48 protein-coding genes are annotated in these 51,506 nt (G+C 46.0%); 25 read left to right on the top strand and 23 right to left on the bottom strand.

Features of this window, described 5'->3' with window-relative positions; genetic code table 11:
* Nucleotides 1-148 precede the first annotated feature (148 nt).
* A complete protein-coding gene (locus NDI35_RS24970) occupies nt 149-553 on the top strand; it encodes a RusA family crossover junction endodeoxyribonuclease (RefSeq protein WP_445315066.1) in 405 nt (134 codons plus the stop codon).
* On the top strand, nt 550-1,224 hold the full coding sequence (locus NDI35_RS24965) for a hypothetical protein (protein WP_445315065.1): 675 nt from the start codon (nt 550-552) through the stop codon (nt 1,222-1,224). Before NDI35_RS24970 ends, NDI35_RS24965 begins: the two co-directional genes overlap by 4 nt.
* A gap of 69 nt (nt 1,225-1,293) precedes the next feature.
* Here NDI35_RS24965 and cphA read toward each other — a convergent pair whose 3' ends face one another.
* Together cphA and NDI35_RS24955 are read right to left on the bottom strand one after the other, a co-directional pair.
* On the bottom strand, nt 1,294-4,014 hold the full coding sequence (cphA, locus tag NDI35_RS24960) for a cyanophycin synthetase (RefSeq protein WP_445315064.1): 2,721 nt from the start codon (nt 4,012-4,014) through the stop codon (nt 1,294-1,296).
* Nucleotides 4,015-4,349: 335 nt separating this feature from the next.
* Nucleotides 4,350-5,243: a cyanophycinase gene (locus tag NDI35_RS24955; protein WP_333041076.1), complete on the bottom strand. Its 894-nt coding sequence runs from the start codon at nt 5,241-5,243 to the stop codon at nt 4,350-4,352.
* Between the two features lie 332 nt (nt 5,244-5,575).
* On the opposite strand from NDI35_RS24955, the gene trmD reads away from it, so the two are divergent.
* The 7 genes from trmD (at nt 5,576) to larB (ending at nt 12,276) form a co-directional block, all read left to right on the top strand.
* The gene (gene trmD / locus NDI35_RS24950) at nt 5,576-6,250 is read left to right on the top strand and encodes a tRNA (guanosine(37)-N1)-methyltransferase TrmD (RefSeq protein ID WP_445315063.1); all 675 of its coding nucleotides are present in this window, start codon (nt 5,576-5,578) and stop codon (nt 6,248-6,250) included.
* 57 nt (nt 6,251-6,307) lie between these two features.
* Nucleotides 6,308-7,711 carry a DUF1517 domain-containing protein gene (locus NDI35_RS24945; protein ID WP_445315062.1) on the top strand — a complete coding sequence of 468 codons (1,404 nt, stop codon included), beginning with the start codon at nt 6,308-6,310 and terminating at the stop codon, nt 7,709-7,711.
* A 278-nt stretch (nt 7,712-7,989) separates the two neighbouring features.
* Nucleotides 7,990-8,469, top strand: coding sequence for a 2-C-methyl-D-erythritol 2,4-cyclodiphosphate synthase (gene ispF / locus NDI35_RS24940; protein WP_445315061.1), 480 nt, complete (start codon nt 7,990-7,992; stop codon nt 8,467-8,469).
* A 68-nt stretch (nt 8,470-8,537) separates the two neighbouring features.
* A complete protein-coding gene (locus NDI35_RS24935; protein ID WP_445315060.1) occupies nt 8,538-9,086 on the top strand; it encodes a hypothetical protein in 549 nt (182 codons plus the stop codon).
* Nucleotides 9,064-9,636 carry a PIN domain-containing protein gene (locus NDI35_RS24930; RefSeq protein ID WP_445315059.1) on the top strand — a complete coding sequence of 191 codons (573 nt, stop codon included), beginning with the start codon at nt 9,064-9,066 and terminating at the stop codon, nt 9,634-9,636. The genes NDI35_RS24935 and NDI35_RS24930 overlap by 23 nt, the downstream gene beginning before the upstream one ends.
* Before the next feature lie 40 nt (nt 9,637-9,676).
* Entirely contained in the window at nt 9,677-11,437 is a 1,761-nt protein-coding gene (locus NDI35_RS24925; RefSeq protein WP_445315067.1) for an ABC transporter substrate-binding protein, read from the top strand.
* Between the two features lie 35 nt (nt 11,438-11,472).
* Nucleotides 11,473-12,276 carry a nickel pincer cofactor biosynthesis protein LarB gene (larB, locus tag NDI35_RS24920; RefSeq protein WP_445315058.1) on the top strand — a complete coding sequence of 268 codons (804 nt, stop codon included), beginning with the start codon at nt 11,473-11,475 and terminating at the stop codon, nt 12,274-12,276.
* Between the two features lie 370 nt (nt 12,277-12,646).
* Here larB and NDI35_RS24915 read toward each other — a convergent pair whose 3' ends face one another.
* The gene (locus NDI35_RS24915; protein WP_333335675.1) at nt 12,647-13,258 is read right to left on the bottom strand and encodes a hypothetical protein; all 612 of its coding nucleotides are present in this window, start codon (nt 13,256-13,258) and stop codon (nt 12,647-12,649) included.
* 325 nt (nt 13,259-13,583) lie between these two features.
* On the opposite strand from NDI35_RS24915, the gene NDI35_RS24910 reads away from it, so the two are divergent.
* From NDI35_RS24910 to NDI35_RS24900, 3 genes are all read left to right on the top strand, one after another.
* Nucleotides 13,584-13,796 carry a CAB/ELIP/HLIP family chlorophyll-binding protein gene (locus tag NDI35_RS24910; RefSeq protein ID WP_015178249.1) on the top strand — a complete coding sequence of 71 codons (213 nt, stop codon included), beginning with the start codon at nt 13,584-13,586 and terminating at the stop codon, nt 13,794-13,796.
* 143 nt (nt 13,797-13,939) lie between these two features.
* The gene (gene psbP, locus NDI35_RS24905; protein WP_445315057.1) at nt 13,940-14,479 is read left to right on the top strand and encodes a photosystem II reaction center PsbP; all 540 of its coding nucleotides are present in this window, start codon (nt 13,940-13,942) and stop codon (nt 14,477-14,479) included.
* A 161-nt stretch (nt 14,480-14,640) separates the two neighbouring features.
* Nucleotides 14,641-15,291 (top strand): Maf family protein, encoded by a 651-nt coding sequence (locus tag NDI35_RS24900; protein ID WP_445315056.1) that lies wholly within the window; start codon nt 14,641-14,643, stop codon nt 15,289-15,291.
* Between the two features lie 180 nt (nt 15,292-15,471).
* Here the strand turns inward: NDI35_RS24900 and NDI35_RS24895 are convergent, their stop codons facing one another.
* On the bottom strand, nt 15,472-16,386 hold the full coding sequence (locus NDI35_RS24895) for a calcium-binding protein (protein WP_445315055.1): 915 nt from the start codon (nt 16,384-16,386) through the stop codon (nt 15,472-15,474).
* Between the two features lie 302 nt (nt 16,387-16,688).
* On the opposite strand from NDI35_RS24895, the gene eno reads away from it, so the two are divergent.
* Nucleotides 16,689-17,969: a phosphopyruvate hydratase gene (gene eno / locus NDI35_RS24890; protein WP_445315054.1), complete on the top strand. Its 1,281-nt coding sequence runs from the start codon at nt 16,689-16,691 to the stop codon at nt 17,967-17,969.
* Between the two features lie 157 nt (nt 17,970-18,126).
* On the opposite strand, the gene argC is transcribed toward eno, so the two are convergent.
* On the bottom strand, nt 18,127-19,185 hold the full coding sequence (gene argC, locus NDI35_RS24885) for an N-acetyl-gamma-glutamyl-phosphate reductase (RefSeq protein WP_445315053.1): 1,059 nt from the start codon (nt 19,183-19,185) through the stop codon (nt 18,127-18,129).
* Nucleotides 19,186-19,631: 446 nt separating this feature from the next.
* On the opposite strand from argC, the gene NDI35_RS24880 reads away from it, so the two are divergent.
* Entirely contained in the window at nt 19,632-20,648 is a 1,017-nt protein-coding gene (locus tag NDI35_RS24880; RefSeq protein ID WP_445315052.1) for a sulfate/molybdate ABC transporter ATP-binding protein, read from the top strand.
* 120 nt (nt 20,649-20,768) lie between these two features.
* Here NDI35_RS24880 and NDI35_RS24875 read toward each other — a convergent pair whose 3' ends face one another.
* Both NDI35_RS24875 and hisF read right to left on the bottom strand, forming a co-directional pair.
* The gene (locus NDI35_RS24875) at nt 20,769-21,110 is read right to left on the bottom strand and encodes a low temperature-induced protein (RefSeq protein WP_445315051.1); all 342 of its coding nucleotides are present in this window, start codon (nt 21,108-21,110) and stop codon (nt 20,769-20,771) included.
* A 433-nt stretch (nt 21,111-21,543) separates the two neighbouring features.
* Entirely contained in the window at nt 21,544-22,335 is a 792-nt protein-coding gene (gene hisF, locus NDI35_RS24870; protein ID WP_445315050.1) for an imidazole glycerol phosphate synthase subunit HisF, read from the bottom strand.
* Nucleotides 22,336-23,039: 704 nt separating this feature from the next.
* On the opposite strand from hisF, the gene NDI35_RS24865 reads away from it, so the two are divergent.
* The 4 genes from NDI35_RS24865 to nadB all read left to right on the top strand — a co-directional run bounded on the left by NDI35_RS24865 (nt 23,040) and on the right by nadB (nt 27,561).
* Complete coding sequence (locus tag NDI35_RS24865; RefSeq protein ID WP_445315049.1) at nt 23,040-23,378, top strand: zinc ribbon domain-containing protein; 339 nt, start codon at nt 23,040-23,042, stop codon at nt 23,376-23,378.
* 553 nt (nt 23,379-23,931) lie between these two features.
* Nucleotides 23,932-24,891, top strand: coding sequence for an adenylate/guanylate cyclase domain-containing protein (locus NDI35_RS24860; RefSeq protein ID WP_445315048.1), 960 nt, complete (start codon nt 23,932-23,934; stop codon nt 24,889-24,891).
* Between the two features lie 252 nt (nt 24,892-25,143).
* Nucleotides 25,144-25,578: a photosystem II complex extrinsic protein PsbU gene (psbU, locus tag NDI35_RS24855; protein WP_445315047.1), complete on the top strand. Its 435-nt coding sequence runs from the start codon at nt 25,144-25,146 to the stop codon at nt 25,576-25,578.
* A 330-nt stretch (nt 25,579-25,908) separates the two neighbouring features.
* A complete protein-coding gene (gene nadB, locus NDI35_RS24850) occupies nt 25,909-27,561 on the top strand; it encodes an L-aspartate oxidase (protein WP_445315046.1) in 1,653 nt (550 codons plus the stop codon).
* A gap of 21 nt (nt 27,562-27,582) precedes the next feature.
* On the opposite strand, the gene NDI35_RS24845 is transcribed toward nadB, so the two are convergent.
* The 4 genes from NDI35_RS24845 to btpA all read right to left on the bottom strand — a co-directional run bounded on the left by NDI35_RS24845 (nt 27,583) and on the right by btpA (nt 33,063).
* Nucleotides 27,583-27,843 (bottom strand): hypothetical protein, encoded by a 261-nt coding sequence (locus tag NDI35_RS24845; protein ID WP_445315045.1) that lies wholly within the window; start codon nt 27,841-27,843, stop codon nt 27,583-27,585.
* 467 nt (nt 27,844-28,310) lie between these two features.
* Nucleotides 28,311-30,446, bottom strand: a complete 2,136-nt coding sequence (locus tag NDI35_RS24840) for a CHASE2 domain-containing protein (RefSeq protein ID WP_445315044.1) — start codon at nt 30,444-30,446, stop codon at nt 28,311-28,313.
* Between the two features lie 656 nt (nt 30,447-31,102).
* Complete coding sequence (locus tag NDI35_RS24835; RefSeq protein WP_445315043.1) at nt 31,103-32,026, bottom strand: vitamin K epoxide reductase family protein; 924 nt, start codon at nt 32,024-32,026, stop codon at nt 31,103-31,105.
* A 149-nt stretch (nt 32,027-32,175) separates the two neighbouring features.
* Nucleotides 32,176-33,063 carry a photosystem I biogenesis protein BtpA gene (btpA, locus tag NDI35_RS24830; protein WP_333170510.1) on the bottom strand — a complete coding sequence of 296 codons (888 nt, stop codon included), beginning with the start codon at nt 33,061-33,063 and terminating at the stop codon, nt 32,176-32,178.
* A gap of 402 nt (nt 33,064-33,465) precedes the next feature.
* On the opposite strand from btpA, the gene NDI35_RS24825 reads away from it, so the two are divergent.
* The gene (locus NDI35_RS24825; protein WP_445315042.1) at nt 33,466-34,452 is read left to right on the top strand and encodes a GDSL-type esterase/lipase family protein; all 987 of its coding nucleotides are present in this window, start codon (nt 33,466-33,468) and stop codon (nt 34,450-34,452) included.
* A gap of 282 nt (nt 34,453-34,734) precedes the next feature.
* Here NDI35_RS24825 and NDI35_RS24820 read toward each other — a convergent pair whose 3' ends face one another.
* The 4 genes from NDI35_RS24820 to def form a co-directional block, all read right to left on the bottom strand.
* Entirely contained in the window at nt 34,735-35,787 is a 1,053-nt protein-coding gene (locus tag NDI35_RS24820) for a Gfo/Idh/MocA family oxidoreductase (RefSeq protein ID WP_333041122.1), read from the bottom strand.
* Between the two features lie 677 nt (nt 35,788-36,464).
* On the bottom strand, nt 36,465-37,802 hold the full coding sequence (locus tag NDI35_RS24815) for a PrsW family glutamic-type intramembrane protease (protein WP_445315041.1): 1,338 nt from the start codon (nt 37,800-37,802) through the stop codon (nt 36,465-36,467).
* Nucleotides 37,803-37,979: 177 nt separating this feature from the next.
* On the bottom strand, nt 37,980-38,180 hold the full coding sequence (locus NDI35_RS24810) for a hypothetical protein (protein ID WP_199292547.1): 201 nt from the start codon (nt 38,178-38,180) through the stop codon (nt 37,980-37,982).
* Entirely contained in the window at nt 38,180-38,740 is a 561-nt protein-coding gene (def, locus tag NDI35_RS24805) for a peptide deformylase (RefSeq protein WP_190659061.1), read from the bottom strand. Before def ends, NDI35_RS24810 begins: the two co-directional genes overlap by 1 nt.
* Nucleotides 38,741-38,841: 101 nt before the next feature.
* On the opposite strand from def, the gene NDI35_RS24800 reads away from it, so the two are divergent.
* On the top strand, nt 38,842-39,354 hold the full coding sequence (locus NDI35_RS24800) for a DUF1648 domain-containing protein (protein WP_445315040.1): 513 nt from the start codon (nt 38,842-38,844) through the stop codon (nt 39,352-39,354).
* Between the two features lie 233 nt (nt 39,355-39,587).
* Here the strand turns inward: NDI35_RS24800 and NDI35_RS24795 are convergent, their stop codons facing one another.
* Nucleotides 39,588-40,043 (bottom strand): aspartyl protease, encoded by a 456-nt coding sequence (locus NDI35_RS24795; RefSeq protein WP_445315039.1) that lies wholly within the window; start codon nt 40,041-40,043, stop codon nt 39,588-39,590.
* A 120-nt stretch (nt 40,044-40,163) separates the two neighbouring features.
* On the opposite strand from NDI35_RS24795, the gene NDI35_RS24790 reads away from it, so the two are divergent.
* Both NDI35_RS24790 and NDI35_RS24785 read left to right on the top strand, forming a co-directional pair.
* The gene (locus NDI35_RS24790; RefSeq protein ID WP_445315038.1) at nt 40,164-41,456 is read left to right on the top strand and encodes a pentapeptide repeat-containing protein; all 1,293 of its coding nucleotides are present in this window, start codon (nt 40,164-40,166) and stop codon (nt 41,454-41,456) included.
* Nucleotides 41,457-41,553: 97 nt separating this feature from the next.
* A complete protein-coding gene (locus tag NDI35_RS24785) occupies nt 41,554-41,709 on the top strand; it encodes a hypothetical protein (protein ID WP_445315037.1) in 156 nt (51 codons plus the stop codon).
* Between the two features lie 32 nt (nt 41,710-41,741).
* On the opposite strand, the gene NDI35_RS24780 is transcribed toward NDI35_RS24785, so the two are convergent.
* Together NDI35_RS24780 and NDI35_RS24775 are read right to left on the bottom strand one after the other, a co-directional pair.
* The gene (locus NDI35_RS24780) at nt 41,742-41,885 is read right to left on the bottom strand and encodes a hypothetical protein (RefSeq protein WP_445315036.1); all 144 of its coding nucleotides are present in this window, start codon (nt 41,883-41,885) and stop codon (nt 41,742-41,744) included.
* 114 nt (nt 41,886-41,999) lie between these two features.
* Nucleotides 42,000-42,620 carry a TenA family protein gene (locus NDI35_RS24775; protein ID WP_445315035.1) on the bottom strand — a complete coding sequence of 207 codons (621 nt, stop codon included), beginning with the start codon at nt 42,618-42,620 and terminating at the stop codon, nt 42,000-42,002.
* Nucleotides 42,621-42,675: 55 nt separating this feature from the next.
* Between NDI35_RS24775 and NDI35_RS24770 the strand changes: the two genes are divergently transcribed.
* Complete coding sequence (locus NDI35_RS24770; RefSeq protein WP_445315034.1) at nt 42,676-44,619, top strand: glycosyltransferase family protein; 1,944 nt, start codon at nt 42,676-42,678, stop codon at nt 44,617-44,619.
* A 39-nt stretch (nt 44,620-44,658) separates the two neighbouring features.
* On the top strand, nt 44,659-45,624 hold the full coding sequence (locus NDI35_RS24765; RefSeq protein ID WP_445315033.1) for a glycosyltransferase family 2 protein: 966 nt from the start codon (nt 44,659-44,661) through the stop codon (nt 45,622-45,624).
* Nucleotides 45,625-45,737: 113 nt separating this feature from the next.
* Here NDI35_RS24765 and NDI35_RS24760 read toward each other — a convergent pair whose 3' ends face one another.
* The 3 genes from NDI35_RS24760 to NDI35_RS24750 all read right to left on the bottom strand — a co-directional run bounded on the left by NDI35_RS24760 (nt 45,738) and on the right by NDI35_RS24750 (nt 49,201).
* Complete coding sequence (locus tag NDI35_RS24760; protein WP_445315032.1) at nt 45,738-46,877, bottom strand: glycosyltransferase family 4 protein; 1,140 nt, start codon at nt 46,875-46,877, stop codon at nt 45,738-45,740.
* A 57-nt stretch (nt 46,878-46,934) separates the two neighbouring features.
* Nucleotides 46,935-48,305 carry a condensation domain-containing protein gene (locus NDI35_RS24755; protein ID WP_445315031.1) on the bottom strand — a complete coding sequence of 457 codons (1,371 nt, stop codon included), beginning with the start codon at nt 48,303-48,305 and terminating at the stop codon, nt 46,935-46,937.
* 734 nt (nt 48,306-49,039) lie between these two features.
* On the bottom strand, nt 49,040-49,201 hold the full coding sequence (locus NDI35_RS24750; RefSeq protein ID WP_445315030.1) for a hypothetical protein: 162 nt from the start codon (nt 49,199-49,201) through the stop codon (nt 49,040-49,042).
* Nucleotides 49,202-49,355: 154 nt separating this feature from the next.
* Here NDI35_RS24750 and tnpC point away from each other — a divergent pair, with 154 nt between their 5' ends.
* Nucleotides 49,356-50,864, top strand: coding sequence for an IS66 family transposase (gene tnpC / locus NDI35_RS24745; RefSeq protein WP_445315029.1), 1,509 nt, complete (start codon nt 49,356-49,358; stop codon nt 50,862-50,864).
* A gap of 16 nt (nt 50,865-50,880) precedes the next feature.
* Here the strand turns inward: tnpC and NDI35_RS24740 are convergent, their stop codons facing one another.
* A complete protein-coding gene (locus NDI35_RS24740; RefSeq protein ID WP_445315028.1) occupies nt 50,881-51,177 on the bottom strand; it encodes a hypothetical protein in 297 nt (98 codons plus the stop codon).
* Complete coding sequence (locus NDI35_RS24735) at nt 51,177-51,359, bottom strand: hypothetical protein (RefSeq protein WP_445315027.1); 183 nt, start codon at nt 51,357-51,359, stop codon at nt 51,177-51,179. Before NDI35_RS24735 ends, NDI35_RS24740 begins: the two co-directional genes overlap by 1 nt.
* Nucleotides 51,360-51,506: the final 147 nt, after the last annotated feature.

The raw sequence follows: 51,506 nt of genomic DNA, 5'->3' as shown, positions 1-51,506 counted from the left end.
GATGTTCCCACCCCATATCCTGCTAACTATTAAATGTAGCTAAAGATTCCATCCTGTTTTGAATAATGTTTTTGGCTCTTGATCGCTACATCATACATCAATTCAGCAACGCCGTAAAATAATCCCCAATCTTCTATTTAGAAACACTTTGGCGAGATTTGAGTTCATAGTAGATGGCCCACCAGTATCACAACAAGCTCGTAGGCGATCTCTTCTTAAAGCTTGGAAAGTGACAGTGAGGCAAGAGGCTGAAAAATACTGGTCTTCGGAGCAGAAAACAGCTACTGGCCTAGTGATGCTTCAGATAACTTATTTCTACGATTCTGTTAAAATCGATGTAGACAACATAGTAAAGCCAATTCAAGATGCAATTATCGGGCTAGCCTATGTCGATGACGATCAAGTAACTGATGTTCTAGTCCGCAAGAGGAATTTATCAACTAACTTTAAAGTAGAAAATATGACCTCGATTCTAGCGGAAGGATTTGCCCGTGGTAATGAATTCTTGCACATTGTCGTAATTGATGCTCCTGACAAAGAGGTACTGACATGATCGCAACCCCAACTGCAAACATAGAAAGAGAGCAACTGCTGAAACTAGCAGAGGAGTATCGTGAGAAAGGTTATGAAATTTCATTTCATCCAAACTCTGAAGATTTACCGGACTTCCTTAAAAGCTATCGCCCGGATCTGATAGTGCGCCGGGGCGAAGAATCGGTGGTTATTGCAGTCAAGTCACGCGCTTCACTCAAGTCACCCTCTACTACATATCTACCTAATTTAGCCCAAGCAGTAGCAGAAAATCCCGGCTGGAGGTTTGAGTTAGTGATGACTAACTCGGAGGATGCAGTCGATATTTCCAAAGCTGAGGATTCTTTTCAAGAGCATGAAATAGAGTTGGGTTTGCAAGTCGCCAAGCAACTTGTAACACAACATCTAGAGTCAGCACTGCTATATTCTTGGTCTTTAGTTGAGGCAACTTTGAGGATTGTTGCCCATAAAGAAGAGCTAAGTTTGCAAAGATTAGAACCGCGGTATTTAGTGAAACAACTGACGGTTGAGGGCGTGATTTCTAAATCCGAATATCAGTTATTAATGAATGCGCTTTCTTTGCGGAACGCTATTGCTCATGGGTTTAAAACTACACAACTTACGCAAAATTCTGTGTGCGAACTGATTGAGGTAACAGAGAAAATATTGAAAGATAATACGGCGGTTGTCTAAAGCAAAAAGGTTGGGTTTCCTTTCGTTAACCCAACCTATTAATAATGTAATGAAATCCAACTTCAGACTTTAGCCTTGATTCACCACAGTCGGTTTTAAACTTTCCTGTGACTTAGATCGATCTAAACCATTTTGAACTTCCACAGATTCCTTAATCGGTTTCCGGGCTTCAATTAAACTCAAAGCTTTGTTGACACTTTCAGGTAAAATCACTACCAAACTGCCGGCCGGTGCCTCGTCTAAAGCTTTGTTGACAGCCGTTGTTTCGTCGAGAATCAACTCGTATTCAACTTGAGATTTGTTTGCGGTTCCAGCAGAAATTGCCTCTGCAATTCCCTGGCAAATTAACTTGGCCACAACACCGGGTTCTCGCCCGCGCCTGTCAATATCTTCCTTCACAATAATGCGATCGAACATCTCGGCCGAAAGTTTGCCCAGCGTGACAAAATCTTCATCTCGCCGGTCTCCAGGGGCACCTACTACCCCTATCCGCCCTCCCGGCCAATTCAGCACGAAACTGCCCAAAGCTTTGTAGCTGTGGGGGTTGTGGGCGTAGTCGAGCAAAGCGTGATAGTTGCCCAATTTAAACAAATTCATCCGTCCGGGAGTTTGACCGACGGATGCTTGGAAGCTGGACAAAGCCGATCGAATATCTTCTATTTTCACTCCTTGGGCAAAAGCCGCCAAACAAGCTGCTAAAGCATTAGCAATCATAAACGGCGCGCGCCCGCCCATCGTCAGCGGCACGTTTACAGCCTGCTCAATTCTCAGCGTCCAATCGCCTTTTAAGATCGACAAGTAGCCATTTTCGTAAATCGCTGCCAGCCCGCCCGCAGCGGTATGTTTGGCAACCAGTTCGTTGTCCGGGTTCATCGAAAAATAGGCAATTTGAGCCTTGACACGCTGCGCCATTTGTGAGACCAGCGGGTCGTCTGCATTTAAAACTGCATAGCCTTTGGGCATTACCGCCTCGACGAGGACGCTCTTGAGTTTGGCCAGTTGTTCCACGGTGTCGATGTCGCCAATTCCCAAATGATCGGCTGCGACGTTCAAGACGACGCCGACATCGCACTGATCGAAGCCCAGGCCCGATCGCAAAATTCCGCCTCTAGCTGTTTCCAACACTGCCACTTCTACCGTCGGGTCAGACAAAATCAATTGAGCACTCTGCGGCCCGGTATTGTCTCCGCTTTCGACCAAATAATCGCCGATGTAAGTGCCGTCGGTAGTCGTGTAGCCGGTAATCTGACCGGTCTGCTTGACAATGTGGGCAAGCAGGCGAGTGGTTGTAGTTTTGCCGTTGGTTCCCGTTACCGCTAAAATCGGCACCCGGCTGGGTTGAGGCGAGGGGAAAAGCATATCGAAGACGGCGCCGGCGACGTTGCGGGGTAAACCTTGACTTGGGGCGACGTGCATTCTGAAACCCGGTGCTGCGTTGACTTCGACGATGACGCCGTTGACATCGCGCAGGGGTTGGGAGATGTCGGGAGTTACGACATCAATGCCGGCGATGTCCAAACCGATAATTTTGGCGACTCTGGAAAACAGCCAGACGTTTTCCGGGTGGATTTCGTCGGTGCGATCGACTGCAATTCCACCGGTACTCAAGTTTGCTGTCGCGCGCAAAAATACTCTTTCGCCGGCGGGCACTACGGAGTCCATGGCGTATCCTTGTTTTTCCAGCAAATCCAGGGACAATTTGTCGATCGTGATCCGGGTGAGCACGTTGTCGTGTCCGTCTCCTCGCTGCGGGTCGCGGTTTACTTCTTCAATAAGCTGTTCTACTGTAAACTTGCCGTTACCCACGACGTTAGCGGGGACTCGTTCTGCAACTGCTATGACTTGCCCGTTGACTACCAATACTCTGTGGTCACGGCCGACGTAATAGCGCTCGACGATCACACTTTTTGTTTTTGATGCGGCGCTGGCTAAGTCGTAGGCTTCTTCTGCTGCTTCCCAGGAATTGATGTCGATCGTAATGCCGCGGCCGTGGTTGCCGTCTAGGGGTTTGAGGACGATCGGATAACCGCCGACATCTTCGATCGCCCCGCGCAGTTCATCCAAATAATGAATCACCGTTCCTCTGGGAACCGGTACACCGGCGCTGGCGAGGATATTTTTGGTACCTTCCTTGTCACAGGCAAGTTCTACTCCCAAAACTCCCGTGCGGTTGCTCAGAGTTGCCTGAATCCGCTTTTGGTGAACCCCGTAGCCGAGTTGAATCATAAACCGGGCGCTCAAAGGTATCCAAGGAATGCCGCGCGCTTCTGCTTCCTTAATCAGTGTTTCCGTGCTCGGCCCCAGGGCCGCCGACGCAGCAAACTCTCTCAGGTCTCTCAAATCTTGGACTAATTCTGCTGCTGGATAAGTGCCTGTCTCGGCAATGCTTTGGCACATCCGCACGCCCGCCCGGGCTGCATAGCGACCTGCTTGTTCGTTTTGATACTCGATCACTACTTGGTAAATGCCTGGGGTCGCAGTCTCGCGGGTGCGACCGAACCCGACCGGCATTCCTGCCATTTCCTGAAGTTCTAGGGCGACGTGTTCGATTACGTGTCCCATCATTGTCCCTTCTCTGACCCGTTGCAGGAATCCTCCCTGATGGCCTGGAGAACAGTGATGGTCGTTCAAACTCGGAAGTGCGGCGATCAACCCTTCGTAGAAGCCAGGAATTTCCGCTGTGGTTTTATCTGCCCACTCCTCTAAATCCAGACGCATCAGGACGAGTTTCTGGCGTCGGATGCTCCAGTAGTTGGGGCCGCGTAAGGTCTGGATTTTAAGTATTTTCATGGCAGTTAGAGGGGTATGGGGCGCGAAATCTTATAGATAATTGGAGCATTTATTCAATTTCGATCTAGATTGCTCGATCGACTGTTCGCTACGAACAGTTTGGGAGTGAATTTCCAGTTATGGGCTACCCAATTGAAAATTCATGCCCCTACGATCGGCTAAAAACAAGTACAGGCCAATGGCTAGCCAAAACTCAAAGCCCGAAGCTAGAATTTTCTGTGGTTCGGCCTGGGGTCAGACCGTGGCTGCTTCGGAATCTATTCTATTTTTGTATCCATGATTCGGCCGGAATGTCGCCTAATTTCTGCCGAATCAATGACAAGAGATGTTCTACGTTAGTTGGCTGTGCGGCATTCGGGGGGCCAGCCAGACTCGGAACAGGCTCCTGATGGCATTGGTTTGCCGAGGGGCATATTGTAGCAATCTCCGTGACATAGAACGTGCAAGCGCATATTGAACAGACTTAAGGGTTCTGTCGCTCCTACCATAGACTCATTGGTATAAAAATTTTCCCTAGAATCAACAATAGTCACAGTGCCTTTACCGAGAATTTTCATAGTATCGTCTCCCTCAAACAAAGCGCAGGTGTCTTCGTCAATACCAATAGCGAGGCGATCTGGATGGCAAGCCACAGCCGACAGCAAGCGAGCCATGCGGTTGCGGTTGTGAAAATGCTGATCGACGATGATCTCAGGAATAATGTTAAGTCCGTTTGCCATGTCTACTAAAGAGCGGTTTGGTGACGCCCCACTCCCACCGCCTGCAATCATGTGATATCCCATCACCGCAGCACCCGCGCTGGTGCCAGCGAGCGTAATCTTGCCTTCGAGAGTTTCTTTGCGAATTTTCTCCATCAGCGGGGTGTCCGCCAGCAGTCCACAGAGCCGCAGTTGGTCGCCGCCTGTAATGAATACGCCCGTACAGTCTTCTAAGTAATCTTTCCAGACGGGGTTTTCCCCTTGTTCGCGTTCGCGGATGTCCACTACTTTGACTGCGCTAACGCCCATTTCGTCAAATATGGTGCGGTAGCGGTTGCTAATTCCTTCGGGATCTCGCGAAGCGCAGGGAACGATCGCCAGCCGAGCGTTTGCACCCCCAGCACGGCAAAAAAAGGTGTTCAGAATCTCTCGCCCGTGAACTTTGTCTTCGGCTCCCCCGATGACCATAATCGAGGTTTTTGTGCGCTGGGGAATATTGTGTTCAAGGGCTTGAGATGTCAACTGCTGCATGGTGTGTCTTCCTCTGTTGGATGTGAAATTCAATTTTGCCGTTGCTGTGGGTACAATAGGGCTTTTTAAGAATAAATTTTTGTTTGTGCCAGTGAGGTGCGATCGCCGATCGCACTATCCCGCAGTTGTTTGGGGGCGAGTTTACTTGCAGTCGCTGTCATGAAAAACAGATTATTTTTGTACAAAACCTGCCCGCCGACACAGGAAGAGAATTTAACTTGCCAAAATTTTCAGAAATTATAAGAAATTATAAAGAATAAAGCAATTACTGAAAACTGAACTCCCTCTAAAGGTCAAACTAGAGGTGATGTATCAATGAAATTCCAATAATTGTGCGATTTGACGTTGTTACCCTATTTCCAGAATTTTTCCGGGCTCCCCTGGAGTCGGGACTGATGGGCAAAGCCTTAGCTAAAAAAATTGCTGAGGTGAATTTTGTCAATCCCCGCGATTTTACCACAGACAAACACCAGCGAGTCGATGATGAGCCTTACGGGGGCGGAGTGGGGATGCTGATGAAGCCGGAACCGATTTTTGCTGCGGTGGAGTCGCTGCCGGTTTTGCCACGGCGAGAAGTGATTTTGCTGACTCCCCAGGGGGAACCGATGCAGCAGGCGATGTTTCGGGAGTTGGCGGCCGAGCGCGATCAGTTGGTGTTGATTTGCGGTCATTATGAAGGTGTGGACGATCGAGTGCTGCATTTGGTAACTCGCGAGGTATCTTTGGGGGATTTTGTACTCACGGGGGGCGAAATTCCGGCTTTGGCTTTGATTAATGGGGTTTTGCGATTGCTGCGGGGAACTGTGGCGAAGGAAGATTCCCTAAAGTTTGAGAGTTTTGAGGACGGACTTTTGGATTATCCGCAGTACACTCGACCGGCGGATTTTCGGGGATTGAAGGTGCCCGACGTGTTGCTGTCTGGTAATCACGCAGAAATTGCTCGCTGGCGCAAGCAACAGCAAATTGAAAGAACGCGCCAAAGGCGACCGGATTTGCTAGCGGATTAGTTAACTCTTGACTTTTAACAGTCTGGGTTGAGCATCCTATTTTTAGCAGAGAAACTTATGTTAAAAAATCAACTTTTGTGCTGTACGGCGATCGCCTTTTTGCTTGCCGCTGAAGTTACTGTCAATTTAACTCCTAGCCGCGGGGGCAAATGGTTACATATTAACCGGGAAGCTTTTGCCCGAAGCAGTGGCGGAAGTAGCAGCGGGCGATCGTCTTCTTCTAGTTCCAGTTCGAGTTCCAGCCGATCTAGCAGTACCTCGCCTAGCCGTTCTAGTCCTTCTAGTTCTTCTAGCAACAGCTCGTCTGGCACTTCTTCTAGTCCTTCTAGTCCTTCTAGAAACAGCTCGTCTGGCACTTCTTCTAGTTCGATTCCCAGCCGTCCCAGCACCAGTGGAAACACTGGGGGAAGAGTTCGCAGCGGCTCTTTTGAAAAGCCAGCTTCACCTGCACCTGTCGCCACACCTAACGCTCCAATTCCCCAACAATATGGAAATAACAGAACAGTAATTATTCAGCGCCGCACCTATAATTCCACTCCGAGTTATGCAGTTCCTTACAATCCCGGTAACAGTCAGCCAAATACTGGTTATAATCCAGAGCCAGCAGTTAATCCAACGCCAATCACCACTGATAATTGGGGCGATAACCAACTCGGAGCGCCCTCTTCAGACAATCCCGGTAACAGTCAGCCAAATACTGATTATAATCAACAGCCACTAATTAATCCAGCCCCAATTCCCACGGAAAATACCTCAGACAACGCTCCGAGTTCGCCATCATCTGAGGATTGGAAATTGTTTTGGTTTTGGCTGTTTTGTTCGGCTGGGGGTGTAGCGTTAATCGCTTACTGTATTTACTATTATCGGCCCCAGTCTGGCACTCAAAATAAAAAACATATTTTTGCGGTCAGCAAATTGCAAGTTGCAATGTTAGTGGGATATTGCCCAGGAGTTCAAAGTCAGCTAAATGAATTGACATTAAATTCTGACCTAAAAAGTGCGACCGACAGGGCAGAATTTTTGCAAGAATGTGTTCGGGTTGTTTTGCGTTCGTGCGACAAGTGGACTCACGTTTGCGGGAATTCCCAGATATTTGCGAGTCGGGAGGAAGCGGAGCAAATATTCAATCAACTCTCAATTCAAGAACGCAGCAAGTTAAGTGTAGAAACTCTGAGTTTGGTTAACGGCGACATCCGCCGCCGCCAGTCTGTCAGTGCTGGCGATCGAGGGCAGGGAGAGTATATGGTAGTGACGTTTTTGATAGGAACCGAGGATGTCAGACCGCTGTTTGGAGACATTCGCGATGTTGAGAAATTGAAAATAGCGTTAGAGAAATCGGCGGCGACTCCTGCAGATAAGTTGCTGATTTTTGAGTTGATTTGGAGTCCGCAGGAGGAAATGGATAGTTTGAAGGGCGATGAGTTGTTGAGTTCCTATCCAGAGTTGATTCAGGTTGGTTGATGGTTGATAGCTGAGGGCGATGTTTGAGCTTGGCAATGATCAGTCTAGTTCGGGCGGTAGTTTTAAGTAAAATAATCCTGGACGCATGGGTATGTAGAAAGCGGGTTGGATGGCGCGTCTACTTCTTTCCAAACCCCACCCAGGGTAAAAAACTCGGTTTGTTTGTTCCGAGTCGGTAAGTTTTAGTAAAAAGCTCGATCGCCCAAAAAACTGAATTATTTTCAGACAAAATATGAAATAATTGTCTACTGTCTGCTTTTCTCAAAAATCTACTTTACATGAACATCCGCATCGGCAACGGCTACGACATTCACTGCTTAGTTCCAGAACGCCCCCTCATCCTCGGCGGCGTGCACATTCCCCACGAATTAGGCTTATTAGGACACAGCGACGCCGACGTGCTCACCCACGCTATCATGGACGCTATGCTCGGAGCTCTCAGCTTAGGAGATATCGGGCTGTATTTCCCGCCAACTGACCCGAAATGGAAAGGTGCTGATAGTCTCGTATTGCTCGCACAAGTCAATCAGTTAATATTAGATAAAGGCTGGGAAATCGGCAATATTGATTCGGTGGTGGTGGCGGAACGTCCAAAGCTGAAACCGCATATTGAGCAAATGCGCGATCGGCTTTCTACTGTCCTACAATTAAAACCAGACCAAATCGGCATCAAAGCTACTACAAACGAAAAGTTAGGGCCGGTGGGGAGAGAAGAAGGAATTGCAGCCTATGCTGTAGTTTTGGTGGGCAAAAAATAGAACTCTACAATCTAAAATTGATAGTGGAGTCAATTCTTTAATCCAAAATCGCTAGGAAGCCTGAAATCATGGACACTGACACCTGGGAATTACAATTTCCTGTAGACGCGGATGTCATCGCGTTGGATAAGGACGATCGCATAGTCGTGCTAATCGAGGTTAAAATTATTCAGGCTCAAGAAGCAGACGCAAAACAGAAAATTGTCGATCGGGCGATTGATTGGCTGAAAGCTGTGTTAGCTAAGCTGTCTGAAAGAAACGCGATCGTTCCCTATGCTATGTTTATTGACGCGGAACAAATTTTGATTTTCAAATGGGATGGTGTGAATTTATCGGAGCCTGTTTGCACTCTAAATACTGGTGAAATATGTCGCTATTATATGCCGACTTTTGGCAGTCAATGGCTCTCTGAACGTACCCTTGGGGGGCTGATAGAATCGTGGCTGCATGACTTAGATTATAACTGGAAATCCGAAATTCCTCCAGCATCAGAACAGATATCAGCCATCGGTTTGCTGCCATTACTCGCAGGTGGAACAACAAAATCACGAGTGGAATTAGGTGGCAATTATATATATCGAGACCAACTTTCTGATGAGTATTGCTACAGGGCGTGAGGCTGAAGCAATTATGTTGCTCAGAGATTTGTCCTCATCAGTTCAGTTAGTCATACCCAGCGTTTGTTATATGGAGGCTTGGTCAGCTTTCGAGGACGAGTTGAAGCGACAAAACTCTTTTAAGGAACAGCTAAACCGTCAAATTAGCGAAACAAAGCGAGATGTTACCTCTGAAAAGATCGCATCTCTATCTTTTCACCTAGAAGAGTCATTAGTTTACTATCTCGAACGAATAGATGAAATTGAATTACGGTTGCGTGAAGCAATTTTTCTGATGTCATACAATGCCGAAATGATTGCATTAAATCCAGAGATTATTCAAGCAACTTTAAACACACCTATCATCAAAAAAGACCCAACAGACAATTTGATTTTACACAGTATCCTCAGTCATGCCCGATCGCATTCTACAGAAACCAAAGTATTTCTCAGCGGTAACGTCAAAGAATTTGGTCTACCGGAAGTTCAAGATGTTTTGCGAGAAGCCGGGATTACAAAGTATTTCGCTGTCACTAAAAACTTTCTAGGTTGGTTACAATCTCAGTCATAGTTGCACGCAGATGGTATAGTAAAAAATTATGAAAATTTCTATGATGCTACATTCAAGACTGCGCTGGCTGGCGATTTTACTGGCGGCAATTGCCACTATAACTCTGTCTGCGTGCACTCCAGCCCGATCGAACTTAGTAAACAGACTCGTCGTTCCCACCCCCAGCGGCCCAGCAACCTTTAACTACCCCCTAAATCAATCTGCATACAGCGTTTTTGGCTATATGTACGAGGGACTGATCAACGAAAACGGCTTGACCTCTGAGTTAGAACCCGGTTTAGCTGAGTCGTGGGAAGTTTCTAAAGATGGCAAAAAGATTGTCTTCACCCTGCGAGAGGGGTTGAAATGGTCGGACGGCGAACCAATGACTACTGATGACATTATCTTTAGCTATGAAAAGATTTATTTCAATGACAAAATTCCTAGCGGTTTGAAAGATATTCTGAGGGTTGGCATCAGCGGCCAATTTCCAAAAGTCAAAAAACTCGACAGTCGCCGCGTAGAATTTTCCGTTGCAGAACCCTTTGCTCCTTTTATTAGATATGCTGGGGGAATCCCAATTTTACCAGCTCATATTTTACAGGAATCTATCGATAATACAGATGCAGACGGCAAGCCTCAATTCTTGACTACTTGGGGCACGGATACTGACCCTAAAAAAATTGTGGGGAATGGTCAATACCGAATGCTGAGCTATACTCCCAATCAGCGCGTTGTTTTGGAACGAAATCCGTATTTTTGGCGCAAAGATGCTGAGGGAAATGTTCAGCCTTACATCCAGCAAATTGTTTGGCAAATTATCGAAAATACTGACAATCAACTGCTGAATTTTCGATCGGGCGATTTGGATACTCTGAACGTGGAGCCGGAAGTGTTTCCGCTGCTGAAACGGGAGGAAAAACGCGGCCAATATACGGTCTTTAATGGCGGCCCGGATACTGGCAGCGTGTTTATGTGTTTCAATCTGAATAAGGGGCGCAATGCTCAAAATCAGCCGTTTGTAGACCCGGTTAAGTCTCGCTGGTTTGCGAGTAAGGAATTTCGGCAGGCGATCGCCTACGGCATCAACCGCGAGGCGATGACTAACAATATCTATCGCGGACTTGGCGCGCCGCTGCATTCCCCAATTCCGGCGCAAAGCCCGTTTTACCTGTCCCCAGAACAGGGATTGAAAACTTACAGTTACGATCAACAAAAAGCCAAAGAGTTGCTGTTAAGCGCAGGCTTCAAGTACAATCCTAACGGCGAATTGTTGGATGCAGAGGGCAACAAAGTGCGATTTACTTTGTTGATGGCTGCGGGTAAAAAAGTTCGGGAACAAATGGCAACGCAAATTAAGCAAGACTTGGGCAAACTGGGGATGCAAATTGATACGCAGTTTCTGAGTTTTAACACTTATGTGGAAAAGCTGCGTTTGACGCGGAATTGGGATACTTACCTCGGTGGTTTTACCGGAGGTACTGAACCGCACAGCGGCTACAATATTTGGTCGGTAAATGGGACTTTGCACAGTTTTAACCAGGGCCCGCAAGCCGGAGAACCGCCGATTAAGGGTTGGGAAGTGTACGACTGGGAGCAGAAAATCGATGACCTTTACGTGAAAGCTTCCCAGGAGCTTGATGAGGCGAAGCGTAAGAAGCTTTATGCTGAAACGCAGCGGATCATAGCGGAACAACTGCCTTTCATTTATATGGTGAATCCGCTGACTTTTGAGGCGGTGCGCGATCGCGTTTCGGGAATTCGCTATAGTGCCCTCGGCGGTGCTTTCTGGAATTTGTACGAGCTGAAAATAACAGAATAGTCAGCAGTTAGCAGTCATTATTCAGTCATTAATTAATGGAACCTGAAATTTTACAGAAGTTACTCGAATCTGTGGCTGCAGGCGATATTAGCCCGATCGCAGCTTTGGATAAATTAAAGCATTTTGACTTTGAACAAGTCGGCGATTTTGCCAAAATTGACCACCACCGCACTTTAAGAACGGGTTTTCCTGAAGTAATCTGGGGCCCAGGGAAAACGCCAGACCAAATTGTTGAAATTATCGAGGCGATGCGCGGGCGAAATTCTGCGGTGATGGCGACGCGAATCGAACCGGAAGTTTTCGAGCAATTGCAACAAAAAATACCCGATTTGTGCTACTACCAAAAGGCTCGAATTTGTGCAATTTCTCCTAATTCTCCAACTCCGCAGCATCCGGGTACTGTGACTATTATCAGTGCGGGAACGGCGGATTTGCCTGTAGCGGAAGAGGCGGCAATTACTGCGGAACTTTGCGGTTTTCAGGTGCGACGTTTGTGGGATGTCGGAGTTGCCGGCATTCACCGCTTGCTGAGCAACCGGCACGTAATTGCTGATGCTGATGTATTGATTGCGGTGGCGGGTATGGAAGGTGCTTTGGCGAGTGTGGTTGCGGGTTTGGCAGATTGTCCGGTGATTGCTGTGCCGACAAGTGTGGGTTACGGCGCGAGTTTTGGCGGGATTGCTCCTCTTTTAACTATGCTCAATTCTTGTGCGGCTGGTGTGGGTGTGGTGAATATTGATAATGGGTTTGGGGCGGCGATTTTGGCTTGTCAAATTCTCAGAAGTGCTGGCAGAGTGGGGAGAATCGGAGAGGGGGAGAATCGGAGAGAGGGAGAATAGTTACAAACCCCCTCTATCAGATAAGACTAAGGCCAACTGTCACAGGACGATCGATTTTTAGGGTGCATCTTGCAGCATTCTCAAGAACAGGCTTTCCGGCCTGTTCCACAAAGAGTGAGTTTTCTTGTGAGGTGGGCCGAAGAGCCCGCCCGTAAAAAACCTAATTGAAAATGGTGCAACATCTCAAGTGCCTCAGACTCCGTTATTGAAAGATTATTGAAGATTTCCGGTAGTAGAGCACCTTACTATATATGCCCGTGGCGTCCAGGACTGCCAGACTCGGCGGTTGAAACCCGGTCTCAACTTGTCTCTCGTTCCAGCAGAGGAGGACTAAAAAATACAGGAGGTATTATTCAAGCCGGATTTGATATTACTTGCTGCCTAGCCAAATCGGATAAGCAGAAGAATCCTCAGCTTTTAACTTTTGCGCCTGATAACTTTTGCTAGTCCAACTAGCCACAGTTTGCAGGCTTTCTGTCAAACAACTTTCGCTGCCAAACGCTTCAAATCCCAAAGTCCACCACGCGCTGCCGTTAATGTTCAACTGAGTAAGTTCCACGGTGCAACCTTGGGGAATTGGGGCTTCCACAGGCACAGACATCAGGGAACCAGGGGCCGAAACTTGATAAAGACGCTGCGCTCGCTTTTTCTTGACTCCCACCCACTTTCCTGTCGCCACAATATCCGCCGGTATCGGCGCCATCGTGTCCGCACAAACCCACTTCAGCCACTTCTCGGCTTTGCCTTCCCAGCGATTGGCGAACTGCATTGTCCCTAACTCTGCCTGACGCCACTTTACCTCCAAGGTTTTCCCACGAAGCTTCACTCCCAAGTAGTCGCAGTTAGGTACTAGCAAATATATGTCTTCCCGCTCTTCGGGAGGCGAAAGATACGCGCCGAGACTCTCGCTTCCAAACCATTGATTGATCGATTTTGGCAGTGCACCGCTATAAAACCACCGCATTTCCAGACTGGCCCGCATAAATTTTTCCTCCGTTCCACAATTTTCGTCAAACCCAGACTGGATTTGCCATACACCATCGACTTTTGTGCCTCTCCACTCTATCCTCCCCCCTCCGGGGCCGAGAGTCTACCCACAGTCCTACCATTTTAGATTTTAGATTTTAGATTTTAGATGTGGGAGAGACTGACTAGATAAGGGTTTAGAGCTTGCCTACAGTTGCATTTTTTTTTTAAACTGGTTTCAGAGCGAGGTCTTTAAAAAAAATTTCTCACAATCCTTTACATATCTTCACAAGTCTGTTACATTTATTTACAGTAGACTAAAAACCATTTAGGAAAAAAACATGAGTAACAGAGGCTTAATGCTGGACGACCAAGGCAAAATGAACAATTTTGCGATCGAGCCGACAGTATACATCGATGACGAACCCCGCACCGGCTTTACCCCCTACGCAGAACGCTTAAACGGCCGCCTTGCCATGATTGGCTTTGTTTCTCTCTTGGCTTTAGAAGTTTCGACCAAGCACGGGCTGATTAGCTGGCTGACTCACCTGTAATGATTTTGTTAACAATTAAACTATATGGCTATGGATCGCTGGCGTTACACAAACAGCGATCCATAGCTTAACTATTTTTAGGGGCAAGGTTTGGTGAGACAATTAAAATTAAATATTTTTGTTTTACCCTACCCGTAAAAAGAATGCTCAAACGAATTGCGGCAATACTTTTGGTGGTTCTAAGCCTCACCTTGACCGGTTGTGTGTCTAAAGTCACCGGACTCAAAAGCTACGTTGATACTGGCGACGGCTATCAATTTCTCTATCCTAACGGCTGGCTGCCGATCGCGGTTTCTAACGGGCCCGATGTGGTGTTCCGCGATTTGATTCAGCAAACCGAGAACGTCAGCGTGGTAATCAGTCCAGTCGCGAAGGACAAAACTCTGGCGGATTTGGGAACGCCGACGGATGTGGGATACAAGCTCAGCAAAAGTGCGATCGCCCCGACTGATTCCGGCCGCGAAGCTGAATTAGTCAATGCAGAAGCTCGTGAATCGCGATCGAAAAACTATTACATTTTAGAATACGCCGTTAAGTTGCCAAACCAAGAACGCCACAACTTAGCGAGTGTAGCCGTCAGCCGCGGCAAACTTTTTACCCTTAACGTTTCCACTACTGAAGAACGCTGGCCGAAGGTAAAAGAAGCTTTTGAGAAAGTTGTTAAATCTTTCTCTGTTTATTAGGGAATTGGGAATTGGGAATTGGGCATGGGGCATGGGGCATTGTTGACTGTTGACTGTTTACTGTTCGCTGTTGACTGTTGACTGTTCGCTGGAAACCTCACTACAGTTAACTGACAACTGTCAACTGTCAACTGTCAACAGTCAACTGAACTTCTTAAATGATGAAAATTCCAACTTTTGTATTAGCTTCAGCTTCTCCAGCGCGCCGCCGCCTGCTAGAAAATGCCGGCATTCAAGCTGTGATTTGCCCCAGCGAATTTGATGAAGGGCAAATACAAATGAGGGATGCCAATAAATTAGTGCAGGTTTTAGCAGAGGGAAAAGCTGAGGCTGTAGCTAAGTTTTTACTGGCTAATTCTCACCCGCAAATCCCTAATCCCAAATCTTGTTTGGTTTTGGGATGCGATTCAATTTTGCTCATAGATGGCGAAATTCACGGCAAACCCAAAGATGCGGAAGAAGCAATCTCGCGCTGGCAGAAAATGCGAGGTAAGGTGGGCGAACTGTATACGGGTCATGCTTTAATTGATACTAGATTCGATGACTTTGATCAGGCCAGGTCGCGATCGGTCATTCGCTGTCAAGTTACAAAAGTTCATTTTGCGGAAGTTACCTCGCGCCAAATTGCGGCCTACGTCGCTACCGGAGAGCCCCTCGCCTGTGCAGGCTGTTTTGCACTGGAAAGTAAAGGCGGCTTTTTTGTGGAAAAAATCGAAGGATGTCACACGAATGTGATCGGTTTGAGCTTACCTCTGCTGCGGCAAATGCTCGGCAAAATGGGATATGATGTGGCGGATTTTTGGCAATCTTAAAGTTGGGTGGACAAGGAACAATTTACATTGCCCATAATCTCAGAAATGGGGAGGCAGAGCAACAGTGAAATGCGTTCCCAGGCATAGCCTAGGAAGAGTATGAATTTTGCCTTTCCTCTTGTGGAAGGGGCGTTTCGCCCGTCCGTGCTATGCAAATTAGCCTTGCCCACCAGTTGGTAATTATCCTAGAGCGATCGTCCCATCCGATACAGATATAAACTGAAGTTGATCCGGCGAAACATCCTTCACCAAACCCAAGATATTGCCGCTGCTAGCTTCCCGAATCACCGTCGCCTTAGTATTTAAAATTCTAAACTCCAGAGTTCGAGGCTGTCCCGGAGGAAAAGGGCCACTGCTATCGTAATCTCTGGCATCACCAATTGTTAAAAACCTTTCGCTCAAAACAATATCATTTCGCGTCAATCCAGATGCCAATCCAATTACATCACCTTCAGCCGGATTGTAATCAAGAATAAAATCTGCAGGCACTTCATCTACATCAAAATTGTCACTAGGAGGCGGTTGAAGCGAACCAATTTCCCCCGAAGTTGCTCCCACTTCTGTGCGGAGGACAAACAAATCTGCGCCTTCACTTCCCCAAAGTCTATCAATTCCAGCATCACCGATTAGAGTATCGTTTCCACTGTCTCCTACTAAAGCATCATTTTCTTTACCGCCGCGAATAAAGTCATCGGCCGTGCCTCCATAAACGTAGTCATTACCTTGATCTCCGCTGACAAAATCGCTGCCACATTCTCCATAAAGAATGTCAAAATCTTGGCCACCGCGAATAGTATCGCTGCCACAACCTCCGATTAAAGTATCTGTGCCACTGTTACCGTTCATCAGTTCCGCACCACCGGAACCTCTGACAAAATCGTTACCATCTAAAGCCCGCAAACCTCCGGGAGTATTCCGCAGAATTCCGTTTGCTAATTGAAATGCGTCGTCATTGGGAGTTAAGTCAAAAAAGTTGGGGTCGCTGGCTGGATTTGGCAATGGCCCTGTGAGTAATTTGATGTTTGGGGGATCAGCAATAATTGGGTCTGAATTTTCAGCTAAGGCTCTAATTTCTCCGAGATTTGTTTCTAACATCCTAAGTTTCTCCTTTTTTGATTGACTTTGTTGATATTCTGATTTTAACAAAGGTTCCAATTAAGAAATCTGCGGGAATGTGGGGTTACAACAATCAAATTATTGTCAAAATTGCCGGAGAGCATTGTTCAACAAGCCTAGCTTATTGACAACAATCTGCGCGTCCAAATCCGCAAATATTTTGAACTGTGTACCAATAATTCTGGGGATCGCGTACTCTATTACCCGTCAGCAGTCAGCGTGGGAAAATCCACAGACTGCTAATTGTCATGAAACCTTGAGTTAAGTTCGGAATAATTAATATGCTAGACACTGCGATCGAATCTATTCAAGCCAGAGAAATCCTCGACTCCCGCGGCCGCCCCACCATTGAAGCTGAAGTTTACCTAGCCAACGGCGTTGTGGGGCTCGCCCAAGTCCCCAGCGGCGCCTCTACAGGCTCTTTTGAAGCCCACGAACTCCGCGATGATGACAAAACCCGTTACGGCGGCAAAGGAGTCCTAAAAGCCGTTGCTAACGTCGAACACAAAATTGCCCCCGCTTTGGCTAATCTAGATGCGATCGACCAAGCGCTGGTAGACAAAACCATGATTGACTTGGACGGTTCCCCCAACAAATCCCACCTCGGCGCGAATGCCATTCTCGGAGTCTCCTTAGCCACAGCAAAGGCGGCCGCCGAAACTTTAGGACTCCCCCTTTACCGTTACTTGGGCGGCCCCTTAGCGAACGTTTTGCCCGTACCACTGATGAACGTGATCAACGGGGGATCTCACGCTAACAATAATGTGGACATTCAAGAATTTATGATTGTCCCTGTGGGTGCGCCTTCTTTTAAAGAAGCTTTACGCTGGGGTGCAGAAGTATTTGAATCCTTGAGTAAAGTCTTAAAAGCTGAGGGTTTGCTGACTGGTGTGGGTGATGAAGGCGGTTTTGCGCCTAATCTGAAATCCAATCAAGCAGCTTTGGATTTGTTGATTGCAGCTATTGAAAAAGCTGGCTATAAACCAGGTGAACAAGTTGCTTTGGCTTTGGATGTTGCTGCCAGCGAATTTTACAAAGATGGGCAGTATACTTACGACGGTGTGGCTCATTCGCCGGCAGAATTAATCGATTATTTGGATGGTTTGGTGAGTCAATATCCGATTATTTCGATTGAAGATGGTTTGCACGAAGACGATTGGGACAGTTGGGTAGCGCTGACGCAGAAAATGGGCAGCAAAGTTCAATTGGTGGGTGACGATTTGTTTGTTACTAATCGCACGCGGCTGCAAAAAGGAATTGATTTGAAAGCTAGCAATTCGATTTTGATTAAGCTGAATCAAATTGGTTCTTTGACAGAGACTTTGGATACGATCGACCTCGGCAAACGCAACAGCTATCGAGCCGTCATCAGCCATCGTTCCGGTGAAACTGAAGATACCACAATTGCCGATTTAGCGGTAGCGACTCGCGCCGGTCAAATCAAGACTGGTTCTTTGTGTCGCAGCGAACGAGTTGCCAAATATAACCGTTTATTGCGGATTGAGGCTCAATTGGGCGATCGGGCAATTTATGCTGGGTCGATCGGTTACGGGCCAAAATAACACTGGATAATTGGGAATTGGGAATGGGTAATTGGTAATCGGTAATTGGGAATGGGTAATTGGTAATCGGTAATCGGTTAGTTTTTAATTTTTATCACCAATGCCCAATGCCCAATGCCCAATGCCCAATGCCCAATGCCCAATTACCAATTACCAATTAAGGATAGAAAGCCAATTGTGGCAAACCCAAAGTTTCTTCCCAGCCCATCATCAAGTTCATGCACTGGATGCCTTGGCCGGCTTGTCCCTTAATTAAATTGTCGATCGCCGATAGCACAATCACCCTGTCAGTACGCGGATCGACTTCCACACCGATGTAACACAGATTTGTGCCGCAAGCCCATTTTGTTTGCGGATAAACTCCAGCCGGTAACACTTTTACCCAAGGAGAATTGCGGTAAAAAGCACTGAAAATTGTGATTAAATCTTCCCTCACCAAACCCGGATCGCGCAAAGTTGCGTACACAGTAGCCAGAATTCCCCGCACCATCGGAATGAGGTGAGGAGTAAACTGAACTTTAATATCATGTCCCGCTAAATCGCTGCAAATTTGCTCGATTTCGGGCGTGTGGCGGTGGCGGCCAACGCCGTAAGCGCCCAGAGAACCCTCTGCTTCAGCCAACAAGAGATTAACTTCGGCTTTGCGGCCCCCTCCCGAAGTGCCTGATTTGGCGTCGATAATTGCCGTTTCTGGCACTATGAGCCCTTGTTTGAGCAAAGGTGCCAGCGCTAACAAACTAGCAGTGACGTAGCAGCCAGCACAGCCTACTAACTGAGCGTCTTTAATTCGATCGCGATACAATTCTGGCAAACCGTAAACAGCCGTTGCCGCCACTGATGAGTCCGATCGCTCGCCGCCGTACCAAGCTTTGTAAGTTTCCAGATTTTCAAATCTGTAGTCAGCCGACAAATCCAAGACTTTGCAGCCTTTTTCGAGCAGCGTCGGTGCCATTTTGCAAGCTAAACCGTTCGGCAGCGACAGAAACACAACTTCACATTTTGCCGCTATTTTGTCTAGGTCGATCGCCTCGACTGTCAAATCAATGCAGTTAGTCAAATGTGGATAAAGGCTGGAAAAAGGTTTTCCCGCACTGCTATCCCCGCCCAAATACACTACTTCAGCCGCTGGGTGATCCGCCAGCAGTCGCACAAGTTGCACGCCGCCGTACCCTGAAGCGCCGATAATTCCTACAGGCACACGTCCAACATCTCCCATTTTCCTTTATCCCCTCAGCCGTTGAAGTCAAAAACGCTTGAACTTTTGCTGCATTGTAGTACCAAACGCCAACTTTGGTGGCAAAGAATTGTGTTGTTTTGTTTTGGAGGTGCATTTTTGTTAATTTTCCGCTGTTTGACCCTGCCCAAAAAGGGATACAAAGCCCCGACTCCTTTCCTGGAGAGCCCAAAATTTTAGACCAAAGTGCCATCTTCCAGATTCAAAGCTGCAAGTAAATCTAAAATCTCAAATCTAAAATCTAAAATCGACTGACCGATCGCCAAAACCCTACAATTAACAAACTGATGTGCGATCGTGCTATAAAAAAACTTACCTTAACCCATCCACAAACCGGAGATTAACATTTTTCGCTCTTGCCTCTTGCCTCTTGCTTCCTGTATCCAGCCTTTTCCCTCGAACCTCTTCCCTCTTCCTTCTTCCTACCTATGGGCATAGTTGTAGAAAACGTATCAAAACAGTTTGGCAGTTTCCAAGCACTCGATCGAGTCAGCTTAGAAATTGAATCGGGTTCCCTAGTCGCATTGCTGGGCCCCTCTGGTTCCGGCAAGTCTACACTGCTGCGGCTGATTGCGGGTTTAGAAATGCCCGACTCTGGCAAAATCTGGCTGACAGGCCAAGATGCCACGAATACTAGCGTCCAAGAGCGCAAAATTGGGTTCGTGTTTCAGCACTACGCGCTATTCAAGCACATGACAGTGCGAAAAAACATCGCTTTCGGGATGCAAATTCAGAAAACACCGCCCGCGAAAGTCAAATCGCGAGTAGAAGAATTGTTGAATTTAGTGCAATTGGCAGGATTGGGCGATAGATACCCGTCGCAACTTTCAGGAGGCCAGCGGCAGCGGGTGGCCCTCGCCAGAGCCCTGGCTGTGGAACCGAAAGTGTTACTGCTAGACGAACCTTTTGGGGCTCTCGATGCCAAAGTTCGCAAAGATTTGCGTGCTTGGTTGCGGCGACTGCACGACGAAGTTCACGTTACCACAGTCTTTGTGACGCACGATCAAGAAGAAGCGATGGAAGTTGCCGATCACATTACAGTAATGAATAAAGGTAAAATCGAACAAGTAGGAACACCCGCAGAAATTTACGACCATCCAGCGAGTGCTTTCGTCATGAGTTTTATCGGCCCAGTCAATGTATTGCCCAGCAGTTCGAGGATGTTTCAAGACAACGGCTTTGACTCAGCCAACCCGGAGATTTTTTTGCGCCCTCACGACGTAGTAATTGAAACTACAGAAAATAGTGCAACAGTGCCTGCAAGAATCAGTCGCTTGATTCATTTGGGATGGGAAATTCAGGTAGAATTAACCTTAGATGACGGTCAAGTAGTAAACGCTCATTTGACGAGAGAAAGATTCGATAGCTTGAACTTGCAGCCCCAGCAAAGAGTATTCGTAAAGCCGAAAGGTGCCAAGTCCTTTCCACTTTTTTATTCAATCTGATACCAATTCTGAAAACTAGAGATAAAGTTAGATTGGATACGACATTTCAAGGGACACGGCGTCATGCCGTGTCCCTAATCTTTTATACTGACAACTGTCCGCTGACTACTGCGCGCTGAGTTAGTCTTTAATTTTGCTGACAGCTTTTTTGACTTGTTGCTCAAAGGATGTAGCTTGTGTATTGGAAGGATTTTTCATTTTTTCAATGTCAGCGTCTCCCTGAACTTCGTTGGGTCCTTTGTTGGCTTTTTCTTGAGTTTCTTCCAAGGACATTGGTTTTTTCAGGACAACTTCTTGAGATTCTTTTTCAATCCCTAAAAGTTGGTCTTCACCTTTGGTGGGGCTGCTGGTAACGGCAAAAGCGGGGAAAGCATTAGAAACAAACATCAAAGCACAAAAACAAACAGCTATTAAAGTGCGGACTAAACGCTTGGCAGGGAAGTTAAAGCTGATAAAAGACATACAAAATTTCTCCGTTTTTAGAAGTTTTGATCGCTAAGATTGTTAACAGGCTGAAGCTCACTCATATTCTGCACAATCTTTAACTCAAGTTTGAGAAAAGCAACCGTTGCTTTCTTTCAAAGTGAGCTCATATATAATATTTAGCTGAAAAAGCGGGTATTTGAAATCCTTCTCAGGGAATATTTCTAGATGACTGGCGTTGGTTGCCCCAAGAGATTTATGTAGAAGGCACTTGTGTAGAAGCAAAAAAATTCTCTATAAGTGCCTTCGGATGCGCCTCACATACCAGTATCAATGTCAGTAACTGGTTTTATCGTGGGGTGGGGGCGGGTTTATTTAGCCTGTTTGCAATGTGAGAGGGCGCTTGAGTGAACCCGCAGAGCGGTTTGTGGAAAATGTTGCAAGATATGAGATGGGCCCGACTATCCAGTGACTAATGACTAATAACCAATGGCTGCTGCTGTCGCACGGGAATTTGATATTTTGCTAGATAAGTTTTAATTTCTCCTACACTGAGTTGCCCGTAATGCAGCAGGGAAGCCAGCAGGGCTGCTTCTGCTTTGCCCTGTGTCACGGCTTCGTAGATGTGGTGGCAGTTGCCGGCGCCGCCGGAAGCAATAACGGGAATTTCGACAATTTCGGCAATGCTTCGAGTTAATTCCAAATCGTAACCGGCTTGAGTGCCGTCCGAGTCCATGCTTGTCACCAGAATTTCGCCCGCGCCGCGCTGTTCGGATTCTTTAGCCCAGGCGATCGCATCTTTGCCAGTATTTTCTCGCCCTCCGCGCACGTACACGTCCCAACCAGGATTATCCGCGTCTTGCCGTTTGCGGGCGTCGATCGCCACTACAATGCACTGATTACCAAATCGATCGCTGGCTTTGTCAATTAAACTCGGATCGCGCACCGCCGCCGAATTAATACTCACCTTATCAGCGCCCGCCCTCAATAAACTTTTAATTGTGTCTAAGGATTGGATACCGCCGCCCACGGTCAAAGGGATAAATACCCGATCGGCCGTTCGGTACACCACATCGATCATAATATTCCGGTCTTCGTGAGTCGCTGTAATGTCCAGAAACACCAACTCGTCAGCACCCGCATCATTGTAAACCTGAGCCATTTCTACCGGATCGCCAGCATCCTTAAGGTTGACAAAATTGACACCTTTGACCACGCGACCGGCTTTCACATCCAGACAAGGTAAAATTCTTTTCGACAACATACAATTCTCTTCCAATTTAACTTACTCGGCGGGAAACGCCCCGCTATAACTGTACTCATCTTAGCGGTGCGATGAAAGCCAGGGTTGTTTTTTGCCGTCCTGTTTGTGGTTTGGACTCCTAGCTGGAGAACGAGTTAAACAGGCAAGGAATAACCAATCTCTCAGCTATCACAAGACGGTAACAATAAATAAAATTTATTTTAAAAATTTGATAAATCATCATAAATGTCGCAACGATTGCCACAACCAAGCATTCAAAAGCTAGATATATGGACTCAACCTATGCAGAGCATTCATCAACTTATTTGAAGAACGGGCATCTTTCCTGAAGTTATAGTTAACGCATGACAAGCAATCACTTCATTACCACGAAAAGTACAAATTGTTCGTGAGAAATTCCTCAAGTTTCTAGGGAAGCTGGGTATTGTTTTTGCTATCAACCACAAATTATAAAAATCTAAGCCGTAAGCAGCATAAACTATATCGCAAACTTCAGGATTAAAATCATCGCCCTAAAGCCCGCATAGTGCCATAGCTCGCGAAAAGATGGCAAACCGTCGTGAGAATTCCAGGAAAAAATCTCTCCCAAATTGGTGCATTAAAACCCAGTTATCGTTGTCATAGTTGTTGAAAATAGGGCAATCAATAACTTGGCAAAAAACAACTTTGTAGCTAAAGTAATTAGCGATTGCGGATGGTCAAAATTGACCATACCAGTGAAAGACAAAGCTGCAATAGACGGTAAAACTTACCTCGAAATTGGTCGGTTTTTCGCACCATCGAGTAAGAGTTGCTACGTAGGTCTGAATCAGGTGGGTAGCCTTCCGTTGGAACTGCGTAGCTGGACTTGTTCCAACTGCAAAACTAAGCACGATAGAGAGGTGAATTCTGCTATCATTATTGGCGATGAAGGGCTGGGATTATTAGCGTTAGGAACTAGCACTACTGCTCATGGACGGAATGTAAGTCTGATGGTGGCAAGGAAATCTTCGGTACGATCGACTGTTCCTGTTGAAATTGGAAGCTTACACCATAGGGAGTAGTGCACAGAAGTCTGGATCTGCATAGCAGCCCACACCCCCTACCCCCCGCCTAGCTCTACCGTGTACAGACAAGTTGATCGCTGACCCATATTGTAGAAACCCTGTTTCCTAGAATCTTGATTTCTCGTTTTGCCGAATCAATAACTTAAAATTCATGAAAATAAGGTTCCTTTCTGAGATTCATGCGAAACTTGGGTTTCAGGAATGGTATTGAAAGATTTCGGACTTCTGTGTACACGCTAGCCCCCTAGCCAGAGAGCCATTTTCCCACTTTTTTCTGGCCCATCAAAATAAATAAAAGTTGTCTCCCCTCGGGGGCAGGCAGTATGATCAGGTACAATCTTGGTAGACAGTCTGTTTTTACTGCCTGCTTTGGTAGAGCGAATCATAAATACCTTCGCTCGCTCGATCGAATTTATGGTTCACAAATCCTGCAGGGGCTAGGTGCATCGACGATGGACTAAAAAATCTAAAATCTGAAGTCTCAAATCTCAAATCGGTTAATTTTGTGTCGTTTCTAGGACTGTTGTGACGAGTGCAACCCAATCCACATATGGTACTTCGCACAGAAGGCGGCAATCGCTACTTGCCGCTCTCCGGCAGCAATTGCTGGACAGTAGGGCGGAGCGATGACAATAATTTTGTACTGACAGATCGCTGGATTTCCCGTAATCACGCGATGTTACAGCAAATGGAGACAGGAGAGTTCTACCTGATCGACTTGGGCAGCCGCAATGGTTCCTTTGTCAACGGGCGGCGGGTCAGTATTCCTGTCACTCTCCGAAATGGCGATCGGATTATTTTCGGTCAAACCGAATTGGACTTCTACAACCCAACCGCGGGCCATCGGCACGATCCAATACACGATACAGACTCGGATGATTTTACGGCGACTTTGACGGTACGCAGCCTCATTAGCGTCATGGTAATGGACATCCGAGACTTTACAGTTTTGACTAGGCAGCTAGACGAAACCCTCCTCTCGGAAGTCATCGGCAATTGGTTCCGCAAAGCAGGACAGATCATTCGCGAACACGGCAGTTGGGTGGACAAATACATCGGTGATGCCATCATGGCAGTCTGGTTCCACAAAACCAGCGGTGTCAGCAGCGAGGAAATGATGCGGATTTGCCAAGCTTTGAGCGAACTGCACAAGGCAACAGACGAACTCAGCAGCCGTTACCCCCTGCCTTTTCCTTTGCGAGTCGGGGCCGGAATCAATACCGGTTATGCAATGGTGGGAAATTCTGGCAGCAGCGACCGATCGGACTACACCGCCTTGGGAGATACTGTAAACGCAGCATTTCGCCTGGAGTCTTGCACCAAGCAACTCGGCAAGGATATCGCCGTCGGAGAAACTACCTACAAATACCTGACGCAATTGGGAGCCCAGGGCGCTTTCGAGCCACACACCGTGGCTTTGAAGGGTTACGACACTCCCAGTCTGACTTACGCTGGTACTTATGCTGACTTGAACGCTTTTCTCAAAACGAAAGGAAAGAGTTCTCCATAGCTAGAAAATTGCGTGCAGGGCAAAAATTAACCCTTTAAAATGGCAGTCCGAGTTTTTAATTTGGAGTGCCTTTTATAAACTGGCCTGCGATGCTTAAAAGTCAGTTAATATCATATATCGTCTGCGTTGTCAATACCAAAATGTAAAGTTTATAAAAGCCCTCTACCTATTGCGGATTTATCTGAAAAACTGCATAAGCAAAATGGTAGTCTCTACATAAATGCTGTGTATGAAATTGGGAGACAAAACTTCATGAAACGATTGGGTCGTCTATTGGCAGTATTGGGCTTAGTGCTGGGCTGCTTTGCATGGGCTGGAGACCAAAGCGCGATCGCGGCGTCATTAAGCCGTATCGTCTTGCCATCATCCTCGCTCCTAGCTGTTGAAGCTCCGGCTAGAACCAATCGCGCCGATGAGAAGCTTGCCACAGAATACGGCAAAAAACTTGATTTGAACAACAGCGCCGTCCGGGACTTTCGGGAATTTCGAGGGTTGTATCCCACTTTAGCTCGACTAATTATTAAGAATGCTCCTTACGAAAATGTTGAGGACGTACTCAATATTTCAGACTTGACGGAAGCTCAGAAAAAACTGCTGCAAGCTAACCTGGACAAATTCACCGTAACTGAGGTTGAATCAGTCTTTATTGAAGGAGACAACAGGTTGAATAATGGTCTGTACGACTAGGTAGCAGCGGGTCTCATTTGAACGCAGAAGTCATTGGGCAGAAGGCATTCGGCAGAAAGAAAAGATTTTTTTTCTATAGGCTGATGACTTCTGCCTTTAATTTCTGGAGACTTACTTTCAACCACCATTGGGCAAAAGCCTGCAAAAATTCCCTAGATTGAAATAAGCGGGTTCCCCAGGATTCCTCTCTAGACTCAATTCTTTAATCTAAAATCTAAAATATAAGCTCGATCGACTGACATTAGTTCAAGTCCCCAGATTCCTCTCTAGACTCAATTCTAAAATCTAAAATCTAAAATCTAAAATCTAAAATTGACTGGCGGCAGACTTATGACTGACAAATTTGACGTATTGGTAATAGGTGCTGGCGCGGCGGGTTTGTACACAGCACTTTGCCTGCCAGAGCATTTGCAGGTGGGCTTGATCAATAAAAATACCCTACCTGTTTCTGCTAGCGATTGGGCTCAAGGAGGGATTGCGGCAGCGATCGCCCCTGAAGATTCCGCAGCACTGCACGTTCAGGATACACTGGCTGCGGGAGCTGGTCTTTGCGATTTGGATGCGGTGAAATTTTTAGTAGAGGAAGCTTCCGCCTGCATTGACTCCCTAGTGAAAATGGGCGTTGCATTCGATCGCACCGGCCCAGATTTAGCCCTCACCCTAGAAGCCGCCCACTCCCGCCGCCGAGTTCTCCACGCCGCCGACACTACGGGCAAAGCCGTGATCAGTACGCTGACAGCAAAAGTATTGAGCCGCAAAAACATTCAACTCGTATCTCCTGCCTTTGCTTTAAGTCTGTGGTTAGACGAAACCGGGCGCTGTCAGGGGATTAGCTCGATTTGCGGCTCACAAGTCAAGTGGCTGCGGGCCCAAGCCGTAGTGCTGGCGACAGGCGGCGGCGGACAGGTTTTTGCTCAAACGACCAATCCGTCGGTAAGTACCGGGGACGGGGTGGCAATTGCGTGGCGCGCCGGGGCGCTGCTGCGAGACTTAGAATTTGTGCAGTTTCACCCGACGGCGCTGAGCACAGCGGGCGCGCCTCGGTTTCTCATTAGCGAAGCGGTGCGGGGAGAAGGAGCTCATTTGGTTGACAGTAAGGGATATCGCTTTGCTTTTGACTCTCACCCCAGCGGGGAACTCGCCCCTAGGGATGTTGTCAGCCGCGCAATTTTCCGCCACTTACAGAAGACGGGGGAACCTCATGTTTGGCTGGATTTGCGCCCGATTGCGGTCGATCGACTGCGCTACAGGTTTCCGAATATTATTCAAGTGTGCGCTGATTGGGGAATTGATATTTTTTCCGAACCGGTGCCGGTGACGCCCGCCGCCCATTACTGGATGGGAGGAATTGTCGCTGATAAGTTTAACCAAACTTCGATTCCGGGTTTGTACGCGGTGGGAGAAACTGCGAGCACGGGGGTACACGGCGCTAATCGGTTGGCGAGCAATTCGCTGCTGGAATGTCTAGTTTTTGGGGCGCAGATGGGACTTTTGCAGCTAGAAGCTGGAAGGCCCGATGCCTTCGCCGATCAGTTCGAGGCGGGGGAAATCTTGGAAAAATCGATTTCTGAAAAGGACATTGAGGCGATCGAAAAGTTGCGGGTCGAATTGCCGAATTTGGTGTGGCAGAGTGCGGGAATTTGCCGGGGACAGCGGGATTTGGAAAGTGCGATCGTCCAACTTGAGATTTGGCGGCAAGAATTTGCTTCGTTGCCTTTGAGTCAAACGCTTGATAATTTACGGCCCGGACAAATTATTGATTTTTCCCCTGCTGAGGCGGAAAATAGCTCGATTTTGCGAAATTGGGGAGAAGTGGGGAATTTATTGGATATCGGCTATTTAATTGTCAAAAGTGCTGCGTTTCGCACCGAAAGTCGCGGCGGTCATTACCGAGTGGACTATCCCCTCACCGATCCGGATTGGTGCAGCCATACTTTAATTAACCAATCCAATTGGTACAAATCTCCGCGAATAGAAGATTGAAAACTTATTGAAAATTGGGGGTCAGCGCGTTCCCGTACCGTCACTTTCGGGGCTCCCGTTCGGGGGTGGTTCGTATTCTTGGGGATTTCCAAACCTAGAGGTTTGGGTAACTGTCCAAACTCTGGGGGCCGAGGGCGTCGGACTCTTGCCCGTGCTACGGGCTTTTGTGAAATTGCTAGTTGAGTTGCTGGCAAGTCGAGCCGCATTTGCGGTGCCGACTATATTCACTTGCAGGCAAGCCGCCAGGGTTGCCGTTGTTGTGAGCTGAATCAAAGTACGCATAGTATTCACAGCCTTATTCCAATCACCGCAATAGATCCACGTCTGTACCACCTATTATATCTATCAATTTCCGTATTTCCACGGATATCTTTACATTTACTTTAATTAACTTTCATAAGTTTACATAAACTTTTTTACATTAAGGCTTTTTGGCGATTTGAATTTGGTTTCACGTTGTGATTTATTTTAATATTTTGTAACATTGAGAGAAGACGGCAAGTTGCTCTCATAAGTTTTATATTTGGTTAAGTATATCTAATGGCAGATGACAGATTAGAGTATTCTAAATTACATGATTTTAGATTTGATATTTCACTACTTTGGACATTTTTTTCAACGGTTTCAAAAAGCTTATAGGGCTTACAGTTTAAGCATCTAGCTATTTTTTTAAGTTAGCTGCACAGGCTTATCAAGAAGGGGGGTAGGGACTTTACCTACAGTTGCATTAAGTTTTTAACTCCTCTTAATTAATAAAAGTGATATTGATTTTTCCCGCTTTCCTTAGCACGATACATTGCAACATCGGCATTCTTAACCAACATCTCTGGCTCTTGACCGTCAATGGGATATAAACTAATGCCAATACTTGTAGTTACAGAAACTGTATGTTCTTCTAAAATAAAAGGCTGCATGATGGCGTCGCAAATTTTTTCCGCTACTTTCGCAGCTTCCTCGCGCCCTGGAATTGCGGGCAAAATGACTGTGAACTCGTCGCCGCCCAGCCGCGAGATAGTATCGCTGCCGCGCAGGCATTTTTTGAGCCGACTGGCAACTGTTTTTAAGAGTAAATCACCCACATTGTGTCCGAGGGTGTCGTTGATTGATTTAAATCCATCTAAATCTAAAAACAGTAAAGCTACCAATTCCTGAGTGCTGGAGGCTATTTCTAGAGACTTATGCAAGCATTCGTAGAACATTTGGCGGTTGGGCAAACCGGTAAGAGCATCGTGATAAGCTTGGTGGCTGAGTTCAGCATTTTTTTGTTCTAGGGCATTTGCCCGAAGTTGGCGCTCGGTAATATCTCTGATTGCTCCGACTAAAAATAGGTTGCCTGCAGCATCTTTATGTAGGGATCTTTTAGTCGCAATCAGATGCGTAATTCCGTGAGCGTCAGTAAAATATTCTTCATTTTCTCGCGGCTGGTGAGTTTGAAATACTAATTCGTTTTGCTGCCAAAATATCTCGGCTTCGGCTTGGGGAAATAACTCGTAATCGGTTCGGCAAGTTAAAATTTCTAAAGGATAGCCAATAAACCGACAATATGCCTGATTCAAAACTACGCAGCGGTGATTTCGATCTTTGACAAAAATGGGGTCGGGAATTGTATCGATTAGCGATTGTAAAAATTCTTTAGACCGTTTTAATTCTTCTTGCAAGTGAGCCAGATAACCCACAACTGCGACACCAGAACCCACAAGACTGAGGATTGGAGGAATTAACGGTAGCCACCAACCTGTTAAGAATACTAAGTATAAAGTGGCACTGAGACCTAGACAGATACTTAATAAACAGTAAGCCGATCGACCAAGCGATCGCAAATTCCAACTCACATTTGCTCCGGCCCAAGACCAAAGTAAAATCCACAGCAACTCCGCAGCCTCTGGCCAGACATTGATACCCCCGCGCCCGTCGAGGGCTGCACTCAAAATTTGGCTCAAGAAATGAGCCTGAAGCTCGACTCCCGGTATTTGCTGGGGAGGACTAAACCAACCTGAACTGTAAGAATTTTGGTAAAAGTCTCTGAGGCTGGGGGCACTTGAGCCGATCAAGACAACGCGCGATCGTACAAAATCAGCAGGTACTGTGCCAGAGAGCACATCGCTCATCGATGCAGTGCGGAAACTGCCTCGCGGGCCGCGCAGGTTGGTCAAAATTTGATAGCCGCGGCTGTCCGATCGAACGTAAGCACCGTCATTCGGTTGAAAAGGCCGAAAAACCCCCTTGTCTAACTGCAAGTATTTAGGATTGACTCTTGCTCGTTGAGGGGAAATTCCTTCGCTTTTGAGGTAAAGCAAAGCCAGTCTGAGTGCGAAACTTTGATGAGTTTTGCCGTCTCCGGGCCAAGCATAGAGCAAAGTTCGCCGCACTTTTGAGTCAGCGTCGATGACAACATTGTTGAAACCAATTTGATCGAGCTTGTCAAGTACCGGAGGCGGGCGAACTCCGATCCTGGTTTCGTCTGGCATCAACTCAATGCCGATTAAGTTGGGAATAGTTTTAAAAGTTTTCAGCAATTCGGCGTTACCCGGTTGAGTTGGCAAATCTCGGTAAACGTCGAGGCCGATCGCCCGCGGCTTGCCAGCGTGCAATTTTTGCAGCAATTGGGCCAATACAGCATCGGAAATTGGGTAGCCGTATTTTTGTAAGTCAGCTTCTTTAATTTCTATAATGACGATGCGCGAGTCAATTGGTTCGGCCGGCCGCCAGCGCACAAACTGGTCGAAAGCAGCCCATTCCCACACCTGAAAACATCCGAACCAGCGCATTACAATGACCGTACTAGCAACGGCACTCGCAGTAATCAATACTCGGCGTTCTCGTTCGACCCATTTTTTGATAGTTTTTAGCATATTTTGGGGATTTGGGCCTCGCCCTTTGAGCATCTAAACTACTACTACGTATAGGTTTTACATCTCCAGGGCGATCGGCTTAGTCGATTTTAGATTTTAGATTTTAGATTTTAGATTATCCAATTTTTTGATTTTTCGGTGCGGGCGAGTCGATTTTAGATTTTAGATTTTAGATTTTAGATTTTAGATTATCCAATTTTTTGGTTTTTCGGTGCGGGCGAGTCGATTTTAGATTTTAGATTTTAGATTATCCAATTTTTTGGTTTTTCGGTGCGATCGGGCTGCAACAGCAGAAACCGGGTTTCGCAACCAAAATATGTCATTTCAACAATAATTCTGGAAGCAGAAACCCGGTTTCTTGCATTTTTATGTAAAAATTTTAGTAGTTATTCACCGATATAAATAAGCTGTTGCGGGATTTAAATTGTATGTCAAAAAATAATCAAACAATGAGTGGGGTGTCCCGCCCGCCCAGAATATGCAATTTCAATGCGCGACAGCTTACTAGAAACCCACAACTTGTTTTAATTTTTTTCGTTTTTACTAATTTTTACTATGTTTTTATTGATTATAGATGCCAAATTTTAGAGTGATTTCGCAGCACTAGCCAAGGGTCAACTAAGTTAAAAACCAGGATATTTCCTGCCCATCAATCTAAAATCTGTCATCTATAATCTCCAACTTTCCTGTCAGTCTTGAAAGTTGCGCGGGCCGGTGTAACCTGATAAATCAGCGAGTTTATCCAAAGATTGTGTCCCCGCATAAAACTTACCATTAATCTCCCAAGTCGGGAAACCTTTAACATTCGCAGCAGCAGCTTGGCAAATTTCAGCGCGGGAATTTTGCCCCCTGGGATCGCATTCAAAATAATCAATTATTTTGGCTGCTTCTTTGCCGAACAGCATTTTTTGGTCGTGGCAGTGGGGACACCAATAAGCGCCGTACTCTTTAGCGCCTATTTGTCGGAGGTGGCGGGCCAAAGCAATTTGTGCCGGGCCGGAGGTTGTAGTGACGGCAGGAGGTACAATTCCGGGGGTAGAGACAGTAGGAGGAGGTGAGTTGACGCTGTTATAAAGTCCCAAGGCGCCGATCGAACTCACCATTGCCACTAAAATGCCTGTAAACACCAACTGTCCGATATCTTCCCACTCGCGCCCGACTAGCACCAGCACAAACAGCGACAGCGAAAATAAGGCAGAAGTGATGCAGTAAATGCACAGTTCCTGAATTTCAAAAGCCATCAAATACATCAAATAGCTGCTGAAAATTACCATCGCAGCGGTGATGATAAATAGCGCTTGCCAAGTGTTTTTTTCTAGTTGAGAGTGCAGTCCTTTATTGGTGTCGGGATTTACAGTTTTAGGAGCCCATGCCAGGATTGCTATGCTCAGGTAAGCCAGACAGCCTAACAAACTTAAAGGCACGGTGCCAAAGACTGTAGCGTAGGGACTGTTGAGAACTTTGTCGCAGCCGCTGGTGGGACAAATGACCGAGCCATTCGTGAATTTAGCGATCGTGAGATAGGCCGTTTCTACGACGCCTATGGCTGCGATCGCTGCCATCACAGTCCTAGACCAGCGATGAATCCAAGGGGTTGAACGTCGGCGAATCATTTTTTGATTTGGTAATTTGGGAATTTGGAATTGTTGACTGTTGACTGTTGACTGTTGACTGTTAACTAATGACTGTTAATTGTTCACTAATGACTGATGACTGATAACTGATGACTACTGACTACTGCCAACAGTCAACAATTCCCATTTTACGTTTTACTTGTGAGTTTGCCCGGTTCCGGTGTGGGCCCTCTTGAGCCATTAGCGTCTCTGTTTTCCTGTTCGCGCTCTTTCTGTGACAAGCTGCGGCGGGCGGCTTCTACAAACTGACTGACGCGGATCGGATCGATGGGCTGCTCGATGCGGCCGTTTCGTTTCAGGGAACTCGATACGATTACGCCGTCAGCGGCCTGCATGAGGGTGGAAATGTTTTCCCACGAGGCGCCGCTGCCGATGAAAACTGGAATTCCCGCCGCTGCTGCACTCGCGAGTTCTAAGTCTTCGAGATTGGGAGGGCTACCAGTTGTCCAGCCGGAAAGGATTACGGCGTCGGCTAAAGCGCGCCCGATTGTCTCTTGGACGGCTGTGGTCAAGTTGGGGCTGCCTAGGGGTCGCCCGTGCTTGACTAACACGTCTGCTAATATTTTGACATCGCTGCCCAATTCCCGGCGGTAGCGCAGTAGCTGGTGAGCTTGGCCTTCAATTAAGCCTTGGTCTGTAGCCATGATGCCGTTGAGGACGTTGACGCGGATGAATTGAGCTCCTGTGCAGGAGGCGATGGCGATCGCGCTGTGGGCGTCGTTTCGCAGCACGTTAACGCCGATCGGCAGCGTCACGAGATTTGTTAGCCTCTCAACTACCAGAGTCATGGCACTTACCACCGCCGGATCTACGCTGTCTTTAGCAAAAGGAGCGTCGAAAAAGTTCTCAACTATGATACCGTTTGCGCCACCAGAAGCCAGCGCTGTAGCCTCTTGCTCGGCTCTTCCGATAATAGCTTTGAGGTTTCCGCCCCAGCGGGGAGAAGTTGGCAAAGGCTGTAAATGTACGACACCGATTATGGGATTCGGCGTTTTGAATATTTGTTTTAAGTCCACGGATTTTCCTGAAACCACCAAGTTCACTGACTGCTGACGGCGGATGAGTCACGGTATATTCTAGAATTCTATATCCACGGGGGCGATTCGGTTGACTTAATCGGGTCGCCAAGTTGCTCAAACCCCGCAGCCATAACAGTTTAGATTTTAGATTTGAGATTTTACAAGAACGACCTACTTACTACACTCCCAGAGGGATACTTGCTTCAAGACAGGAGTCCTCGAAAGCAAAAAAAGTTTAGATTTTAGGGAGATTTCCCAGATTCATCTGTGGAGTCAATGCTTTAATCTTTAATCTAAAATCTACTGACTACAATCGGGGTTGAGAGCTTGACTGCTGTTGCATTCTTTTTTATACCTTGGTGTCGGCAGGGGTTTATCCTTCTCTCTCGAGGTTAAGTGGTGAAAGTTGTTCTCATAATTTTGGCTGTCACCGCAGGATTGGGGGCGGCAATCGAAGTGCTGCTGCGGGTGCTGCTGGGTTTTGGTAATCCTTTGATTTACATTGCCGATGCCGAGTGCGGCTATTTGTTGGCGCCCAACCAGAAGGTGCGCCGCTTGGGCAACCGGATTGAGATTAACGAGTATTCGATGCGTAGCGGAGCGATCGCCCCGATACCCCCTCCAGAAACTCTGCGCGTCTTGCTGTTGGGAGATTCTGTCGCCAACGGCGGTTGGTGGACACATCAGACAGATACGATCTCGGAAATTATGACTCGGAATTTGAGACTGCAAGTACAGAATCTGGCGAGCGATGCACAATTAGGTTCACAAGTCAACTATTCAAATTTTGAAGTTCTCAACGCCTCAGCCAATTCTTGGGGGCCGAGGAATCAACTTGCTTACGCCAAGCGGTTCGGTGTTTTTGGGGCAAAGGCTGTGGTTTTGCTGCTCAATACGGACGATTTGTTTGCATCGGCTCCTTGTGATCTGGTTGTGGGGCGCGATCGATCTTACCCAGATCGCAAACCCCGATCGGCTACCTTAGAGTTATTGAGCCGCTACCTACTACCGGCAGTGCCGACTCCCCAATTGGCAGCACCCGCAGCCACAAGTAGCGATGTAGTAGGCTCCAACTTAGAAGCTATTCGCCAAATCCAGAAAATAGCTGTATCCGCCAACGTCGAGTTTTTGCTAGCCGTCACGCCGAAGCGGGGCGAACTCGGCGGCCGGGGCCCTCGCGACTGGGAAGTCAAAGCTAGAGCGCGTCTCGCCGAACTCGTAGAAACAGAGAAAATTACTTACATAGATTTTCTTCCCATTTTCAATTGTGCGGCCGAATTTCCAACTTTGTATCGAGACAGCATTCACCTGAGCCCTCAAGGAAATCAGCTAGTTAGCAAAACCATCAGTCGTCAAATAGTCGCTCTTTTTTGGCATAAATCGTGACTTCACCTAAAGACGGATACTTGCCCACGACTCCTGTTGTCGAGGGCAAAAAAGTTTAAACCTTAGTTCAAGCCCCCACATTCATCTGCAGAGTCAATCTAAGATCTAAAATCGTTCGACTCAGCGCAACTCGACGCTCGCACTCGCCGAACTTCTCACGCCGAATTGTCCAATCTCAAATCGACTGATATCGAATCCGGTTGCATGGGAACAGTTACCGTCTTCAACGAACAACAAACCCAAACTGTAAAAGCACCCGGAAACGACAGGATTTGTCTCGATTTAGCTAACTTGCAAAGTAGACTCTAGCTCTTTCGGATACCAAGCTTGACCGTCGAGAGCCATTTGCTCGATCACACTCGCAAGCCGCAGAGCTTTGAGAGCTTGTTCTCCTCCCACAGAAGGCTGATTTCCACCCCGCACGCAATTAATAAAATGCTCCAATTCTGCGTGGAGCGGTTCAATATTGCTGGTGTAAACTTTCTCGATCAACCCATCTTGACGGTATAGCACCTGACCGTAATCCGTCACGTAATTGGCGGTTGTTTGTCGGTGAATCAAGATTTCGTTGTTGAGAAAATCTGCCTCTGTCAGAGAATTCTTGCAGTGAGCCACGATTGAACGGAGTTTGCGGTGCGTCACCTTACTGGCAGTCAAGGTGGCCACAATGCCGTTAGCAAAGTTCAACGTCGCTGTCACGTAGTCTAAATAACCTGAATCTGAGGCCCTGCTGCCGCTGGCGGTCAGCTTCACCACTTGGGAATCTGCCAATTCCAAAAGCAAGTCGATGTCGTGGATCATTAAATCCAAAACTACCGATACGTCGTTAGCCCGCTGGGAATAGGGACTCATCCGGTGAGCTTCCAATGCCAGTAACTCTTCAGTTTTCAGCACTTTGCCGAGTTCCTGAAAAGCTGGATTGAAGCGCTCGATGTGACCCACTTGTAAAATCCGGTGGGCCTCAGCAGCCGCGTTGACCAAAGATTCGGCTTCGGCAATGCTAGCCGCGATCGGCTTTTCAATTAAAACGTGAACACCCGCTTGGAGACAAGACATCCCCACAGGGTGATGCAGGCGAGTTGGAACGGCGACGCAAACTGCATCTACGTGGGCGAGCAAATCTCGGTAGTCTTCAAAGAAGCGAACCCGGTATTTGCTTGCTACATCTATTCCCCGCTCTACATTTATGTCTGCAACACCCACGAGTTCGATATCTTTTAGCAAGCTCAGAACTCGCGTGTGATGCTGGCCCATATTGCCAACCCCAATCACCCCAATGCGGAGGGGTTCGGGTTGACTTCGCTGGGCGAAAACGTTTGCGTATCCCAATGACATCCTATCTAGCACTCCTGGATTCTCCTCCACCACCACAGGAATCAAGCCCCTTGGCTTCCCTCAGCTACTCACAGCCATCCAGATAGTACCACAGTCAAACTATTTGTGAAGAATTTCTAAGTTCAGTTGCGATTATCGCATCAGGCCATTAAGCAGTAGTTACTCATACACAAGGGCAGAATACAGGGGTACAATGTCTGGAAATTACCTATTGACAAAACTTATTAAGTATGAATATAGCTTGGGACGATCGTCTGCAGCATCGCAACCACACAAACCCGTCGGAATATTTGGCGATTACGATAAAACATTTTTCTAGTTTGTGTTCAAAAGTAATAGTGAAAGTCATAAATTATACAAATACAACAGATTACGCATCCGTATTAGTTCGGTTATTTAGATTCTGCAATCTTTGAATTCAAAAAAATTACACCCTAGTGGATACCGCACCCGAACCAGTTGCCGAGCCTCTCACCGCAGGAGGGACAGCTTTCGCATTGGCAGGTTTAAGCTGTCGCGCATTTAAATTGTATATTTAGGGCGGGCGGGACACCCCACAAGACTTTAATTTTTTTTGACCTAATACAATTTAAAGGCAGAAAAGCTTAACCTTGTTAAAACAAAAAAAAATGGCAGTTTGAAGTGCCCTGGCATCTCAACAATTAAGCACTCAGAAGTCACTTTTCCAAGAATATTCGAGTTGCAAAATTTTGCTCTCGATTGGGAGACAGAACTCTGGCTTTCAAAATCGCGGCTACCAAAAACGCATAGGACAAAACTCCCACCAACGCCAGCAAAAGTACGCTGGCGGCTCCCGACGCATTCCACAAAGCGTGAAGTGCCGAAGCACTGAAATAGCCTACGCCCAAAATTTGCCAGCGCTTCCTAGGTTTGAGGGCGCTCAAACCGATAAAATATCCCAAATAGCCGCTGTAAGCCATGTGTCCGGCGGCGGAACCCAAAATGCGGGGAATTAGCAACTGCAATCCTACTAATTGTCCGGCTTCCGGCCCTGCTTGCAGGGTGACATTTTGGATGACATTGGGAACGTACTGTCCCAGAGTTTCTAACAGTGTAAAGCCGACTGCCGAAGCGCTTCCTAACAGAATTCCGTCTAAAGGTTCCCAAACACCGATGCGATCGCGCCACGGATTTTTCAGCCAATTTCCCAGCAGCATCGCTCCCAAAACGGGCAGGGCTTTCAGCAATTCTTCCATTAGACCCGCCCCGAAAAACATTCTGGTCAAAAAAGGCAAAAAACTGATTGTTTCGCCTTCGGTTGGCAGGCGGCCGGGCAAAATTTCTCTAAATACGAATATAAATCCCATCAATAAGGGGCTGATCACAATCAGGACTGTAGCTAAAGCCGAACCAAGCAATACCCACCAAGGCTTGTGTTTGCCGCATAGTTGATAGATAAAGTAGTAAGCCGCACCGGCGAGGTAAGCTGACAGCAGCAAGTTGAATGCTGCGGAATTTCCAACCGCGACAAACATCGACACGACAACAATAACTGTGGCAATACCTGGATATAAGTAAGCTTTTTGGCTTAATTGTTTGCCAGTGGAGGCGATCGGGAATAATTGAGTTAAAGTGAGAGCATCTTTTTCGCTACCAGCAAAATTGCCCGTTTGTGGTGCTCTTAATCCGGGTTGATTTTGGTAAGAGGTTACGGGAGATTCAAATATAAATTCAGGGCCATCAAGGCCGAGACTGATGCGATCGCCTGTTTCTAAAGTTTGGCAGCCAGAGAGCTTTTTTCCGTTGATATAAGTTCCGTTAGCGCTGTTGAGGTCGCAAATTTCCCATCTCGTCAAAGTACCCTGGGTTAGGGGACGGATCGTGGCGTGGCGACGGGAAACCATGCCGTGACCGATCGACTCTAAAGCTATTTGACAATTGCGATCGCGTCCGATGAGCAATTCCCCTTCTTCAGAAAGTTGGTACTTGGACGCTGGGGTTCCCGCAGCATCTTTGGCTGGCACTTGTAGCAGAAATCCGATTTCATTAGTCATGAGTTATAAGTCATTAGTCATTAGTCATTAGTCATTGGTCATGAGCTCGCGAGCTGTTAGCTGATGTTATTTTTGAGCAGTCTTTATTCCACAGTTATTGGTTGTTAGCTGCTGACTAATTACTAATTACTAATTACTAATAACTGCTGACTAATGACTAATGACTAATCACTCTGCTTATAGATTGGCCCTGGCATCCTGAACGGCTGCATAGAAAAATATGCCAGTTAGCGGTACGCTCAGGGCGAGGATGATGCCCGTGACTAAATTACCAAGTTGAGCTTCTCCCGATGACAGCTCAAAGATGGAGCCGACTGCCGCGATCGCAGTGATGCACGAAAGAGCTAAGAGTAAACCACTTTTCGGAGTTCCTGCCATCATACTGATTTTACTGCCTTTGGGGAAAATTTATGCTTGACTAATGCTTCATTTAGTGCCAGCTTGTTTTCTACTCTGTCTACAAACAGAACTCCGTTGAGGTGATCCATTTCGTGCTGAATTGCCCTCGACAGTAACTCTGTTGCTATCAGGGTTTGTGGGCGGCCGTATTCGTCGCGGTAGGATACTTCAATTACTTCTGGGCGTTTGACTTCTAAATAAACTCCCGGAATGCTCAAACACCCTTCTTGCAAGATGCAGATATCGCCGCTGCTACTTTTGATGGTGGGGTTAATCAAAACAATTGGGGGTGTGGCGGGGTTTTCCGGGTCACAGTCGAGGACAATTACTTGTTTGTGGACTCCGACTTGGGGGGCTGCCAAACCGATACCGTCGGCACTGTACATGGTTTGGAGCATTTCTCTGACTAGCTGCCGAATTTCTGCATCGACGCTTTTGACGCGCTTGGCTGGCTGCCGCAGGACGCGATCGCCTAATGTGTGTATTGTTAGGGGCGGTTTTTCTAACTTTTTCTTTTCAATCAAGACCTGAGCCGTCATAGAACCTCGCGGGATGTTTGGAAACCCCCAACTAAAGCTGTTGGGGAATGAAATTGGAACCAATACTATTATTTTCAATATTAATCTAATTTTAAGTAGCCATGACTGGAAACGCACCAAACCAACGGCCGGTTATTTCTCTGGGGCTTTCGCCTGTTTTAGTGGTGGTAGAGCTTTTAGGTGCGATCGCGATTTTGCTGGCTGTTTTGCTCATCGTCAAGTTTTGGGCGGTTTTGCCCGATCGAATTCCGATTCATTTCGGCTTGGGGGGGCTGGCTGATGCTTGGGGCGACAAGGTGACGATTTGGATCGTGCCGGCGGTTGCTGCCATTATTTTTGCCGTTTTAACTGCGGTTTCGCGCTATCCGCATACTTTTAATTATCCGGTACGGATTACTTCTGAGAACGCTCGCCGGCAATATCTGTTGGGGCGAGGCCTTTTGGCTTGGCTGAAGGCGGAGATTTGCTGGCTGTTGGCGTTTGTGGTGCGGCAGCAAATTCTTGTCGCTTTGGGCAATGCTCAAAGGTTTAGTGTGGAGTTAGTTTTGGGGATCATTGTTTTGATATTTGGGACGGTTGGCGTGTATTTGCTCAAGGCTTATTCTGCTCGCTAGATGTAGGGCAAAAAACTTACATATACCCAAAAAGAAAGTTTTTTGGTATGATATTTTTAACTGGAGGTAATATTATTCTACATAAAAATAAAGTTGTTGGTATTGAGGGCTAAAGTCATATAAATTTTATGAGGAGTTTAGTCCTCAGTCCAAACTTTTTTGATGGCGGGTAATTGAGGGGACAGAATAGTAATCACAAGCAAGATGTTGGTGCTACGGTAAATGCCGATCGACTAACCCCTCAGATAGGTTTGCTGATTGTTCATCGGCAATACTCGCAACTGTCGATTTTTCAAATCTGGTTCTAAGCCTAGTTCTTCCATTGGAATCACGCCCAACAAAACAGCAGAAACGCCTTCGGGTAATTCTAAACAATCAAATCTGCCCTCTCTCCCCTCTACAATAATTTGAGCGTCTGCAAAAATTCTACCTTTTTTGATGCCAGCCGATGTTTCTACATCTCTTTCTCCTACTTGTTTTAAACCTAGTTGGCTAATAATAGGAGCTGGCAAGGAAAGTAGTGTAGCTCCGGTATCGACAACAACGTTATCGAGGGTAACAGAGCGAACTTCCTCAGCACCAATGAATCCCCGTTCAGCCATAACTAGATCGATGCGATTGGTGACGGTGATTGTCGTGATTACTTGACCCATTTGTTTTTCTTGTAGATTGGGGAGTACCAGGGTCATAATATGTTACCTCTTTGAGTGTAATTAGTGGATGTTTCTATTGTAATGCTATCTAGAATCCTGCGAAAGTTAGTTAAAATCGTTTTAATGACCAGCCACAGTTAGAATTTGCCTCAACGCATGACACCAGACAACAACTCTTCTCAACCCAATCGCCCTGAATCTAACGTGACTGTAGAAAGTCTCAACGGTGCGAACCCTAATGTGCCACCAGAATCAGGGATAATCGTCGCTACTGCTGAACCGGAAAAACCGCTGCAGCCGCCTCCAACTCGCAAGGTTATATTGCCGCCGCACCAGGAACAAACGACTCCTGAGAAGTCGGGGTCAGTGCTGACGCTGGGGTTGATCGCAGCGATGATTTTTGGGCTGGCCAATGACAACATTTGGCTGGGCTTAATTGGCGCCGTCGGTGCGATCGCCATATCGCTGCGGCTGATGTGGCCGAGTTGGGGCAAAATCTGGGCGCAGGTAATTCCGCCGACTTGGCGCACCCTGATCGTTGCCTGCTTCGGGCTTTTAGCTGGGATTGTTGGCTTGCTGATGCTCAGCGGTACTAATACTGAACCGGGAAGCCGCAACATCCAAATCAACTGGGAGGCCATCGGAGCTCTCGGCGAGTTGATCGGCGCTTTGGGCCAAATTTTGATCGCAATTTTGGGCGTTTATGTAGCTTGGCGGCAGTACGTGATCTCGAAAGATTTGACGATTCAGCAAAACAGAATTACGCAGCAGCAAACGATCGATGCTTATTTTCAAGGGGTTTCCGACTTAGCCCTTGACGAACAAGGGTTTTTGGAAGACTGGCCGCAGGAAAGGGCGATCGCAGAAGGCCGCACCGCTGCGATTATGAGCAGTGTAGATGCTGAAGGTAAAGCTAAAATTCTGCGGTTTTTGTCGCAGTCGAGATTGGTTACTCCGCTAAAGCGCGATCGGCTTTTAGGCCGCCCCATCCTTGACGGTGACGGCGGCTATGCTGAAGATAGAGATCACGGTATCCGCGTTATAGATCTCAATGTCATGTTAGCTGGTGCTGACCTGGCTGGCACCGATTTGCGGTGGACGGATTTGAGCGAAGCCAACCTCGTCCGCGCCAATCTCAGCAAATGCGATTTAGTGAAAGCCAACCTCTCGCGCGCTGTCTTGTACGACGCCAATCTCGCTCGCGCCGACATGAGAGCCGCCGCATTATTCTACGGCTCGGCACAAACTGCATCCCCCCGCAGCCGTACCGAATTTCCCAACTATCAAACGGGTGAACATACCGGCGCTGTGGTTGAACGTGCTGATTTCACCGCTGTCAAGCGGCTGTCGGACGAGCAACGCTATTACTGCTGCGCTTGGTGCGGATCGAAGTCGAGAGAGACTATTCCCGGTGGCTGCGAAGGGATTCCCAATAAACTCGGACGTTAAAATTAGTAGTACCGCTTTACTTACGTATATATTTGGCGATCGCTCGGCAGCGGACTATACTTTAATTTTAAATCTACAGTCTTGCGCTGTTTTAGCCATGACAAATACTGATTTAGGGCTAGAAGTAATTCCGCGCCCGGAGCGATCCAAAAGCAGGGACGGGTTAATTTTTGTAATTGCTATGTGGTTGCTGAGCCGATCGATAATGGCGATCGGGATGCAGGTAATTCCTCATTTAGTCTGTAAGAAATAGCCCGTGTATGGGATTGCAGCATCGAGGTTTTGTCAGTGGCTGACTCCCCAAAAGCGGCTGGGAACTGTTTTCGCATTAGGACGGTAAATAGTAGTATTGGCTGCATTACTGCTGTAAATAGCTGTTAAATTTACTGCGTGTAGGTAGCTTAAGATAGTTTTCCATATTTCTTGCACAAACTGAATTTACTCTATAGCAATCCTCGCATCATTTGTAAATTTCTTACTTTCTCCCGGCGGGTTCGGGCAGGGTTGGGTGGGGTAAAAAAATTACGACTCCTGCAAGGATTCTTATATTTCCCAAGCTGCCTGAAAAAAGTCTCTTTCGCACAGCATAGCGTAGCGATAGGTTGCTTCTACTTCTGGCCCAGCTTCGGCGTAGCGATCGACCAAACTTTCCAGCCGTTTTGCTAAAATCTCAAAATCCGGGCTGCTATAGGTGGAAATCCACTCGCTAAAGGCGTGTTCCGGTATATTAGGTTTAGCTAGCTGCTGTCCCAAAAAAGCATACAACCGCAAGCAAGGAGTCATCGCGGCTGCTGTCAAACCTACACCACTTCCCCAGGCTGTCGCTAATAAAAAATCTGTGTAGCGGCGGGTAGCGATTCCCGGTTTTGCCTCTTGCAAGTTTACCCCCCATTTTGCTGCATATCCTTGATGCAAACGAAGTTCTTCTAAAACGCCACTACTGAGATTGTGGAGGATTTCAAACCCCTCCCAGTCGGGTGCTTTTGCGGCCGCGATACTATAAGCGCGAGCGAAGGCTCCCAGAAAAAATGCGTCTTGTGCAACGTAATATGCAAAACTATTTTGGGGGAGGCTGCCGTCAGCAATGCCTCTGACAAAGGAATGTTGCAGACAAGCTTCGCTTAAGTCTTGATTTGCTTGCCAAAGATAATTGGAGGTTTTCATGCGATTTTTAATCTATCGGTTAAGATTGTAATTTTTAAAGTCCCGCTAAACATCTATGATAACAGATATATTTGGCTTGATTCCATTGGTGGCTCTGGGGCTTTTGTTTCTCATATTTGAGAAAAGAGATAATTGTTGGCGCAGCGCTATTTTGTCCGCAGCAATTGTTTGGGGAGTTATTGTTGCTTTATCTACTGAAATTTTAAGTTTATTTAGGTTGCTGACTTTTGAGTGGGTGTTGGCGCTGTGGTTGTTAGCAAATATTTTGGGCCTGATGGTTTATCTAAAATTTAAAAGTGTCAAGCCGATTTTTGAGAACAATCAAGACGAGAAATTTCCTAGTGTCTTAGCGGGATTGTTAGGCGGTGTATTGTTTATTTTTGCTGCGGTTGGTTTAATTGCTGTAGTTGCACCGCCTAACAATTGGGATTCGATGACTTATCACATGAGCCGGGTTGCTCACTGGATGCAAAACCGCAGTGTCGAGCATTATCCTACTTCTTACGTGCCGCAGTTGTATCACCCGCCGGGGGCTGAGTTTGCGATTATGCACTTTCAGATTTTAAGCGGGGGCGATCGCTATGCTAATTTGGTACAGTGGTTGAGTATGGTGGGCAGCGCGATCGCAGTTTCTTTAATTGCTAAGCAACTGGGCGCTAATTTGCGCGGTCAAGTTTTTGCTGCTGTTTTTGCTGCGACTTTGCCGATGGGTATCCTCCAAGGTTCTAGCACTCAAAACGATTATGCTGTATGTTTCTGGGTAGTGTGTTTTGTTTGCTGCGGTTTAGCAGGACTCTGGGCGGGGATCACGGGGTTTAATACTTTCAAAATCGGTGCGAGTTTAGGTCTTGCTCTCTTGACAAAAACGACAGCTTATATATTTTGTTTGCCTTTTATTGTTTGGTTTATTGTAGGAGGAATTAAAGGGTTTCGGGGAAAGATGCTGCTACCTATTTTGATAATAGGCGCTGTCACTTTTGTTTTGAATGTCGGTCACTTTTGGCGAAATTACGATTTGTTCGGTTATGCGATCGGAGCGCCTCAAGATTTTACTAAAGAATATAAAATAGAAGTATTTACGCTGCCAACTTTCCTGTCAAATGTAATTAGAAATTTAGGTATGCAAGCGGGTACGAGGATTTCCCGCATTAACGGTGCGATCGTGGGAGTGATTAACATCCTGCACAGAATATTGGGCGTAGCGACAAACGACCCCCGCATCACTTGGCCTCCCGGACAAGTATTTGCGATCGCCACACCCTCATTTAATGAAAACACAGCTACAAATCCCATTCACTTTTGGCTGATATTTGCCGCCGGCGCACTTATCTTTAAGACCCCAACGTTGAGAAAAACAAAAATAGTAATAACTTATTTAAGTGCTCTAATAACTACATTTTTACTGCTGTGTTTTCTGCTCAAATTACAGCCTTGGCACGGTCGCCACCACCTCTCAATATTTGTATTATTTTCGCCAATATTTGGATTAGCCGTATCGCAATTATCAAATCATAAAATAGCCAATTATTTGGCTGCAATTCTGATTTTCATGTCGCTCCCTTGGATTTTTCACAACCAATTTAGACCTTTTCTGGGAGATGGTAACATTTTTAATAGCAGCAGACACGAGCTTTACTTTGCAAGCCGACCGAAAATCGAGGTTGCTTACAATACAGCAGTAGATTTTGTTAAATCTCAAAACTGCACGAATATAGGACTGTCATTTTGGGCTAAAAATGTCTGGGAATATCCCTTGTGGGTAATGTTTCCAAAGCCGGGAAAACCAGCACCCCGCATCGAACATATTTCTACTATCAATCCAGTTGTCAAGCAAAAACTCAACTCGGAACCTTACAAAAGTTTTATCCCTTGTGCGATAATTTACTCTGCTACAAAAAATGACGGCAGACAAGGAAAAGAGATGGTTGTCAAAAATCAAACTTACGTACAAAAATGGTCGATGGAGCCGCTGAGCGTGTTTGGAAAAAAAATTTTTTGATGTTACATTTTAAAACCAGATTTACAAATAGAAACTGCAATGAACGAGACACCTAAGTATTCTTTGGTAATTCCTATCTATAACGAAGAAGAAAATCTCGCTGAATTGTATCGGCGAATTAGTGCCGTGATGGAACGGCTGGACGGCCCAGTTGAATTAATTTTAATCAATGATGGTAGCCGAGATCGCTCTCTCGAACTTTTGCGAAAATTGCACGAACAAGACTCGCGAATTAGTTATCTCAGTTTTGCCCGCAATTTCGGCCACCAAATAGCTGTAACTGCTGGTTTAAACTTTTCTACTGGTCAAGTTGTAGTCATCATGGACGGCGATTTGCAAGACCCGCCAGAGCTAATTATAGATATGGTAGAACAGTGGCGGCAGGGCTATCAAGTTGTTTACGCTCAGCGCACTCAACGCCGTCAAGAAGGTTGGTTTAAGCGGTTGCCTGCTTATATGTATTATCGCATTTTGCGGAATCTTGCTGATGTTGATATTCCCATAGATACCGGAGATTTTTGTTTGATGGATAGGTGTGTGGTGGACGTGCTCAATGCTATGCCTGAACGCAACCGCTACATTCGGGGATTGCGCGCTTGGATTGGTTTTAAACAAACGGCGGTTAAGTTTGAACGTGATCCGCGCTTTGCAGGCGAGGTTAAGTATACCTTCAGAAAATCTTTGAGTTTAGCGATGAATGGTTTAGTATCTTTTTCAAAGGTTCCTTTGCAACTGTCGATTTATTTGGGTTTATTTTCGGCTTTCGTGTCTGTTTTGATGGCTTTTTTGGTTTTGTATTGGCGTCTTTTCTCTCCGGGTTCGGCATTAACTGGTTTGACAATTGTGATTATGGCGGTTTTCTTTTTGGGTGCGGTGCAGTTGGTTAGTATTGGGATTTTGGGCCAGTATATAGGGCGGATTTACGAGGAGGTGAAGGGCCGGCCACTTTATACGCTGGCAGAAGTGGCGGGTTTCGATCCATTTCGTCAAAAAAATGATAAATAAACAGGACTTTTTTACTCTCTTGACGGCTTAAAGATAGCGGTTGTATGGTGCGTGTGCTGCATCACCTGAACCCTGGACCAGCTTCAAAATGCAGGTTCTTGATTCATTATTTTCTACTTAATTTCAGCGGATATAAATTCCTGATGCCATTGTTGAGCGACTCTATTCCAGCCAAATGAATCTTTAAGAGCTAATGCTTCCTGTCTTAAAGATTCTTGTTTTTCAGGAGTTTTTAGCAAGTCTATCACTGCTGCAATAAAAGCATTATTAGTTTCCTCATCGCCAGCAGGCCCCTTAATTCTGATACCTGATTTCACAGTTTCATCTAAACCTGCATAAGTTGTCACCACCGGAACACAACCAGCAGCTTGCGCTTTCCAAGCACTAATACAGAAAATTTCTGCCGCAGTATGACAAGGATAAACCCAGATGCCTGATTTGAATAATTCTTCCACTAATTCCTTATGTCCAATTCTGCCATGTTCATAGACATTTTTCTGAGCGAAAAGTTGTAAAAGTCGTTCCTTTTTCTCTGGTAATTTTGGAAATCTATCAAGATAAGGTGAATTAATTAAAGCATCAACTCCTTGCCATCCATAAAAAATATGCAATTCAACATCTGGCACTTCTTTGAGAACTTGATCCCATTGAGTCAGTAAATTTTCAATGCCTCTTGTATAATCACTAATCGAGATTAGTCTCTTGGGATTTCTACCAATTCCTGTTAAGTTGAAATCTTCGAGATTAATCCCATTGGTTGTTAAAAAAATCTTGTCTTCAGGAATCCAGTCTGGCAGCAGAGATTTATGAAAATTTGACAACATAAAAAGTTTGTCAAAACTTGCCAGAAATTCTAAACGCTGAGACTCTTCTAGAGGAGGAAATAATTGCGGGTTGTCGTGCATCCACACCGCAGTTTTTCTGGCTTTCACTTTCATTAGCATAGGTTGTGTCCAAGCCCGATGAAAGATTAAGACATTAAAGTTATCTTGGGGATTAAATTTATCAACAGACTGATAAAGTACTCCATTATATTCCCCTTCCATATCACCGCATCGATTAAAAACAGTAACCGCGTAGCCTAACTTAACGAATTCTTGACTTAAGTAAATGATCGCTTCCTCGCTTCCGCCAATACCTTGAGTCACAGATAAAGGAGACCAATCTTCTACATGAAAAGGAAATTTGGAATAAATTACAATTGAGTTATGATCCCAGTTCATATTATTGGAGTTTGACAAAATTTTTGACATAAATATTGTATACTAAACTTATATCTTTGTCAAATAAATTTACAAAATCAAGAGTCTTTAATTTTGTGTCACTGACTCACACAACATTGTTAACGTCGAATTTTGATTGATACACACTTTTTCTATGACTGTCATCACATCATCAGCAAATAACTGTGCTGTTCGATCGCTTATTACAGGTTGGACATAAATAACATTGCAAAATAACTGCTCATTTAGCGTGAGAACACCTAACCAAAAACAATCACCACTAATATGTTGAGGAGTAGCAAAGTATAATTCCTTAACCTTTAGCTTATCGGCTTGATGTCGAAATTGAAATTTGCCTCTATTGGAAATTGAAAAAAGATTATTTCTTCCCAGAGTATCTTCTTTACTCACCATAGACTTAATCACGATTTCCTTCATGGTATCCATGTCAAGATTACGTAATTTACCTTGTAGTAGTCTAGTTATATGGACACCGCTAATTAAAGAATCATGTATTCGGGACTTACATTCTCTAGCTAAATCCCAAAAAGATGTCTTTGGCTCAATTAACTGATTAAAACCCAGCGCAGATATAAAACAACCTAGATTTTGGCCTGTGATTTCAGGTTCACAATATTTTCTCAAATCTACAGGTAAACCATAGGAGAAATTTACGTGTCTATCTATTGATAGTAATTTACCCGCAGCAAATAGCATTGCGGCACACATAGCACCATGCACAGTTGTTTTTTCTTGTTTGCATTTATCAATTAGTGTCTTAGTCTTTTCTTGACTAAGCATTCGCGGTAGCATCCGAGTCAAACGTTCATTGGCAGATGCTTGATGTTCAATAATTAATTGTGGTGGTAGACTTGGTTGTTCATTTACGAGTTGATGATTTTCCTTTGGGTTTTGACTGGGAATATTATAATTAACTATAGTTTCTATGGGAGGAATAAATTCTAGGGATTCAACTTGAGATATATTCTTTGCTTCATTAATTTGCTGATAATAAAATAAGAGATCATCAATAAACCGCATACATGATATGCCATCTACAATTCCATGATGAAAGGTAATAATAATTTCACAGCTATCTTGATGTTTATGAGAATACAAAAGAGTTAGGCGACACAGAGGATTATTGCCTGGTGTGAATTTTATATGTAGTTCTTTTTCAGCAATTTTAATTGCTTCATTTTCATCTTGTTTGTATATAACTTCTACCGGAATTTCCGTTATTCCTGTCGATTGAAAATATAATCCCTCCTCAGACTCAACAATGTAAACTTGGAGCATGGGATGACGATGTTGGACTAATTTAAGAGCGTGTTGAACAAGCTCTGCTGTTAAAATTCCTTCCAGATAGACAACATTTACAATTAGTCCACCTCCCACCTCATGGCCTAGCGCCATCCACATTTCTACCAAGCCAAGTTTTCTGCTGAAAAATTTCATTTTAATTTTCTCTGATTTCAAATTTTATCTACATTTATGCAATTGCTCAATTATCCAAAATTGAGTTGTTTGTAAGTTAGTTTTTTTATCAACGGCAGGTTATTTAATTATGATCCCTGATTTCACAGTTTCATTTGTGTAACTCACTCAAGACTTCGGACAGTTTTTGATTGTCAACGGCATAATTAGGGTTTGAGCCAAGTCACGACTCAGGAAAAATCAACGATTCCAGCCATTTTACCCCCAAGTGTCAGAACTATTGTAACTGACTCATCTGGGAGGGGGCATCTCAATGAAAGCAGCCAAGCCCAAAATTGGAGTTAGGAGCCAGGAGCCAGGAGTCAGGAGGAAAGAGGAAGAAGAAGTGTTTTTACAAATATGAGATACTCCCTTTGAGAGTGTGACAAAGAGGCATAGGAACTAGACGTACTCAGGGTTACAGCTTCTATAGCCTGTTGAGAAAAGCAAAGTTTATTTGGAGTTATGTTCATTAACTCTTGCACATCTACTAAATAGTGAGCCAGATAATTGACCCACTGCTCTCCATCTCAACCAACGCCAAAGGTACTCCGTATGCGATATTTTTTTCTCTGTTCTTTAGGCGATATACATATTTTTGCACCTGCATTTTATGAACTTTAGTGCCTTAAAATACAGCACAAATTTAGGCGATGGTCATTAACAAAATTATTTTAATGAGTCGCTCTCCCCTTAAGCTAGTTCCTTCACGCATTTTAACCTCCTGTGTTAGCATATTGGAACCTTTCTTCAATTCCGATCCGCTGCTTGTAAGCATCGATATCTAGTGGCAAGGAGCGTAAATCTGTGAGAATAAACTTTCGCGTCTTTAAATTTCCATCCCTGATAGTTGCGTTTGCATTTACAGGCAATATCATACCCTGCTACTGGTGTGGTTTTTCTGTAACTGCTCACCGCAACAAAGTTGCGGTATTGCAAAAGAAGGTATTTGAGTATCTTAAAATTCAAATAGGAAGTAAGCCTAACAACAAGTTGAGCCAGAGGCGGAGAAAATAGAGTATAGTAGCTTCTATGCTCAAAACAGCCACATCGACAAGCCAACCAGTAGAAATAGCCATGGCAGTAGAGAAAATGGCGCATACTGTGCTGTCTTTGGGAGAATGGCTACTCAAGCAACAGCAGCAGCTTAAACAGCAACAACGAAAACTGGAAGAAAAACAGCAGCTTATAGAAGAGCAACAACAACAGATTGAACAGTTACAAGAAGCCTTAGACAAGCTAAAAAACCGCACCTCATCAAACAGTTCCATCCCTCCATCAGCAGACCAACTCAAAAAGCCCAGCGACAAAAGCAAGCGAAAAAAAGGAAAAAAACGTGGCCCTAAATATGACCACCCTGGAAAGACCCGCAATGGATTTGGTAAGCCTGACCGAATCATCGAGCTAGAAATAGAAACTTGTCCGGTGTGTCAGGCAGCAGTGGAGCCAGTCACAGCAGCACAAAAGAAAGTGCAACAAGTAGCAGAGTTGATAGAGCAACCCGTAGAAATCAGAGAATACCGCCGCGGGCGATGTCACTGTAACGATTGTGGCTGGTCAGGATACTCTCCATTACCAGCGGGAGTAATAGAAGGATTTAGCTACGGGGGCAGATTGTGTAGCGTAGTCGGTTGGCTGGGGTATGGGGGTAACTTGCCTTGGCGAAAACAAGAATATTTCGTGGAACACGTCTTGGGAGTACCCATCTCACAAGGTAGTTTAGCCAAAATGCAGCGCTATTTTCAAGAAAGCTTGCAGCCAATTAATCAGCAATGGCTTAATTACGTCCAACAACCAGGGGTGCGTTGTGTGGATGAAACCACTTACTGTATTGATGGTATCAAGTATTGGTTATGGGTAGCCACCAGCGACCAAGTATGCGTACTACTATTGGCTCCGACCCGCAGTAGTGCTGAACTCAAGCAGTTATTGGGAGAAGACTTTGGCGGTATTCTTAGTAGTGATTGTTTTAGTGCTTACAACCCACAGTCTGCAGCCGCCAAACAGAAGTGTTTGACCCATCTGGAACGGGACTTGAGGGCGATCGAGCTCAGTCGGTTTGAAGGTAATCGTTTCTTGGCTGGGGCAGTCGGTGAGATTTTAACCACTGCCAGAACCCTTTATCGGGACTATCAAACCGGTCAATTGAGTCGCGAAGCGATGGCGACACAACGTCTTGTACTGGAAGCCAAATTGCTTGCTGTCTTGACTAATCCACCTGTTAAGGGTTGGCCGGCCGATGCCCAACGATTGGCCAATCGCATCAAGCGTCATTGGAAAGAGTGGTTCACTTTTTTAGATTATCCAGAAGTGAAACCGGATAACAATGATGCCGAAAGAGCTTTGCGTCCAGTGGTGGTGCATCGTAAGGTCACTGGTGGCGCTCGTAGCGATTGGGGCGCTCAGTTGGTAGCTCAAATGTTGAGCTTTCTCGAAACTGTCCGCTTGCAAGGTGGAGAAGCGATTGCTCAACTTTATCAGTTGCTTTGTTTGGCTGGTCGCAGTCCACCCGGTTTACAGCTCAACTGCACTTTTTGTTAATTTCACCAGGCGTGATTCAACTTATTTTCATCAAGCCTATATTTGAGCTGCGAAAAATATAGGCTCTCTTCCCCATACCGCAACTTTGTTGCGGTGAGCAGTTACGCTGAATGTTGTTAATTGCCTCAGTCAGAGCTTTTGCTTGTACTTCAGGCTCAATCAGATTTTGATTTTTGCGAAACTCTTCTAAAGTCCCCTCAACTTGAGCAACATTCTTACTAACCTTTGGTAATTGTTCATTAATGAAGGCAAGACCTTTAGTTAAACGTAGTCTCTGCTGTTCTCGGTTGTAATCCAGATAAACCCGTTGCATTACTTGTAGAACTTTTTGGTTTGAGTCGGATCATTAGCCGTATAAGTTGCTTCAAAAATCTTAGTCTCGTCTGATCCCTTCCCAGCCGCCACTTGAGTGACGGTTAAGGATTTTTTAATCTTCTCTACATCGAGTTCTGGATACTCAGGACTAAGCAATTCCACTGCCCTTTGGAGGAGCATAGGGCCTTGCATCAGACTAAGCTGAGTAGCATTGTATAGTCATTTCAAATAAATGTGAGACAAATGCAAGATGATGTAAAATCAAGAAAAATTGTTAACTCGGAGCCGAAAAATGGCATACAGTCTAGATTTGAGAAAAAGAGTAGT

Origin of the sequence: Microcoleus vaginatus FACHB-2002 (assembly GCF_040004035.1) — a bacterium.
GTDB classification, from domain to species: domain Bacteria; phylum Cyanobacteriota; class Cyanobacteriia; order Cyanobacteriales; family Microcoleaceae; genus Microcoleus; species Microcoleus vaginatus_C.
This window is presented reverse-complemented; position numbering and strand designations above follow the sequence as displayed.

Excerpts from the sequence above, each read along its gene's own strand:
- NDI35_RS24965 (WP_445315065.1), top strand. The coding sequence starts at position 550 with ATGATCGCAACCCCAACTGCAAACATAGAAAGAGAGCAACTGCTGAAA.
- cphA (WP_445315064.1), bottom strand. The coding sequence starts at position 4,014 with ATGAAAATACTTAAAATCCAGACCTTACGCGGCCCCAACTACTGGAGC.
- NDI35_RS24955 (WP_333041076.1), bottom strand. The coding sequence starts at position 5,243 with ATGCAGCAGTTGACATCTCAAGCCCTTGAACACAATATTCCCCAGCGC.
- NDI35_RS24945 (WP_445315062.1), top strand. The coding sequence starts at position 6,308 with ATGTTAAAAAATCAACTTTTGTGCTGTACGGCGATCGCCTTTTTGCTT.
- ispF (WP_445315061.1), top strand. The coding sequence starts at position 7,990 with ATGAACATCCGCATCGGCAACGGCTACGACATTCACTGCTTAGTTCCA.
- NDI35_RS24935 (WP_445315060.1), top strand. The coding sequence starts at position 8,538 with ATGGACACTGACACCTGGGAATTACAATTTCCTGTAGACGCGGATGTC.
- NDI35_RS24930 (WP_445315059.1), top strand. The coding sequence starts at position 9,064 with ATGAGTATTGCTACAGGGCGTGAGGCTGAAGCAATTATGTTGCTCAGA.
- NDI35_RS24925 (WP_445315067.1), top strand. The coding sequence starts at position 9,677 with ATGATGCTACATTCAAGACTGCGCTGGCTGGCGATTTTACTGGCGGCA.
- larB (WP_445315058.1), top strand. The coding sequence starts at position 11,473 with ATGGAACCTGAAATTTTACAGAAGTTACTCGAATCTGTGGCTGCAGGC.
- NDI35_RS24915 (WP_333335675.1), bottom strand. The coding sequence starts at position 13,258 with ATGCGGGCCAGTCTGGAAATGCGGTGGTTTTATAGCGGTGCACTGCCA.
- NDI35_RS24910 (WP_015178249.1), top strand. The coding sequence starts at position 13,584 with ATGAGTAACAGAGGCTTAATGCTGGACGACCAAGGCAAAATGAACAAT.
- psbP (WP_445315057.1), top strand. The coding sequence starts at position 13,940 with ATGCTCAAACGAATTGCGGCAATACTTTTGGTGGTTCTAAGCCTCACC.
- NDI35_RS24900 (WP_445315056.1), top strand. The coding sequence starts at position 14,641 with ATGAAAATTCCAACTTTTGTATTAGCTTCAGCTTCTCCAGCGCGCCGC.
- NDI35_RS24895 (WP_445315055.1), bottom strand. The coding sequence starts at position 16,386 with ATGTTAGAAACAAATCTCGGAGAAATTAGAGCCTTAGCTGAAAATTCA.
- eno (WP_445315054.1), top strand. The coding sequence starts at position 16,689 with ATGCTAGACACTGCGATCGAATCTATTCAAGCCAGAGAAATCCTCGAC.
- argC (WP_445315053.1), bottom strand. The coding sequence starts at position 19,185 with ATGGGAGATGTTGGACGTGTGCCTGTAGGAATTATCGGCGCTTCAGGG.
- NDI35_RS24880 (WP_445315052.1), top strand. The coding sequence starts at position 19,632 with ATGGGCATAGTTGTAGAAAACGTATCAAAACAGTTTGGCAGTTTCCAA.
- NDI35_RS24875 (WP_445315051.1), bottom strand. The coding sequence starts at position 21,110 with ATGTCTTTTATCAGCTTTAACTTCCCTGCCAAGCGTTTAGTCCGCACT.
- hisF (WP_445315050.1), bottom strand. The coding sequence starts at position 22,335 with ATGTTGTCGAAAAGAATTTTACCTTGTCTGGATGTGAAAGCCGGTCGC.
- NDI35_RS24860 (WP_445315048.1), top strand. The coding sequence starts at position 23,932 with ATGGTACTTCGCACAGAAGGCGGCAATCGCTACTTGCCGCTCTCCGGC.
- psbU (WP_445315047.1), top strand. The coding sequence starts at position 25,144 with ATGAAACGATTGGGTCGTCTATTGGCAGTATTGGGCTTAGTGCTGGGC.
- nadB (WP_445315046.1), top strand. The coding sequence starts at position 25,909 with ATGACTGACAAATTTGACGTATTGGTAATAGGTGCTGGCGCGGCGGGT.
- NDI35_RS24845 (WP_445315045.1), bottom strand. The coding sequence starts at position 27,843 with ATGCGTACTTTGATTCAGCTCACAACAACGGCAACCCTGGCGGCTTGC.
- NDI35_RS24840 (WP_445315044.1), bottom strand. The coding sequence starts at position 30,446 with ATGCTCAAAGGGCGAGGCCCAAATCCCCAAAATATGCTAAAAACTATC.
- NDI35_RS24835 (WP_445315043.1), bottom strand. The coding sequence starts at position 32,026 with ATGATTCGCCGACGTTCAACCCCTTGGATTCATCGCTGGTCTAGGACT.
- NDI35_RS24820 (WP_333041122.1), bottom strand. The coding sequence starts at position 35,787 with ATGTCATTGGGATACGCAAACGTTTTCGCCCAGCGAAGTCAACCCGAA.
- NDI35_RS24815 (WP_445315041.1), bottom strand. The coding sequence starts at position 37,802 with ATGACTAATGAAATCGGATTTCTGCTACAAGTGCCAGCCAAAGATGCT.
- NDI35_RS24810 (WP_199292547.1), bottom strand. The coding sequence starts at position 38,180 with ATGGCAGGAACTCCGAAAAGTGGTTTACTCTTAGCTCTTTCGTGCATC.
- def (WP_190659061.1), bottom strand. The coding sequence starts at position 38,740 with ATGACGGCTCAGGTCTTGATTGAAAAGAAAAAGTTAGAAAAACCGCCC.
- NDI35_RS24800 (WP_445315040.1), top strand. The coding sequence starts at position 38,842 with ATGACTGGAAACGCACCAAACCAACGGCCGGTTATTTCTCTGGGGCTT.
- NDI35_RS24795 (WP_445315039.1), bottom strand. The coding sequence starts at position 40,043 with ATGACCCTGGTACTCCCCAATCTACAAGAAAAACAAATGGGTCAAGTA.
- NDI35_RS24790 (WP_445315038.1), top strand. The coding sequence starts at position 40,164 with ATGACACCAGACAACAACTCTTCTCAACCCAATCGCCCTGAATCTAAC.
- NDI35_RS24785 (WP_445315037.1), top strand. The coding sequence starts at position 41,554 with ATGACAAATACTGATTTAGGGCTAGAAGTAATTCCGCGCCCGGAGCGA.
- NDI35_RS24775 (WP_445315035.1), bottom strand. The coding sequence starts at position 42,620 with ATGAAAACCTCCAATTATCTTTGGCAAGCAAATCAAGACTTAAGCGAA.
- NDI35_RS24770 (WP_445315034.1), top strand. The coding sequence starts at position 42,676 with ATGATAACAGATATATTTGGCTTGATTCCATTGGTGGCTCTGGGGCTT.
- NDI35_RS24765 (WP_445315033.1), top strand. The coding sequence starts at position 44,659 with ATGAACGAGACACCTAAGTATTCTTTGGTAATTCCTATCTATAACGAA.
- NDI35_RS24760 (WP_445315032.1), bottom strand. The coding sequence starts at position 46,877 with ATGTCAAAAATTTTGTCAAACTCCAATAATATGAACTGGGATCATAAC.
- NDI35_RS24755 (WP_445315031.1), bottom strand. The coding sequence starts at position 48,305 with ATGAAATTTTTCAGCAGAAAACTTGGCTTGGTAGAAATGTGGATGGCG.
- NDI35_RS24750 (WP_445315030.1), bottom strand. The coding sequence starts at position 49,201 with ATGATATTGCCTGTAAATGCAAACGCAACTATCAGGGATGGAAATTTA.
- tnpC (WP_445315029.1), top strand. The coding sequence starts at position 49,356 with ATGCTCAAAACAGCCACATCGACAAGCCAACCAGTAGAAATAGCCATG.
- NDI35_RS24740 (WP_445315028.1), bottom strand. The coding sequence starts at position 51,177 with ATGCAACGGGTTTATCTGGATTACAACCGAGAACAGCAGAGACTACGT.
- NDI35_RS24735 (WP_445315027.1), bottom strand. The coding sequence starts at position 51,359 with ATGCTCCTCCAAAGGGCAGTGGAATTGCTTAGTCCTGAGTATCCAGAA.